Here is a 57,671-nt window from a genome sequence, read left to right as displayed (position 1 = left end):
TCTCTGTCTCCACCATTTGTAAAAATGTCTGTTCATCAAGAACCTCTGGAACAATGACAATGCCTTGAGGTAATGCTCCATCCCAATTCTTAGCCATTTCTTGGGATTCATGACGTAATGCTTCGATCATCTCGAGACCATTCTCACCTTTAGCCGGCATTGCTAACTGAATCAACTCAGGATCATCCACTTGAATAAGCCCTCTACCCGGCACATCTTCAATAACCAAAGCAGTTCTGCCAACGATTGCTCGCGCTTCACTATCATCATTCATTTTCAGGGCTATTCTTCGCTTAAAATTACTATATAAATTGTTTTTGAGCGCCCCTGTTCGACTAGCGGTTAGGATCAAATAGATCCCAAGTCCCATTCCATCTCTTGCAAGAGTTTGAAGCAAGGTATCGATTGCCACTTCGACTTCCGAACCTTTAAGACCATCATAGCTGTCCACCGCAATAACAATATCAGCTAACTTCCTATCTCCTAACTTGCGATACATTTCGATATTATGAACGGAGGAATCTGTGAACAATTTCCTTCTTTCTCGCATTTCATCTTGCAGTCGTTTTATCAACTTCTGTAATTTTTCAGTCTCTTCAACCAAGAAATACTCCGCAACATGTGGATAATCATTTAGAGCCAATAATCCATTGGTCCCAAAATCGAGCAGATAAGCGTGAAGACGATCTGGGTTGTTTTGTCGGAACAAATCAACCAATACCGTTTGAACAAAGGTCGATTTCCCCATACCTGGACTAGAGAAGAGGGCGATGTGTCCATCCTTTTCAAAATCATGTTCCAAGACTTCTTGGCTCTGGCGACTTGGAATATCCACCATCCCCAAGCGTGCAACCAAACCACTTGCCTGTCCCCACAAGTCCTTAAAACCTTGTGGGCGGAGATCTTGCAGGAAGATTTCCTTAGAAAGCGGAGGCAACCATGGTTGCGGCAGGGCCTGGATGGACAGGCGCTCTGTCAAGGCTTTCAGCTTACTTACAATGGCTTGAAGCTCACTCGGAACCTCCTTTATGGACTCAGCCTGATCCAGTCCAGACAGGTCTTCGTTGAGAATCTCATATTGACCGATGTCATTGATGGCATAGATGGTATGATCCTCAATCCCCTGCTCATCCTTATCTGGCTGGTAATCAGCCCCAGACCAGGCAGACTGGAAGAGTTCATACACTTCATTATTTCCAACTTGGAGGTAGCCACGACCCACCTGAGTAATCTCAGCCGCATCTGGCGTCTTAAGCATCTCCATGGAGTCACTCCGATCCGCCACCTTGAGTGCCAGCTTGAAGCGAGAGTTGGACCAGATCTGGTCATCCACCACACCAGATGGCTTCTGAGTAGCTAAAATCAGGTGAATACCCAAACTCCGACCGATACGAGCGGTTGAGACCAGCTCCTTCATAAAGTCAGGTTGGTTGGTCTTGAGCTCCGCAAACTCATCGGAGATCAAGAAGAGATGAGGCATGGGCTCACTCACCTCACCCAGCTTGTACTTCTTCTGGTATTGATTGATATGGTTGACATCATTCTCCGCAAAGAGACGTTGACGGCGCTTCAGCTCCGCATTGATGGACACCAAGGCCCGCATAGACTGGGCACCATCCAAGTTGGTGATGGTCCCAAGTAAGTGAGGCAGGTCCTTGAAGAGGTTGCCCATGCCCCCACCCTTGTAGTCGATGAGGAGAAAGGCCACATCATGCGGATGGAAAATAGCAGAGCAACTCACCAATTTCCAAGAGTGAAGTAAGATTGGTTGATTCTAACTCTGTCACATCCACCAGCTCCGCTTTAGACTGGGTCTAGCCTGGCTTCTTATGTATCAATGAAGAATCTACCCTCCCATTATACCAAAAAATCCAGACAAGATACCCCTGTCTGGATAGAAATAACTTGAGTAAACCACCGATATGGTCCTACTTCAAATCAAAGTCTTATTTGACTTGTTTACGGGGAATTTGTAAATCAGACTCCCATTGTCCGTAGATCTCCATAAATCGACTTTCCTCGTCATCGGAATAGCCTTTAAAAACAACCTTATCAACATTTTCATGTTGGAAAAAGAGGGTTGAATCAGTTTGGAAACCGGATGGATACAGCACACCCATATAATCTGCAAGTGCTTGTTCGCCACTATCTGGATCATTGAAAATAATCCCACGACCAACAATAACAAGTTTTTGGGTCCCCTCTTCCAAGTAAACAACACTTCCAAGAGGAAGTAACTCTTTTGATTTATTCATTTTCTAATAACTCCTTGTGTTTTTTCAAATACCTTTTTCCATACCACTCTTCAAGAGTTTTCCCTTCCCATTCTCGATATTCTTCTGGGTATTTCCATTTGTAGTAGGCCTGAAGGAAGTAAGGGAATCCAATGAAAATCGTAATTGCCATTATCACAATATTCCCCACAAACCATGTAAGCAGAAAACCCAATGCCGACATTAATGTCGAAAACTTCATTCCCACTCCTTTCAGAATAAAGTTAACGATGACGCCCAAACTTAAGACTCCCATCCCATAAATAGCAATTTTATTGGCGATTTTATCAACCAATCTGGGAGCACTAACCTTCCTGTACATTAGTTTTCTAAGGTTTCCAATTTCTATCGTAATCATGAAATAGCCTAAAAATCCAATAAAAGTATAGACAGCAATAACTCCCAAAAATGATAATGCAGGTAACAAAAAGTCATTAAATACTAAATTGAATTCTAATGCAAACCAATTCATAAATGTGAAAGCATGAAATTGATATCGATAAGGGAAAAGGTACATTCGTTTAACAAACTTTCCGATCACCACTAATAAGAGCCAAATTAGGAGAAGGATTAGATAAATACTCACCGTCAACGAGGGAGATTCTGCGATTGGTATAGTTAAAGTTTGGCTATCATGAAACATCATTGAAACAACTAGCATGGAAAAATTAAATCCAATAGGACAAATTAGCGCTACAATTAAGCTTCGGATGATAAACCACATCGATGTCCTTCCACCTTTAAAATATTTAGCAGTTTTATCATGTTGATCCTGCTGCAATTTTAAAAATCCATCATCTTCTAAGTTCAAGCTTTCTTCAAAACTGGCATTAAAAATAGATTTTTTCTTCATAAACTATCACCCAAACCCTAGCGCCTTACCGAATCCACCAATAGCATCAGAGACTGCATTGGTCGCTCCTTTTATGGCTTCACCAGCTTTATTAACAATATTTTTTGTTCCTTTTACTGGATCATCAAAAAATTTAGGCTCTGCAAATTTAATCCCTTGTATAACTGCACCTGCAAAAAGTCCAATGCCTGCTCCAACTGGGCCTCCAAATGCTGCGCCGATCGTCGCTCCTTCTAAAGGACCGACTGAAGCCACTGCATCCAACATCCCTTGTCCTATCGCCTTGCCAACATCTTTTGATTCAGTGTATTCTTCGATACCTCCTGAAATACCTTCAAATCCGACTTGTGCAAAAGTCATGACTGTTCCGACCTTACCAAGTACTTTGACAGCCTTACCCAAAAACTTAGCATTTCCGACTAAGTTCTTTCCTTTTGTAACCGCAGCTTCAAGGGATGATATGCCTGAGAGCTTCTCTAAGGTAGATGTTGCAACAGCTCGGACTGGAGAGGCAATGTTTTGTACTAAACTAGATGCCCCATCAATCAACTCTGAAAACTTATCATATTTCACGGCTAATGCCTCATACTTTGAAAGCCCGTTCAATATCAAGCTGACTGCCTTAGCACCTTTTGCACCTGATTTTTCTACACTCGCTAAAATCTCCCAGAAGCCATCTGAAACCAAAATCGAATTTACTAGTGGTTTTGGCAAGAGTGCCATGACTTGACTAAGGCGACTAACTGCATCGCTATCTACTAACTCTTTAAATTTAGTATAAGCTTCTATCGGTAACTTCCCTCCATCCACTAGCTTTTGCACCATATCATCAATATTTCGATTGACAGAGAAATGATACAATGCATTCTGGATAGACGGTGCAAGAGTCAGGTGTGGATTTTCATGTACATATCGGTTAATGACACGAATATCCTCTTCTGTCAACTCCTCGCCCTTCTCCGCTTTCCTTACAACTGCTTCATATCCAGACCGAATGGCATCAACACGTTCCTTCCACCTATCATCAAGGTCCTTTTTCCAAGCCATATCTTCTGGCATTCTGAAACCACCCAGACTAGCGTGTTGCCCAAAACTACTTTGAACTCCTGAAAAACCACTTGTGATAGACTGTTTAAGTTGAGCCAAGTCCGAGAAAACAGAGACAGACTGACTATTAAAGGTTAGGAGCCTGTCCAACTTCTCCTGCTCTTTCTGTAGGCTGTTGTTGGTGATGCTCATAGCACTGTGGAGACTGTTAAGTGAGCGAAAATTAAGGATATCCTCTCCCATCAAACGATTGTAAATAGAAGACTGATGAGCGAGGCTGGCTTGATAAGAGGCGATGTTGGCACGCAAAACCGATTCATCCAAGCTTTCGTTCCCAACAATGGACGCATATAAGCTCCCCAGTTGGCTCGCACTCTGACTCAACCCTTCTGAATAGAGAATCAAGCCCTGGGCCAAAGGGCGTAAGACATCTTGACCAAAAGCCTTGGCATTAGTATAAGCCTGACCCTGCAAACTACCAGCACTGGCAAACTGGTCCAAGGAACCGATTACTTCTTGCAGGCTGGCAATCCGTTGCCCTGATGTCGCATTTACGGAGGAAATATGACCGTTCATACTTCCAAGATTAACCTTTACCATTCTCTTCCTCCTTTCCCGCAGAATCCCCTAGACTGAGTTTCTGCCTCTCATAATATATATCGTCTAAAACTCTCTGAAGCCGCACTTCTTCCTTAGATAAGCTTTCCTGATGGGTGATGATGCTCTGTGAAACCCCACGGATGCCATCCTCAAATAGTTCTATGAGTTCATAGACTTCCCTTGAATCAGGAGACCGATTTTCTATCTCGCGTAAATGAAGTAGGACCTCCCCACGACCATTGACGACATCTTCTTCCAATATCTGATAATGATGCTTCGAACGAACCAAGTCGTCCAAACGTTCCTGCGTTCTTCTTTCCTCTGTGTACAGTGTATCTATTTTCATTGTTTCAGCCATAAACACTCCTTAAAACAAACCTGATCGAGGGGTGAAATCGGCACTATATGATGCGGTTGGGACTTCGATTTGTTCCATGATTTGACTACTTAATCGAGCATCTACCGCCTGGAATTCCTGATCCGTTTGTTGGATTAAGCGTACAAAGTGCATTAACTGGCTCGCCAGCTGGTCTGTAGCTTGGTTTTCTTGATCAATAGCACTAGAGGCAGAAGTCTTGCCTAGGTATTCACTACCATTATCCTTTTGGCTCAAACTCTGATCTGCTAATCGTGTTGCGGCCTGACTAATGCTCGTTGCACACGATTGAGCTGTGTAGCTATTATTCTCTATCATATCATCCTTCTCCCTTCCATTGGCTTATTTTTATCAAGTCAGATTGACTGCGATTGTGAAGATAGACCTCATCCATAGCAGGGTGTGACTCCTTGCTGTTGTAGACCTTATCCACAATGCTTTGATCGTTTAACTTCATTCCAAATAGGAATTGTTGCGCTTGCTCACGCAAGACTTTGACAGCCGCATCCGGCTTAACTCCGATAAAGTTATACAAGCCACCAACAACTAAGTGTAAGCCAACCTGTGAACCTTGAGATAAAAGCAAGGCCATCTTGTCTTGACTAGCACCCGTCATAGATAGGAAGCTCTCATAGTTAGAAATCACCACGAAGAAATGTTCAGTAAAGCCTTCTGCTTGTCTCCGTTCCAGTTCATACAGGAGTTGATCAGCCATATCTGAAATCAGGGACTGACCTGAGAGATAGGTTTTACAGTTCCCTTGATGATGCGCAAACGTTCCGGCTGTGTCGATTAACATAACTTGGTAAGATGTCAACTCTTGCATGGTCTTCAGTAAATGCTCGCCAATTGCTTGCACCTGCTCTTCTCTATCTGACAGGTAAACCAAATGCTTAAAGCGGTCAAGCTTCAAACCAACACTTTCCACATTCTCAAAGTCTAGTCCGATTGGTAGCTCACCACCTGCGACAGCTTCTTGCACGCTTGCTAGGCCCGCAAACTCTTCAAAGGTCAGACTCTCAGGCATGACTGGTATGCCTTCTGGACGACGACCTGTCCAAGAAGCAGCCATGGTTTTTGCCTCATCCTGTACTGCCTGCACCAGACCAAAGGAGTCCTTGGCATAGGCCGGAAGGGCTACTTGGAAGACCTCAACCTCATCCAAATGAACCAAGCCTCGACCAGGAACCTCTTCCATCACATGTTGGTGACGACCGACAATGGTACGAGATTCGACGTCATCTGTCAATTTCAATGCCAAACGTGTTTTCAGACTGGCTTGTAAAGCTGGGCGAAGAGCCCCACTGCGACCCGCTGTGAGGACCAGGTAGATTCCGAGGCTGGCTCCTTCACGTGCCAGAGTTTGTAAGAGAGTCTCCATTTCAGCTCCAAGGCTTGCCTCTTTCAAACCATCAAAATTATCCAAAACCAAGAAGATAACAGGAAGCTCGTCTCCACTCGCCTGTCGATAGAGGGTGAGATTTGGGACGGCATAGCGACTAAAGGCCGCCTTGCGCTGAGCCAACTCGTCCTTAATCCGACGCATGAATTTGGTCAACTTCTCTGTATCCTCCGCCATCAATAGATCCGCAGTATGAGGCAGATCTCTCAACGGCAAGAGTCCGTTGGTACCGAAGTCCAAGAGATAGAAGTGTAGCTCCTCAGGTGTCAGTTGGCGTGCCAAGTCCATCACTAGGGTTTGAACAAAGGTCGATTTTCCCATACCTGGACTAGAGAAGAGGGCGATGTGTCCATCCTTTTCAAAGTCATGTTCCAAGACTTCTTGGCTCTGGCGACTTGGAATATCCACCATCCCCAAGCGTGCAACCAGACCACTTGCCTGTCCCCACAAGTCCTTAAAACCTTGTGGGCGGAGGTCTTGCAGGAAGATTTCCTTAGAAAGCGGAGGCAACCATGGTTGCGGCAGGGCCTGGATGGACAGGCGCTCTGTCAAGGCTTTCAGCTTACTTACGATGGCTTGAAGCTCACTCGGAACCTCCTTGATGGACTCTGCCTGATCCAGACCTGACAGGTCTTCGTTAAGAATCTCATATTGACCGATGTCATTGATGGCATAGATGGTATGGTCCTCAATCCCCTGCTCCTCCTTATCTGGCTGGTAATCAGCCCCAGACCAGGCAGACTGGAAGAGTTCATACACTTCATTGTTTCCGACCTGGAGGTAGCCGCGACCCACCTGGGTAATCTCAGCCGCATCTGGCGTCTTAAGCATCTCCATGGAGTCACTCCGATCTGCCACCTTGAGTGCCAGCTTGAAGCGAGAGTTGGACCAGATCTGGTCATCCACCACACCAGATGGCTTCTGAGTGGCAAGGATCAGGTGAATCCCCAAACTTCGACCGATACGAGCGGTTGAGACCAGCTCCTTCATGAAGTCAGGTTGGTTGGTCTTGAGCTCCGCAAACTCATCGGAGATCAAGAAGAGATGGGGCATGGGCTCACTCACCTCACCCAGCTTGTACTTCTTCTGGTATTGATTGATATGGTTGACATCGTGGGTCGCAAAGAGACGTTGACGGCGCTTCAGCTCCGCATTGATGGACACCAAGGCACGCATGGACTGGGCACCATCCAAGTTGGTGATGGTACCAAGTAAGTGAGGCAGGTCCTTGAAGAGGTTGGCCATGCCCCCACCCTTGTAGTCGATGAGAAGGAAGGCCACATCATGCGGATGGAAATTGACCGCAAGACTTAAGATATAAGACTGGATGACCTCTGACTTACCAGAACCAGTGGTACCTGCCACCAAACCGTGCGGACCGTGAGCTTTTTCATGTAAGTTCAGATAGACAATATCCTCCTTGCCACGAAGACCCAGTGGCACCGCCAAACTCTTATAAGGCGCATGCTTTTCCCAACGACTGACAACACCCAAGTCCTCAAAGGTCTCAGCCCCGTACATCTCCATAAAGGTCACCGTTTCAGGGATAGAAGACTTGAGGTTCTGTAGGTGGTTAAGCGGAGCTAAGCGGTGCACCAAGGTCTCCTTATCATAGCCGACTGGGAAGTGGTCCAAGGCAAAGTCAATCTCACGCAACTGACCTTCCTCCATGACCAGCTGACCAGTGTTTCGATCCTTGATGTTAATGATGGTCTTGATATTCTCAGACAGAGAAGACAGCACATCCTGCACAAAGACCAGGCTACAGCCCAACTCCGTCGGATCCTCTGTGAAGAACTCCATGATGACATGGTCCAAAATCAACTTCTCATCCGTCACCAAGACAACATAGTGAGGGCTGAAGAGGGTCGACTCCCGATTGGACTTGTCTTCCTTTTGAGCCCTGCGCAATTTCAAAATCTGATTGAGCGAGTTGAGCACCTGATCATGGGTCCTCTGGTTATAGACGAAGCCACGCACATTCATGTCCTGCAGGGTCGCATGAGGTAAGAACCGCATCCAATCCCACTGTTCCTTCTCCTCCTCTGGCATGATGGTAATAAACTGCACATCATGATAGGAATGGAAAAGTGCTATTTGGTTGACCATGAGCTGGAGTTGCTCAATCACCAAGGCCCGCGGACCAATATAGCCGACAGGTCCATGGGACAGATTGGCCACAATGGGCATATCTGAAATGGTCTTGTTTTGTTCATAGAGTTGAAAACCCTCCAACTCCAAGGGATCCCGCTTGCCCGACCGTTCTGTCTGAGCATAGGACAGGTCATAAGACACCGGAACCTCACCCAGACCCAAGCGATAGTACAAGAAATCAAAATGAAGAGGCGTCTTCTCATAGATCCGATGGTGGTAGCTATCTGCCAGATCCACCAAGGTCTCAATAGCAGGATAATGATAGAGCTGACCATCTTTCTGCGACTTGGTCAGACCAGCCAACTCCTTGGCCTTATCAGCCAGATAGTCATGATAGAGCCCTTCTCGGTCTCTCAGCTCTTTCTGGTAATCCTTTCTCCCCTTTATATAGCCAGCAATGGACATCCCCAATGTCACAATCGACATGGCGATAGTCGCAAGCACGTAGAGACCACGAGGTTGGAAAATCATGATAACCAATGTAATCCCCACCATCATAAGAGGAGGCAAGATTAATTTCAACAAACTGTCAGACGGTTTTGAAGGTGCATTCGAAGGCGCATTGATAGCCACCCTGTCTTCTGAACTCCGATAGATAATCCGTGGAGAGCGATGGTAGTCCGGATAATCCTCATAAAAAGCATAGCGCGATGCAGACTTACGAGCCAACTCATCACTAGCCTCTACAGGACCCGCAACCAGGACCTCATCTGCATAAAATTTGAAAAAAGTATCCTCAAAAGCAAGCTCATCTCCAAGAGCCAGCTCCATTTCCCCTTTCTCCATCAAAAGGTTATTGATATAGATGGAGCCTGCCAAACGATAAAGCATCCATGACTGGTCACTGCGTTTGAGCAAGACATGACAACTTGACCCTGCAAGGACAAAACTATTGCCCGCATGCTGGCCAATCGTTAATTCCTGCTTATCCAGAGGGTCTAGGATTACCTGTTCCGACGGAAGAAGATAGACCACGCCCCCCGCCAAAGACATACCAGATACAAGCTTTCCTTCCACTCCATCATAGTCATAGCAAACTTGTGCTTCATCTAACCAAATCGTCAAGGGAGCATCCAGTGAGGAGACAAAAACCTGCGCCTTTTCTGTGCCTTGAAAAAGAATCTTTTTCCCAGCAGACACATCCGCCACATAGCGAAAACCATCTTTATAAAAAACTACTGTCTCTGCCATAGCTTACTCCCCGCTCGAGCTCGATGGACTCGTTGATGATGATTCTGTAGAAGAGGTTGAACTAGACGTCGAACTTGTACCTGTTTTCACCTGTGACCCATCTTCATTCAAAATCGTAGTTCGGGCATCCCAATACTTTTGATACTCCGCTTTCAACTCATCCAAGGTTGTTTCCCGCTCTTCCCCCGACAAAGTCGTATTTTCACGAACCTGTTCCATTTGCTGGTAAAGAGCATACAAAATCAAATCCGAATCATCCAAACGCTTGGCCAAATCCAAAGCTTCTTGGCTATTACCACGACCAATTTCAATCCAGTAGTCCAAATATTGCTCATCTGATTTGAGCGTCACATTATTTAAGATAACAGAACGTTGTTCATTACTCAAATCAAACCCTTGGATGTAGGCATAGGCAAGAGTGTATTTTTGAGTGTAGGGAAGATTAGAAACCTCTACCCGCTCCAACTCACTAATCACCCCAGGATAGTCCACCTTGATGAAGGCCGTATCCGCATCCAGCATTTTTTCCTTGAAAGGATTGTGCATGAAAACTAGATAAATCAGCGGCAAGACCAATAATCCTGCCAGGGCAGAGAGCCAGATGGTCGCATAGCGATAGAGACGGTGCTTGGAGCGAGAAACCCTTGTCAAAGTCGCCTTCTCCTCCTCCAACTTATCCTGAAAATAGCCCTGCAAAAGTCCTTCCAAACTATCCATATCCTCTGCCTTGCGAATGGTATCTAAGAACTCCGGTACAGGAACCACATCCAGCGCACCATTGTAAAGGTCCATAAAATCATGCTCTGTAAATAAGGCAAGGATATAAGATTTTAATTGCTTCAACAAATCCGTAACATCCAAGGTCTGAGGCACCATCTTCTCCGGGATAGCCCGATAGGCTAGTTTGACCCGACCATCCTTAGTAATAAAGACAGATGACGGATGCACGAAAAAGGTGATTGGCAATTTCAAAGCCTGCTTCAATTCTAAAACATTGAGAGAAAGTCGTAGTTTTTCAGAGACCTCTTTCTCCTTCATGTCCTCAAAGGTTTGCCCAAATGCATCCAGATGATAGGTGAAATGAACAGTATCTTCATCCACCGTCATTTCCTGTTGTAAAAATTGAGGGTGGTGCAGATCCAACAAGAGCAGGTCAGTTAGCTCTTGCGTTGCCACATCAGACCGTTTTACATCAAGGTGCCACTCTTTATCACCCTTTAAAAAGACAAATTCCTGTCCACCAAAGACAAATGTTTCTTCTTTCACCCTAAACCTCCAAAACCTCTACAATATCTCCCGTTGTCACAGGATAATCGGCTAATACTTTCCCTTCGTCCAAAACAAACCCCTTATTAACAACATGGAGTTGGTATTTTTTTCTAGCATTCTCTTTTTCGAAGATGCTATCCAACTCCTTGATTAATCTCCTAACCTCAATGTGAGTCGGAATCCGTAAGTCCCTGATTCGTCCTCCATCATGTAAGGTAACATTGATATGCGTCTCCATCTCATCTCCTCCAATAGACCACTAGAAGATTATTCCTGGCCTACTTCATCCTTACCCATCAAATAGGTTGCTAAACTTGCAAGCAATAGAATGCCAACTACAATAGAAGCAAAAAACAGGCCAGAGAGAAGCCCTGCTGGAGCTCCCTCTGTCCCACTATCTACCTTGGTTGTCATCACCTTATGGGTCCGAGTATCAAACAAGGTCCCCACTTGCAAAATATCCGTGCTTGGTTTCTCACCAGTTTGGAATAGGCTATTTAGCTGATGCTCTAATAAGACTTGATCAGCTTCTTTTTTGGCAGTCAATTCTGCTTGATCTGGTGCCAAAAACAAAGATTGGACCAGTAAATCCTGACTACCTATTTTCTTTTCTTTTTCTACTTCAATGCGTGAACTATCAATTTGAAGACTATTGTCTCCAAGTTCGGACGCTTCTACTCCAACCGGAAGAAAGAGAACCAGGCAACTAAGAACAAGTGCTATCTTTTTCATTTAATCCTCTTTTTATTTAGGAATTTTTCCACATCAACAAAAGCATTCAAAGCCGCAAAACCAAGCCCCAATACGAGCGCCGTAGCAATCACTGTCAGACTGGCAGCTTCGCCATCAAAGTAACCAGACAAACTATTTTCTAAAACAGAAAGAGGGTTGATGGCTTTCAATGTTGCAGGCAGGCCTGTCAAACTAGCAGTTGTACCAATGGCATTGGATAGGTAAATAAAGCTGATAACCATGAAGAAGCTAATCCCCATACCAAGTCCTTTGGCATTTTTTATCAATAGATACTGACCTTGTGCTAGTAATAAGCTAAACAAGGTAATCATCAGCACCCAAGTCGGGATCAACTCACTATCAATCTGCAACTGTTGACTTGATACAACCCCGATCAATCCACCGACCAGAAGTGATAGAATGCTGAGCACAGTCACCGTTACTAAATCTGTATCCTCTAGACGGCTGACTTTAAACTTATCTTTCACAGCCTTAATCACACGATGAGTACCAAAAACATAAGCTGCAAACAGTGCCACCATCTCCAAGAGTAAAATCCAGGTGAAAGGTCTGTAGGTGTTGACTGTTGCTTTTACAGATGAAGACGATTCTGTCAATGGTGCAGACAAGAAATCCAAAATCACTTCATTTGGAACACCATTGTCATAGGTATTGCTTAAGACAGAAGTAAAGGTTTTTACAAAGTCGCCATTTTCAGCCAATTCTGATTCAAACCTCTCCATCAGGGCAGTTGCTTCAGAAGATAGATTCTCTCCGCTTTCTTGAGCAGCCTGTACATCATTAGTAAATGTAGTGAAGACGGTATTGACATTAGTCGCCTCCTCAACGTTCTGTTCTGAAAGTGATTTTACCTCACCTGTAATAGAAAGGGAAGCATCCAATTCAGTAGCGAGCGCTGCAAGTTCTGTATCATGCGTTCCTTGAAGAGCAGTTTGTTGCTCTTGACCATCTACAATGGACTGAGCTCGTGCCTTGACATCCTCCAAAAATGCCAGCTGATTCGCTATCTGTTGAGCCAAATCACTATTTGTCGTGCTGATATATTGGAGTTGATCTTTTAATTCTTGTTTGCGTCCTTCTAACTCAGCCAATCTTTCCTTCAAAGCTTGATCTTGTGCACGCGCTTCAGAATAGGATTGTAAATTAGCTGTAATGGAGCTCGTAACTAAAGAGGTCAACAGGGATTTCGCGTCTTGGTTGAAGAAACTATCCGTCAAACTGCTACGTTCACCAGTTACAGTATTAACAGGATAATATTGATCTAATAAACGATTAGCTTGATTATACTTGGAAATGATTTCACTAACTTTTGCAGCATAAGCAACCTCTGCTTTACGATAAGCTTCCTGTTCTTTTAAGAAGTTTTCCCAATCAAATCCTGCTGTTGTGACTTCCAGATTATTAACACTTACCTTGACACTCCCCTGCGCCATCTCAGTTGTCGTGACAGGTGTACCAGTGGACGGTGCCGTAGTCGATGCAGTATTCTCCTCCGATGAGCTCGAACCCGTCGTTGACGAAGTTGAAGTTGAATCCGTTACTACCGTTGTTGAAACCGTGGTCGTCTGACTCTTTTCATATTGGAGAGTGACGGTTACTGTATTATCCTTTTGCAAAGCAACAACTTCACTAGGATTGGTATAGCTGTTGCCATTCAATTCCCAAGATACCAAATCAAACCCGCTAGGAATTTCTAAGGAAAGAGTGGCACGAGTTGTTGGAGTAGGAATTTTAAAATCAGCAGCAGCTTGAAGATGCGGTTCTAACTCTTTAGCAAGATCCTGTAATTCTTTCAAATCATTAGAAGCTACAAAGTGTTCACCAAAATGCGCTTGCGCAAATGCTGCGTCAAATTGAATCTGACTCGCTGCCTTTGGATCCAATTTGTTTAAATCAGTAGTCAGATCTGCAGGAGTCAAGCTTGGTAAACCTGCCAATTGATTCAAAATCAACTGGTCTAAGCTCGTTTGATAGGATGCTAGAGAAATCGGCAACTCTGTACTCTTACCCAAAACCGCTCCAATGTGGATTGTTTCCAGACTATCGCCATAGTAAGTGGTTAAATGTGTTTCAGCAAAGTCAGAAATCGCAGCCTCATGCTCTGCTAATTTCGTACTCTCAGCTTCAATTGCTACCTGTAAGTCGGCAATGGCTTGATCCAACTTTTCAACCAAACCAATATAGCCACTAGCTTCACCCGTCTCGTCTATCGCTGCCGCCCCCAACTGCCCCGAGAGCACCTCTTGGGTCGTTTTAATCGTTGCAAACAACTGATCCGTTTCAGCACTGAGTACAGAGCTATTCATTGCTAAAAGCGAAGCTGAAAATTCTTCCTGTGATAGTTTTCCCTGATTTCGTTGTTCAATCAAGGTAGCCAAATTATCTTTTAGTCCCGTCTGAGCAGTATTTAGGCTATCATATGCCGTCACGTTGCCAGAAAGCGCTTCTTTCAAAAGATTATTAGCTGCCAATGTTGAATCAGCCGTCGAAGTCAAATTCGGAAAAAGTGTCTTAAAATCAACAGCTGTTTGATAGAGATTGTTCCTAAAAACAGCAATATTGGTCACCTTTGTATCTGACAAGGTCTGAACATTTCGTTGTGCCTGATAAAGATTCCCGAGAATGCTGGCCATATACATATCAATCAGCTGACTCTGTAGGTCTGCAATAATCCCTTTTGCCACCTTAACAGCTTCATTCTCTACCTGCAAATTACCATTTGCATTAATCTTATACGTGATTGTCGCTTTATCCACATTGGTATTGTTGATATCCAAGATTTTTGTTGAAAAATCGCTTGGAATGGTCACCACCAACTGGTAAAGGCCTTCTTTCAACCCCTTGTCAGCCGTACCACGACTGACAGTTGACCAGTTATGGGCAGTATTTTTTTCGATATTTTTTGCATAACTAGCGCCAAGATTATATTCCGTACCATTTAGGGTTACAGTATTATCTTCATTGACCAAGGCAACATCCAGCTTAATATTTTGTTGCCCAGCTTCTTGCTCTTTCTTGGAAATACTCGTATTGTTCTGAACGGCAATATTTAATCCAATGATAGATAGAAGCAAAAGTAAGACCAGCAAAGCATTTCTCCCATACTTCAAAATGCGCTGTTTATCCATTTTTCTCTCCTTCATCTCGATAAAAAATAGGAAGGCTGGCGCCTTCCTAGCATTTGAACTTCGTCAACCCTTAGCCATTGATTTGCGCTGCAATGTCTGCATCTGTTTGCTCGATAATGTCAGCAACTTTATTCAATTGGGCATTGATATCTCGAAGCAACTCAGAAAATTCAACAATTTTTGGCTTAAGCGCTTCAAATTGAGCATCAAAACTGTCAAAAGCTGTACCTTCCCAGTTTTCACGAATAACAGATTGCTCATTTGACAAAGATGATAAAATAGCATCAATGTTATCTGAACCTTCTGTATAGCGAATCGCAGAAGTACGGAGCTCATCTGGGGTTAATTTAATACGTGACATATCGTTCTCCTTTTGTCTTATAATTACTAGTCCATTATATAATAAAAAAGCAAATAATACAACCATATATGCAACTTTATTTATAGAAAAAATAATTATTTAGTCAGATCAAAACATAATTGTAAAAATTTTATACTATTTTGACCGCAGAGCAAAAAAGATTGAAGGAATATGTCCGAAACGGACCTTCCTCCAATCTGAGCTGAAAATTCAGTTTTTTAATGCACGAATAATCTAAATAGAGACTAGCTTAGTTCTCTTTGAGCACAGGTTGGTAAATGTTACTCAAAAATATTTCCCAATTCTACATCAACTCGGTTTTCCTTGACATTGATGTCGGTCACAGCGAGCAAAGATTTGTAGTTAGCTACGCTACGGTCCCCTTTTTGGTTTTCCGCAAAGACAGCCACACCTACCAAGGTTGAGTCAAACTCAGACAAAAGGCTAATCATACCATTGATGGTGCCACCATTTTTCAAGAAATCATCGACGATCAAGACACGGCTTCCTGCCTTCAAACTACGCTTAGACAGGAACATCTTTTCGATACGGTCGCTAGATCCTGACACATAGTTGACAGAAACGGTTGAACCTTCTGTGATTTTCAAATCACGACGCACAATAACAAACGGTACATTAAGGACATTGGCAACAGCATTGGCCAAAGGGACACCCTTAGTCGCAACTGTCATGACCGCATCAATCTTTTCATCTTTGAAAGCATCTGCAATGATACGACCGACATTTTTCAAAATATGCGGTGTAGACAGCAAGTCAGATGAATAGATATAACCGCCTGGCAAGATACGATTACTTTCAGCCATCTGATCACGAAGGACCTGTGCAATTTCGACAGACTCTGCCTTAGAGATCGATGGAGTAAAAACAACTCCTCCACTGGCACCAGTAATGGTTTCAATATGCCCTATAGAGCTTTCCTCAAAAGCCTTTTTAATGATGGCAATATCCTCTGAGATAGATGACTTGGCAGATTCATACTTTTCCGCAAAGGTATTCAAACTAGTTAATTCATAAGGGTGGTTGATGAGGTAATTGGAAATGACAACCATACGCTCACTTCTTCTTAATTTCATAAAATCATCCTCTTTCACTTTTTTATATTATATCACAACAAACTACAAAAAGCGAACTTTTTTGATTAAAAAGTCCGTCTTTTTCGTATTTTGTTTATCGCTTACATATACCACTTTGGAAGATGATGATTAAAACATTCATACCATTCAGAAATCTTCTGCGCTTGCAACTTCATCAATGGAATTTGTTCGGAATCTACTTGTTCTGCCCAAGAAAGAGCGCCTAGACTATTTACTGTTACATAAAGAGCCATGAGTTTCCAAAATTCCTCTGGAATAGCGCCGTCAAAATAGGCATCTACCTGACCACGCGCAAAGGCTGGAGACAAATCTGCCGTGAAAATCAAACGGTTGAATTCTTCCCAAGGGTCTCCTATATCGTAGCGATCAAAGTCTAATATTTTCAGTTTCCCATCCGCACCCAGTAGGAAGTTACCTGTGTGAAAATCTCCATGATGGTAGGCAATCGGTCTCCCTTCAAGCAAGTGACGATTGGCCTGAACAAAGTCTATCATGGCTTGACCATTTGGATAGGAATGACTAGCTGCTTGGTAGGCAGCTAATTTATTGTCAATCTTAGCCTGATAAAAACTGTTCCAGTCCCGTTGACTTTGGTCAATTGGTAGGGCATGCAAGGTTCGCAAAAACTTCCCTGACTGACAGCCCAAATCATACAAGACAGCATCAGACAGGCTAGAAGCTACTTCATTCATGTCCTGACCTTCCACCCATTCATAGAGAGTGTAGACTGACAAGTCATCCGTCCAAAAGGCGATTGGCTCTGCCACAGGCAAACCTAGACCAAACAGGTTTTCAACTAACTGAAACTCTAATCGCTTAGCCTCATAGGCTGGCCGCTCTGCTATTCTCAAAAGACCAAAGCGACCATCTTCTAGCTGGACCTTGTACTTTTGGTCCGTGGACCAGCCTTTGGTGAGGGGCTGTCGAGACACTATCCTAACTGCCATTAGTCGATGTTGGGCTTATAGAAGGCGCGGTTATCCATGGCAAAAATGCGGTTGGTCATCTCGCCTGGGCCGACCTTGTCCAAGGCCGACAGCATCATCATCATTTCAGCATCGATATTGTCAATCATGTGGAGGATTTCTGCCTCCATAATCTGCGGACGGACAGGGCTTCCATACTCCAAGAGGCCATGGTGGCTGAGGATAACGTGGCGCAGAACAGTCACTTCCTCCAGACTGTCATCGATGCCCAATTCCATCAAGACCTTGGTAATCTCTTCATCAATCAAGGAAATGTGCCCAATCAGATTCCCACGGACAGTGTAGCCAGTATTGTCTGGACCAGTCAGTTCGATTACCTTGGCTAGGTCATGAAGCATGATTCCTGCAAAGAGCAGGCTCTTGTTGAGCTGAGGATAAATATCACCAATTTTATCAGCCAAGCGTACCATGGTCGCTGTATGGAAGGACAAGCCTGAGTAGAAGGCATGGTGATTGGTCTTGGCTGCTGGATAGGAATAAAATTCCTTGTCGTACTTGCTGTAGAGAGCACGGACAATCCGCTGCCATGTGGCATTTTCGATGCGGAAAATCATCTGGCTCAAATAGTCCTTGGTGTCCTTGACATCCACAGGTGGTTTTTCCTTGAAATCAGCAGGGTCGTTGGGCTCGCCTGCCTTTGGCAAACGAAGAACCAGTTGATTGACCTGGGGGGTGTTGTTGTAAACCTCACGGCGCCCCTGCATGTGAACAACTGTCCCAGCAGTAAAATCCTTGATTTTCCCTGGCTGGGCATCCCAGATCTTGCCTTCAATCTCGCCCGTATCATCTTGGAAGGTCAGAGCTAGGTAGTCTTTGCCAGCCCGTGTTTGACGGACTTCAGCAGTCTTAATCAGATAGAATCCTTCGAAGAATTCATCTTTTTTCATTTGGTTAATTTTCATTATCTTCCTCATCTAATGGGGACAGGCCAAGCAGCCCCTTTGTTTGGTCATCTTCGTACAGGTCAATGGTACGAAGACTACGCTCGATGGCGTTGGTGCGAGTGGTTAGGAGTTTGTCAATATTGCTGCTGGCTTGATTGAGCTGTTTCTGAGCCTTGACCAAGAGGTCAGAAAACTTGCCAAATTCCAGCTTGACATTGCCCAAGACCTTGGAAATATCATCGGCTGACCGTTGAATGTTAAGGGTCTTAAAGCCGACGGAGAGGGAATTGAGCAGGGCAGACAGGGTGGTCGGTCCTGCTACCACGATATTTTCCTGACGGCGAAGGTCATCAAAGAAAATCGGATTGCGGACCACCTCTGAATAAAGCCCTTCGGTTGGCAAGAACAACACACCAAAATTAGTCGTTTCAGGCGGATTGAGGTACTTGCTCTGAATGTCCTTGGCAAAACGTTTAATAGCAGCCAAGAGATTTTTCCGATGGAGGTCAATCTGGTCCTTATCCCCACTTTCGTAAGCATCTTCCAAGCGGTAGTAATCCGCCAGCGGAAACTTGGAATCGATTGGCAAGTAGATATAGTCGCCTTCCGTCCGTCCTGGTAACTTGACCGCATACTCCACGCGCTCACTAGAGCCTGAAACCGTGGCAAACTCTCGTTCATATTGGCTAGGTGTCAAGATATCCTCGATAATCTGTCCCAGCTGCAATTCACCCATGATGCCACGGGTTTTGGTACCAGACAGAACCTTGTTAAGGCTACCCACATCACGCGCCACCGTCTGCATTTCACCCAGACCACGATTGACCGATTCCAACTGCTTGGACACCGTTTCAAAGGAGGCTTGTAGGCGGGTTTGCAGGGTTTTCTCCAGCTTTTCCTCGACTGTTTGCCGCATTTCTTCCAGGCGTTTTTCGTTGGACTCCTGAATGGCCTGCAATCGGCGGTCGGTAGCATCACGCGTTTCCAAGTGGCTCTTATTCAGCTCTTGACGGATGTCTGTTAGCTGTTGGTAAAGCTCCGTGCGGAGTCTTTCTACCTCATGATGAATGGCTTGCTGCTGTTTGAGAGTTGCATTTTCTAGTTGATAGCTGAGCTGGTCAGACAAGTTGTCTGCTGTATCTTCGGCTTGATCTTGCAAAAGCAGGGCCAAGCTCTGCCATTTTCCATAAAGAAAAACCAAGGCAAGCAAGACCAGTATCAGCAAAATAAGTAATACAATATCCATCTAATCCTTATCCTTACTGTAGATCAGGACCACGTAGCCCTGATCCAGTTGAATGTCTATGTCTCTATCTATAAATTCGTTAGAGGAATAGCATTTTTTGAAAAAATAATTGCTGGCATCCAGCGGGTACTTGGCACGACGAATTGTCAGGCGACTCTGGTCCGACGGCATAAAGGAAATGTACTTCATACCAGCAATCGGTGACAAACGGTGCTGACCTGCAGGTCGAAATCGGACGATGTTCTGACTATCCACCAATTCAATCTGCTCCATGTAGGGTGCCAAGTCGGGTTCTGCAACCATAAATAGATTGGCCATCATATGGTCCATGCGACCACCCAAGGCTCCGTATATGCGAACCTGGGCCTGCGGATACGCCTTGAAGATTTCCTTTAAAGCCAGCTCCAAGTCTGTATCATCTTTTTCAGCAGGAGCTTGCAAAAAACGCTCTGCCATCTCCCTTATCCGACCCAGCTCCTCAGAGGTCACCGAGTCAAAATCACCGATAGCCCAGTCAAGAGGCAGGGAGTGGTCCAGAAGACGAAGAGAGCCTGCATCTACCCCCACATAGAGGTCGGCAGGCTCAGGAAGGCAGTCAAAGGAACCGCCCGCAATGACAGCAATCTTAATCATTGAGGGCAGCTCTCAATTTGGCAACGTTGGCATCCAAGTCTCCTTTGAAGAGGTAGGATCCAGCCACAAAGACATTGGCACCCGCATTTTTGGCTGAATGAATGGTCTTGTCGTCAATCCCGCCGTCCACTTCGATGTCAAAGGTCAAGCCCTTGGCTTCACGCAATTTAACCAAATCCGCAATCTTCTCAGCCACTTCTGGAATGTAGGCTTGTCCACCAAAACCGGGGTTAACTGTCATAAGCAAAACCTGATCCACCAAGTTGAGCACAGGCTCAATGGTCACAAGAGGAGTGCCTGGATTGATGACCACACCCACCTTCATACCAGCCGCACGAATTTTTTGGAGGGTCCCATGCAAGTGAACCGTTGCTTCTGCGTGAATGGTTAAAATATCTGCACCCGCACATGCAAAGGTCTCGATATGATTTTCAGGATTAGACACCATGAGATGGCAATCAAAAACCAGCTTGCTATGAGGACGCATAGCTGCAACCACATCCGCCCCAAAGCTGATATTTGGCACAAAGTGACCGTCCATGACATCAATGTGCACATACTCCACACCTGTCTTTTCTAGACGTTTGAGCTCTTTTTCAAAATTTGCATAATCCGCCGCCAAAATAGACGGTGCAATCTTATAATGTGACATAGAGTACCAACTTTCTATTTGAATTTCTTACTAACCTTGGTATAGGTTTCACGCTGATTTTGGATTTCGCTGAGGAATTGGAGATAATTGTCAAAGCGGCTTTGGGAAATGGCAGAGCTGGCAACAGCTTCCTTGACCGCACAATCCGGCTCATGGGTATGGGTACAGGTCCTAAATTTGCAGTCCTGACTGCTTTCCGCAATCTCTGGGAAACAATCTGTCAGAGCCTCCGCCTCCTTGACTTCATAGTCTAGAGATGAAAAACCTGGCGTATCCGCAATTTTCCCACCGAAGACATTGTAGAAACTGACCGCACGGGTGGTATGGCGACCACGCCCCAGGCTATCTGAAATTGCCCCTGTTTCCAAGGCTAATTCTGGTGCAATGCGATTGAGAAGAGTCGATTTGCCAACCCCTGTCTGCCCCATAAAGACTGTCACCTTATCCTGCAATAATGGTGTCAATTCCTCCAAACTATAGACAAATGGATAGCCAATTTTCTCATAGATAGCCTTGAAGGCATCCATCTCCGTCCGATCTTCTACCAAGTCCATCTTAGAGATGTAAATAACCGGGTCCATGTCCTTTTGTTCCAAGAGGACGAGAAAGCGATCCAAGAGATTGGCATTAAAATCAGGTTCCCTGGCCGACATGATAACCACCGCCTGATCGATATTGACGATAGGAGGTCGAACCAAACTATTCTTTCTCTCATGAATCTTTAAAATATAGCCTTCTGAGTTTTCCTCGGCAGAAAAGTCCACAAAATCACCCACGTAGGGCGTTTGTCCCTTCTTACGAAAATTTCCTCTGGCTCTGGTTTGATAAATCTGTCCATCCGCCTCGACATAGTAAAAACCTGCCAAGGCCTTGATAATTCTTCCTTGCAATGAAGACTCCTTTGTGTGTACTTGTTCCTATTATACCAAATTTCCTAAGAAAAAAGGAGCAGGAAAGAACTCGAACCTTAATAAAAGAGCGCGTCACCCATTTCACGTTTCAAGTTGTTGAGCTGAAACAGTCTATTCCCAGACTGTTTCAGTCCCACCCCGTATAGCTCCAACAGTCAGAGTAGTGACTGTTGGAGGTTGGAGATAGAGCGAATAGAGTTCGCTACAAAACTGTCTGGGAGACAGTTTGAGGTTGGATATGAAGCGAACTTTGTTCGCAACAGTCGTAATGGTTAGATTTGGAGTGTAAAACACGAACTGCTGAGATTTGCTTCGCAAATCCCATCTCCAACCTTTAACAGTCTATTCCTAGACTGTTAAAGCCAATCAACCACTGCGCTGAGATGTTGACACTAACCTTATGAAGTGGGATGGTCTTTTACCCAGACTCTGAGATTTTACATTTTCCTCTAGTCATTTCAAATAAAAAATAGTATAATAAAAAGCAAGCGGAGGTGGTGGAACGGCAGACACGCATGCTTCAGGCGCATGTGCCCATCGGGTGTGAGGGTTCAAATCCCTTCCTCCGCATTATTTATAAAGGATAACCCCAAGTCAAAGTTGATGACTTGGGGGCATTTTTATATCTTCTCACGCAATTTCCCATCACGCAATTCCAAAACCACATCAAACATGTCTAGGATGACTGGGTCTGATTCATGCAAGATGGTGATGATGAGTTTGTCCTCCAGCTGCAAGAGGTTGGTCAAAACCTGCTTAGTCAGGGCAGGGTCTAAATGGGCGGTCGGTTCATCCAAGAGCAATATCTCCTTACCACTCATCAAGGTACGGAGCAGGCACAGGACATTTTTCTCGCCTCCACTTAAGAGACTAGGATTACTTGCGGTCATCAATGTGTCCTGTAAACTCGCTGGCAAGCTCCTTAACAAGCCAAGCATGACATCTCTTCCCTTCTCATAGGTTCCAAAAACAGATACATTGTTTTCAAAATCGGTATGGTAAAGATGCTCAAACTGGCTGAGATAGAAGGCGGTAGCTGCTTCCATTTCATGCAAAACATCGTTTTCCAGATAGGAAACACTTCCCTTGTCCAGAGCCAGTTCTCCTGCCAACACTCGTAAAAAAGTGGATTTTCCGCTGGCTGACGGACCAATGATGGCATACTTTTTCCCCTTGTCAAACCGATAGGAAAAATCTGCTACCGCTAATTCTCCCATACGATAGGCCACTTCCCTGACTTCCAAGGCCGTCACATTGGGATAGCTTGGTACTTGCTCAGACAAGACCTGACCAGCAAGATATCCTTCTAGGTTGGCAACCGTTTCCTTGGTTGAATGGATATAATTGACATCCAAGAGGATGTATTTCATAGGATAGATGAAATTTTCAACATAGCTAAAAGTCGCAATGGCAGCACCGATGGTCAACTCTTTTTGCAGCAAGAGGTAGCCGACCAAGCCAAAAGCTGTTAATTGCACCAAAAACATGGAAAATCCATTGACAACATTAGCCAGGGTCTTGAATTGCCCAAAGCGAAAACGAGCCTGCTCACTTTCTTCTACTGACCGATGGTGGACACGGCTGATGGAACCGAAGGTTTCACTATTAACGCGGTTCTTAGCAGAAAAGAGGTCAGTCACCACCTGTAAACGCAACATGGTGAACCCCAAACTTCCGTAAATCATTCAGTATTTCTTTCAAGTCCTCAGTAGACAACCCATTTTTTGCATGTTCAGGAAGATAACAGTGTTTACAACGCCAATTACATCTTGTTGTCAATTCAATTATTACAAAAACCGGACTATCATTTTTAAATGCATCATCCATGACAGTCGAAAGCGAAAAAACGATGCATTATCTTTCATAAAAGTAACCCCTCTTTTTGTAACTCTATTAAAAATGAAAATACATCTTTGTTGAGTTGAGCATTATTCAAATTGTAAGTGTCACTTAACTCTTGTATTACACTACTAATTTCAATTGAATTGTCAATTGCTTCCCATATATATTTACTTATATGATCAAGATAATAAATTTGTCCTGTGCTCTCATTCACAATATAAATATAATCATTTATTTTCTGCCAAGAAATATTATTTGAAAATGTGTACATATTACTTCTCCCTTCAAAGTGACTTTATTATAAACAAAAAAATGGGATAAATAAAATCGTATCCCATTTATGCAATCAATCATTCACAATTACATTTTCTAAACACTTTTCATACCAGTCTGCTATATTCTGACTATCTACTGCTCTCAGCAAACCGATACACTTTCTCATCTCTAATATACCATTTTGATCTTTATTCTTTTTATAGTCATAGAAACCCTTTCCATATCGAAAAAGAATACGATCAAACACAGCCGTTTCCTCAAAAAAATTATTTTTTATGATTTTTTCAAGATAAACTGCATCCGACAATTTATTTCGGTCAATGCAAACCAAATATGCATTTAGTAAAATTTGTGATAAAACATTTCGATTTTGTCGTATTTCAGAAAAATACTGTGTTCGTTTTATCAATTCTCTACAGAATAGCATAGTACAGCTATGATTCAATTCATCCATTGTGTTAGCAAATAACGTCAATTCATAGTAGCCCCAATTCTCTACTCGGAAGAGATAGTCTGTTAAATACGTTAACTCATCCAAAGAAACTTTTGTCACCTGATCTAGATCACTTAATTTAATTTTGATTAAAACAGCATTTAATCGATAAAATTCTCTACGATAATCCCCCTGTGCTTTCACTAGTTGATCGGACAGCATTTTTCTTATTTTCATTATATCTCTACCATATATTGATTGTCTCAGTTGTTCTAAAATTATAGTCAACTCATCTCTCTGGAAATCCTGACTTGCATAACAATACTCATCAAAGTCTACATTCAACTCTGCTAATACACCAAAAAGTTTGCTAATTGTTATGTCAGATTCCCCGTTTTCAAACCGTGAGAGTTGCGAAGTCGAGAGATGCCCTCTGGCAACCTCCACCAAGCTCTTTCCCTTACCTTCCCTAATAAATTTAAATGTTTGGCCAAAACTATTCATTTCACAATTCCTCTTTTGCATATACGGGATTTTTTTTACAACTTATAAAGTATGTGTTACATTAGTTACAAAGTTTAGAAAACAATATCATAAACAGGAGCTTTCATATGAAAAAAAGTACTCGAACTCTGCTAATAGTTGTCTCACTCTTTTCTGCCATTACGGTATTAGAAAAAATTATACAAATTTTTATTTTGAAATAATCAAAACAGAACCTCATCTATCTATATTATCTATCTTATTAGAATATATTTTAGTTTTAGAGTCTATTCTTTTTTAGTTAATAAACCCGAGTAAGATAAACTTACTTGGGTTGTTTTAATTTTACTCACCTGCCCCAATCCGTACCACCCCATCATAACGGCTACGAACCTCATCGGACACGCGGTGGGAAATATGAATGAGCGTCTTATCAGCTAGTGAGGTAAGGTAGGCTTCAATTACTGCATAGGTTTCCTGATCCAAGGCAGACAGACTTTCATCCAGTAACAAGATATCCTTATCTTGCAGCAAGGCACGAATCAAGAGCAGGCGTTGCTTTTGTCCGCCAGACAGTCCGCTATCATCACTAATTTCCTCGCTCAAAGAAGCATAACTTGGGAAACGACTGTCAAGGTTCATGGTCTTAATGAGAAACATCAGCCTATCGTCTGGAACCTCCCGTCCCATGGTCAAGTTGTAGAGAACCGTATCATGGAAAAGAGCTCCCTCTTGTGGCAGATAGACAATCTTATCTTGAATGGCTTGGTAGGACAAGTCTGAAAGAGAGGTTTTATCAACGTAAATATCCCCTGCTTGCAGTTGGCTATTCTTGGTCAAAATAAGAGCCAAGGAAGATTTGCCAGAACCACTTTCCCCAAGAATTAAATACTTCTTACCACGTTCAAACGCTACGGTCAGGTCTTCAAAGACCTGCTTCTCACCGAGAGCATAACTAGCCTTGACCAGTTGAATACTCTGGAAAGCTGAAGCTAGTTCCTGTCCCTTCGTTTCTTGACCCAAAGTAGATAGCTCAAACTCTTGTTTCAATTCCTTAACGGCATGCCTGTCCAAAAAGGCTGCCGCAATGCTATTAATTGGATCCACCAACTGCTCTGAAATGGTCAGAATAGCTGTCAAGCCACCGATGGTCAAGGCTCCAGAAAAAACCTGAAAACCACCAATAAAGATAATCGAAAGAGTAGTCAGATAAAAGACAAAACCGACTAAGAGCCGCATGGTTACTGTCGTTCGATTGGCCTGATTGACCTTGTCATTGACTGCTTGATAGCGATCATTCAGCCCATCTAAAACTTGCTGTCTTTGGCGACTATTTTTCACTTGCAAATAGCTCAGAAAGGTATCTGAAACCCTTGTATTATAGACCTGCTGACTGTCCGAAATCGCCTCCTGATTGAGCCTTCTCCGCTTTTTAAACAAATAGGGAATCACAACTGGCAAGAATGAGATCAGAATCAAGAAAATAGCGGTCAGACCATCCAAGCTAAGAAGAGCCAAACTGGCAATGCCAAAGGTACAAGCACCTTGAAAAATCGTAAAGAAAGCGTCGTAATAATCTTCTTTCACCGTCTCCAAATCATTATTGAGCTGGGAAATATAGGCCCCTGCCCCCTGCTCAACAAACCGCCTAAAAGGTAAATCAAACATTTTCCCAATAAAGGTCGACTGCAATTGGAAACCTACTTGATTGAGATAGCTGACATTGGCAATCTGACGAATGTATTCAAAGACCAGCATGACAAGGACAGTTAGCCCCATCAGCACAAAATACGACACAAAGGCTTGTCTATCTCCAGCTGCAATAGCATCAATAATGTAGCGATATTGGTATAGAAAGCCAACATTTAGCAGGGCTACTGCAAAAATACAAGATAAGGTTAGCCAAAAATTCCTCTTTTTCATTTCCCCTCCACCGTTTGATAGATTTCTAAGTAAAGCAATAAAAAATCTGTATTAAACACCGTTATTATACCACAACTCCTTATGTTTGTGTATGTTTTCACATAAAGAAGAAACCAAGCCAGCTATCTGACTTGGTCTATTTTTATTCTGTCGTTTCAGTCGCTACTTTGAAAAAGTCTTTGTATTTCAAAAGGTAGCCTTTTCCTGTGGATAGGTCATATTGGACCAGTTTGAGTTCTTCTGCCACCTTGGCATCACGCTCAGTCTGTCCTACTCGGTCCTTATGAAGCACTTCAGTCAAGAGGGCATAGTAAGGACTGACCTTGTTATTGGTCGTTTCCAACATGAGGGCATTCATGTCGCTAGAATTGACCAAATCATAATGGTAGTCTTCTGTTTCAAAATTACTCCACACGAAATAATCTGTCTTATACTGCGCACTTGGGTCCGTCACGAAGGCAGACTCTGGATACAAACCTGGTAGGTGGTCACCGTAAAAAACAACTGTCACTTTCTTATCCAAGATCTTAAGCTGGTCTAGAAAATCCCTTGTTGCCTGATCCGTAAAGGATAGGAGGCGAACATAGCTGGTCAAGTTTTCATTTTCCTCAGCCGTGAAGCCCTCACCCGATGCTGTTATACCTGCAGGCTCTAGAGAATTCCACTGAACATGGTTCTGCATAGTAATAGCCGACACAAAGCTGGTATCGGCAGAACGTACCTGATCCAAAATCAAGTCATAGGTCTTCTTGTCACTGACAAAATTCCCCCGATAATCCTCAGCCGTCACAGTAAGAGGATACTTGGCACTATTGAGAGTGTAGAATTGCTCAATCCCCAGCTGCTTATAGATAGAATTTCGATTGTAACTGGTATCGTAGTAAGGATGGATGGCGATACGATTATCTGCTGGATAGAGGTCACTGATACTTGGCAACTTCTTCATATTTGGCGCCACATCCAGATAGACTGAAGAAATGGATGAGCTGTAATTGTAGAAGGGCAGACCACTATAGACCTGAAACTCGATATTAGCCGTACCACCACCATAGTGGTCACTCTTCATCAAGCCACTGGTAGTCTGGCTCATGATGTACTCAATATTTGGAAGGACATTTTGACTAAGGGTTACACCTGGAATCCGACGCGGGTCAGCCAAACTCTCACTAAGAATGTAGATAACCGTCTGGTCAGTCAATTGACCTGTCCGTTCTGCATTGATTTCCTCAGCCAAGGCGGTATACTTCTTCACAATGGCCTTCATGGTCTTCTCAGAGTAATTCTCAGGCATTTCCATACTGGTCTTGCTGAGTTGCTGCAACCAGAGGAATGAAAGAGTGCGATAACGAGCCACAAAGGCGTAGCCCTTCCAATCTACATTCCGCCAGTTATTGACCTGAGAAAGAATAGGAATCCAGCCAGCAATCTTATGGTCTTTTTCATTGCGAATAGCCCAGCCCATTCCTAAAATCAAGGATACGATAACTGAAACTCCTGCCAGCCGTTTCCAGATAGAAGCGACAATCCTTCCTTGGAAATACTTCTTGTGAATATGTCGGTAGATAAACACAAGGAGGACTATAAAGACGAGCGATACCAAAATAACACGTAGACTGATAAAGCTGAGAATCATCCCCATATTGCCAATCCATTTGAAGTCATTGGGTGTCATTGGCTCCGAACGGTAGCGGAATTTGAGAAAATTGGCCGTAACCAAAATGACGTTTAGACTAGCAATCACGGCAACAGATAAGATTTGACGGTTGATAACTAGGCTAATGATGGCATTGAGAAAAAAGAGGCAGGCAATCTGGAAGACAATAGCCCCTGGAAAGAGATGACGTGTGAAATAAGAACCTGTTCCGCCAGCCATAGAAGCCTGATAACCAATATGCGATAGCGTAGCCAGTGCCAAACTGATAAAGAGCATGCTGTGGACATTGGTCCGATTTGCCTTAAACTCTACAAATGCCTTATGAAGATAGCGAAGAAAAATGTAGGTCCCTATAAAATGAATAGGTGCAAACAGCGGTGTCTGGCTGAAAAACTCTATATAAGAACCTTTCTCAACCAAACTCTCATAATGACTATCTTTCCAATAAGAGATAGCTAGAGGGCTGAGAGAAAGCAAACTGGTCAAGAGCAAATAGCCATCTGGTACCAAGTGATCGGCTGACCACTGGCTTAATCTTTCTCGAATTTTTGTCTTCTTTCGCCATAAAAATGCCAACAGGATTGGAAGAAGCAACATCAAAAGCAGTTCAAACTGAAAGAGATTATTACGGAAAATATTCCAGGGTTGATACTTCTTGGCATTGAGCCGATAAACCAAGTTGACAAGATATAGAAAACCTAGAAAATAGCTGACATACTTGGCAAAGGTTTTGGTCTTTACAAACTTCTCGTATGTATCAAGCAAGACCAATACATAAAACGTAAAAATAGAATAGGCAAGCAAGGGCAGAGGAATAAACCAGAGCGGAAAAGATACACCGCTTAACAAAAGGGCTCGCCCCATAGCCAGCAAGACGGTCATTACCATGACCAGGATAAATTGCTTGGTTGCCTTGAGTTTGATTTGTTTCATAGCATTTCTCTCTTAGGAAATATTTGATTTTCGGTAGATAAAGGTATAATAAATCGACCAAAGTATCCAGCCAGTCAAACTGATAAAGATAACTGGCAATAACCACCATTGTTGCTTATAGGAGAGGATTAGGGTGTTCTTCCCTTTTTGGCTGGTAACCGTTGGCACACCAATAGTGGAAAGATAATAATCCATCTTCCCTAACCTCTTTCCATTCAATGTCAATTCACTATCTCGGTAAATAACAATCGGTATTTGGATTTCCTCTGATTGATTTGCCGACCAACTTATTTTTAAGCTATCCCCAAAAACTTGCTTATTAAATTGCTGGTTAGGTAAAATAATCTGGTCACGGTAACGATCATAACGAGATTTAGCCTCATTTACCGCACGAACATTCTCTTCTTTTTCAGATAACACCGGCACATAGTCGGGAGTTGATTTCTGAGCCAGTTGAACAAACTCACCTAAATTTTTTGAATGCAAGGATGCACGTAATTCTTCCGTTGTTCCGTATAGAGTAGTATGAAGCATATCTTGTAAGAATTCTGCTTTGTTGTACTGGTCATTGACTGCTTGATTATATTGATCCCAAGTAAAACCAACACCAATTATGGTAGATAAGATTGTCATCCCCCAAAACAACTTTTTACGCACTTCGTAATCTGTTAATTGAAGACCAACAATCGTCAGAAGTAAAGCATTAGCATACAAAAAGAATCTAAAGGGAAATTGGATCAAATCCACTAATCCAATACCTTTACCAGCAAATAGTTGCCACGGAAAAAGATTTGTTGAAAAAATAAAAAACACCAGAAAAGTTAATGTCAGACCCCTCAATATCACCGATTGCTTCTTCCATTTTTTCAGCATAAGATAAAGAGAGGTTGCAAAAATGATTGGTAGAGAGTATGGAAAGTATAAGAAATAAGCCTTAGACCAGGTAACTGTTGACTGAATAAACTTTTTGTTTATAAATGGTGCTGCTAATTCATTTGTTGCATTTACATATAATAAGGGTAACCAGATATTTACAGTTAAAATCAGAAAAACTCCAACCGAAAACAGTACATCTTTCATTACGTTCCATTTGTCTTGCGATTTTAACCAACCAATTGAAAAAAGAATTGCATAGGCTAAGATGAGAAACAGAGCCGACAGCATGTGTATCTGCAACATTAACCCTACAGCTCCTGCCATCAGAAAAATAGGAACTTTACCAGTTTTTAGGAATCGAACTGCTGGAATCAAGCAAAGCGGAAATAAGGCCACTCCCCAACTTGAAAATCCTTGAGCTACCCACCAGTATTGAACAGAGTAGGTAGTCACGAAAAACATGGATAACCCAACAGATAGAGAATAGCGTACTTTCACTTCTCGCATTAGAAAATAAAGCGAAGTGGCACTCAAAACTCCTAAAAGAAGATTAGACAGTAGTTGATATCGATACCAAGTTCCGGCCAACAACAGCAAGGCTCCTTGCAAATAGGCTAGATATGGACCATATAGAGCATTGACAATCCTTCCAGATTGCTGATAGCCATGCAAGCTCATTATATAGGAAAAATCTCCTGACTTAATTTGCATAGCTGTATCATAAAAACGATTATAATGAAAAACAATATCGTCTCCTGTCACCACTGCTTTTGTCAAAATCTGTGGCAATAGAAGGGTGAGCGAAAAAAGAAAAAATACAGTTACTGCAACAATATCTGGATGCTTTTTCAGTAATTTTTTTAACATAAGATACCTTCATAAAAAAAGAGGGAACCCCTCTCTTGTTTTTGTAAGAACCTGTACTCAGAAGTGAAGTGATTATAAATAAGAGATAGTTTTTCGCTAATCAAGGCAGTTTTATTGAGAGAATACTGACTGTACTTTGAAAAAACTAACGATGACTAGCTTAAAAACTATCCTTAAGTAGAAGTGCTGAACTGTGAATACGGGTTCTTACTATTCTGCTCATTTGCAGACAATAATTCCTTAAAATTTATCAACTCCCAGTATAACAAGCTTTCCCCCCACTGTCAACGGACAAGATAGATTGAAAATGGTTTTAGGTAAAATAAAGATTGATTGCAGATTTCTCCGCAATCAATACTTGCTTATAAACCAACTTTCTGGAGGCTGTCAGACAAACGCGCGAAGTCTGCCATAGAAAGTGCTTCTCCACGGACACTGGCTTCCAGCTCTGCCATGCCAAGTGCCTGCGTCAGCTTGTCCTTAACTTCTTCGGACTTGCCGAAATGGTTGGTCAGGTTGTTCCACAAGGTCTTGCGGCGATGCACAAAGCTGGCCTTGGACACTCGGAAGAAGAAATCTTCGTCCTTGACGCTCACCAGAGGTTGCTCGCGGCGAACCATTTTGAGAATGGCGGAGTCCACGTTTGGTGCAGGCACAAAGACGGTGCGAGGCACGATGAAGGCCACCTTGGCAGTCATGTAGTACTGGACCGCAATGGACAGGCTGCCGTAGGCCTTGGTGTTTGGCTCAGCAGAAATGCGGTCGGCCACCTCCCGCTGCATCATGACCACGAACTCGCTGAAAGGAATCTTGCTCTCAATCAGGTGCATGAGGATAGGGGTGGTGATGTAGTAGGGCAGGTTGGCCACGACCTTGATAGGCAGGGCAGGATTTTTGAAATTCTGAATCTGGGTCTGCAGGTCGGTCTTTAGGATGTCTTGGTTGACCACAGTCACATTGTCAAAGCGACCCAAGGTGTCCGCCAAAATCGGAATCAGGCGGTCGTCTATCTCAAAGGCCATGACCTCAGCGGCATTCTCCGCCAAAAACTCGGTCAAGGCCCCGATCCCAGGCCCGATCTCGATGACATTGACATTCTGGTCAATCTCTGCCGTGTCTACAATCTTCTGTAAAATATTGGTATCGGTCAAAAAGTTCTGACCGAAGGATTTCTTAAAGGTAAACCCGTGGCGTTCAAGGACGGCACGAGTAACGTTTTTGTCTGCGATTCTCATAAACCCTCTCTTCGTTTTTTTCGTTCTTGGTAAACTTCTGGCGAGTAATGATATAACAAAATAAATAGATTCTCTCCATTATTTTCTTCAATAATTTTTTTTAGTAATTTACCGGAGTTTTTCAAACTTCTATCTTTTGTAAAATATACAGCGATTTCTTTCCCACTATTGAGAAGTTCCCACGCAACATTACTTCCTTGCATGTAAGGTAAGTATCGCTCTTTTTCTAAAAATGCAAAAAAATCTTGAACAGTCATGGTGTCCGACACATTAAATGCCATATTATGTGGCAAAACATCGTCACCCATACAGACGGAAGTCCTATCTACTTGTATTTTCATTTTATTCTCCATCTTCTACGTGGTAATCATCAAACTTTTCGCTCACTTTTTTCATGGTCTCGAAAGATTCTTGACTAACATAACAACCAGCTTCATGATACTGAGTTCCATTGATAATGTAGTCAAAGATTGAAATCATATTTCCAGCAGGTTCAATCATACCACTCCACTTTTCATCAAAGACCATCCTCAGACGTTTCCAATCTGTAAAGATTGAGATAGCCTCCCGATTCTCTTTCCCTTTTCTAGTCGGAAGATTAAACTTCGACCCTTGTTTAAAGGTAGACTCCTCTTTCCCATTTAATCTCTCTAAAAAATGTTTATCATGCTGCATGGGAATGAGGAAGGTAGCCCTTGGTATTTCTCTGGACAAAAATCCATAATAAAGCCCGTAAACCAATTCTTCATCTTTCGTCTCAGGTTTCCCCATCTGCCCCATCAGGAGCAACCAACGGACTATATTGGGATTGGTTACTGGTACTTGAATTTCTGGAATTCCACTAAAATCGGGTTTTGGAACCAACTCTTTCGCCCAGACTACTGTATCTTTGGACTCAATAAAAACCCCAAGTGCTCCATTTAGGTAAAATTCAGTTCCTAAAGCGTTGGTAATTCCTTCACCATCTTCCCCTTTTTCGACCTTTCGCAAAGTCACATCAGTTCGCTTAGCTTCTGTTAATTTCTCCATTACATAGTTATAGCGTTCCTCATCCACAATCTGTATCAACGGATCCGTACAAAGGAATGAACCATCTTCTCTTCGGAAGGTTTCAGAGTAGAGTTGGGCTTCTCCAGTCCTAGTCGATTGGAGAATATAAATCCTGTCAGCTGCTAAAAGTTTATCCTTGACAATACCTCTTAGCACCTGAATTTTTTGCTGATTTTCCTCAATTTCCTCTGTAGAAAAGACTTTGTCATTTTTCCTACAATAATTAATAAACAGCCCCACTAACTCAGCAACATCAGATAAGCTAGCTTTCTGAATATCTTCGGTTTTTAAAATTACATTTTGAAAGCCAATAAAACCATCTGCTAACGCTCTAAGATAAGCTTCTTCTTTAAAATCAGAGCTAGCAACAGAATTATATAGGACTAGTCCTACTTTTGCAAGTTCGTTATCAGTCAGAATTACTCTCAGACTACCTTTTTGATTGGTCAAGACTTGCATTGCAGTTTGAGATTGCTCAATTTCCTTAACCGTTGCAACATAATCCCTACCTCCCTTAACAAAAGTAAGCCTATCACCCACCTTTATTGTACCATAAGCCTGACCAGATAAAATGACTTCCCTAGAATCTTGCGAGTTAAAGACCGCTTCTACACCAAAAGCAGCTGGCTGCTGGGTAGCTGTTGTCACTTCTGTCATCTCATCTTTATTCTTTTTAAAAAAATCAAATAATCCCACAGCACTCTCCCATCTTTCAGTAGTTTATGTTTCTCACTTCAACAACTTCACATAATCACTCTTGGTCGCAAAAAGATGACCAACTCGAACTTCATTTTTCACTACGCGATAGAGGGCGATGTAGTCTTTTCCAACGACATAGCCTCGGGTTAGATGAGGCGGGTCTATCTGCTTACCAAAACGGTTATCAGCGTTAAAACCACGTTCAGGAAAAATCTGCAAACTCTCCAAAGCTTCAACAATCATCCCAATTCGTCTTTTGGCAATTTCTTCTGAGAACTGTTCCGAGAAATAGGCATAAATATCCGCCAATTCCTTTTCCACTGCAGGAGCAAGTATCACTGAATATGACTCAAATTCCATACTTCTCTTTGACACTTTCTAGACTGATCCCTTGACCTGCCTCAATCGCCTGTTGGTTTTCCTGGATTTCCTTTTGAAGTTGTAAAAACAACTCTTCTCTTTCCAACTCTTCTTCAGTCAGAATGGGCAACTCATTTTTTACAGCAATGTTTTGCAAGAAGAGGTTAAAACCAGCAGTCAAATCCAGCTGGTTCATAGCAAATACTTCCTTGGCTTTTTCTAAAAGTCTGGAATCAGTTTTAAAATTTACTTGGGCATCCTTCTTTATAGTTATCAATCTAGTCTACCTCCTAGTTGTCTATATTGTAACACGAATAGATATCAGTAGCAATCTTCAAAAAAGCAGAAATATCAAAATTTCCGCTCTAGATTGTTTATTTCCCCAAATCATCAAAATAATAGAGATTCAAAAATTCTTCCTCAGTAACTGGACGGTCAAAATTATAAAACCAGCGATAGACTTCCACAGCTGGGCCATCAAACTCTACCATGTCGTCCATTTCTTGCACACCGGCAATATGAAACAAACGGCTCTGCTTCAAAATACCATCCGCATTGACATAGCCATCTTCAACTAGACCACGCAAATAGTCTGCTAGTTTGTTCTTATCAACCTGCTCATCCTCCCAAACAAGGACATTAGCCGGCAGCAAGTAGGTCACTTCTTCATAAGATGAATAATTTTCATAAGAAGGTTCAAACTCGTTTTTAACCAAGCACTTAACAGCGTAGACCCTATCCATGATAGCTCCCCATCGCCTTCTCCACTTCCACCAAACTTATCCCAAACAGCTCCAATCGTTTCAGCAGTTGCTTACCATTGCAATAGCCGATGCGGAGCTTCTCTCCCAGATATTCCCTCCGCTTGCGACTGTCGTTGCCCATAAGCAAGCCTAGTCGCATCAGATCGGACTTGATGATGTCAAAGTTATTTTCATCATCGTAGTAACCACGCACGCCTGCGAGGGCTTTTTCCAAGTCCTCAAAGCTGGCGTGCTCAATGCCCAAGGACCGCCCTTTTGTTTTGGACTGTGGCCTGGCCTCGTCCCGCTGTAAAAAGGCGTGTTTGACCGTGGGAATGGCCTGCATAATGATCTTCCGAATCCGCTCTCCATTGTAGTCTGGGTCAGTAAAGACAATGACGCCCCGCAGGTCATGGAGTTTCTCGATGCGTTCCAAGTCATCTTCTGATATGGCAGAGCCTCTGGTTTCGTAGGTATCCACCTCGTAAAATCGTTTTAGGTTTGCTGTATCATCCTTGCCTTCAACAACAAGGACTTCCTGTATCTTAATTTTCTGAGTCAATTCTGAACAAGCTCCTTGCATTCTCGTAGGTCGCTTTCGCCACTTCTTCGACCGACTGGTTGCGAAGCTGGGCCAGCATATCCACCACATATCTGGTGTAGCCGGTGCGATTTTCCCGACCACGCTTGGGAACTGGAGACAGATACGGCGCATCCGTCTCGACCAGGATTTTTTCTAGGGGCAATGCTTGCGCCGCTTCCTGAAGTTCGACGGCTTTCTTGAAGGTCACCACTCCCGAGAAGGAAATGTGCATGCCTAGGTCCATGAAGGCCTGAGCCTCCTCCAGCGTGCCAGAGAAGGAATGCATGATGCCTCCGCGCGGACCGACGCCGACTTCCTTGATGATCTGGTAAGTATCTTCCAAAGCATCGCGAGTATGAACCACAAAGGGCAAATCCAACTGCTTGCCCAACTCCATCTGTCGCTTGAAAACACGAGCCTGAGTGTCCTTATCCGCCGTCATCCAGTAGTAGTCCAGCCCAATCTCCCCCAGGGCAATGACCTTGGGATGTTTGAGTGCCTCAAGCAAGTAGCTTTCTACTTCTTCGTCATAGGTGCCAGCCTCTGTCGGATGCCAGCCCAATGTCAGATAAATTTCAGGGTGCTGGTCAGCAAGTTCTATAGCCTTGTCAATGGTTGCTCGGTCAAAACCGACCACATTGTGGAGGGTGACCCCCATTTCCTTGGCAAAGTCTAATTCTTCTTGGACCCGACCGTCAAACTGCTCTACGTTGAGGTGGGTGTGGGTGTCAAAAATTTGTATCATCGTTCCATCACTTTCTTTCCTACTATTGTAACATATTTCAGAAGATTCTTATGAGAAGAAAAAAACCAGCAGACTCGAGTTTCTGCTGGCTTCTCTTTTCATCTTCTTATGCTACTGTAAGAACTTTACGTCCCTTACGGCGACGAGCAGCTAACACGCGACGGCCGTTTTTAGTTGCCATACGGCTACGGAAACCGTGTTTACGCGCGCGACGGATTTTACTTGGTTGAAAAGTACGTTTCACGATGAATACCTCCTCTTAGATTCTTGTATTCGTTTAGCCGGCTAGTTTTGATCAGTTACTAAACATACCAAACTATTTTATATAAATTCTGTTCGTTTGTCAAGCTATTCTGCCATACTTTTAGGAAAGAATCAGAAAATCATTGAAAAAAGAGGACTAGCCTCTTTTTAATCATGATTCCCTTCAATATCTACAACGACATATCGGTTCGGCTCGCTACCTTCTGAATAGCTTGTCAAACCGTCCATTTTAGAGATAATGCGGTGGATAATTTTACGTTCGCTACTTGACATCGGATCTGTATGGTAGGCTTCCTGCTCTGCCAAAACACGTTCTGCCAATTTTTGTGCGTAGCCTTGAAGAACCTCTGCGCGGTGTTCTACATAATCATTCACATTGATTGTAATATAGAAATTACGCTCATAACGGTTGTATAAGAAGTTCTGAGCCAAAAGTTGCAAAGCCTTTAAGACTTTTCCGTGATAACCGATAACACGACCTGGTTCATTGGTATCCACTTGAATATTGATTGTACGGCGATTATGACTTGTATCAATACGCGCCTCAACATCCATATCATCCAGAATTTCTTGTACATAAGCTGTCACTTCTGAAACAACCTGTTCAATATCATACTGGGGCTCAATCTTAATGTCTAAATCAGCAAAATTATCTGCTTGATTTTCTGAGACGACTTCTTGATTTACGTCTTCCTTAGCAGATGTTGTTGCATCTGTAGTAGTTAGTAAATCTTCTGAAAGAATTTCAATCCGACCTGTTTCTTCCAAAATCGTTGTCGCTTCTTTTTCATTTTTCAAGATCTGCGCTTTAATATCATCATCAAGCGTTTGACCAGACTTTTCAAATTCTTTTACCGCTGCAACAACTTTTCCTAGGTCAATCGTAGCCTCTGAAACGCTTTTTACTGGTTCATTGAGGTCGTTAATTTCACTTGGAACGCCACGAACTGCTTTCTGATTAGCCTTAACAACCGTTGTTTCATTGATGACATCAATATCCACAATCGCTGGCTTTTTACCGAAACCAAGGAAACCTTTTTTCTCACGCGCAACCACAGTAATATGTGCTTTTTTTCGAGGAATATTTAGCTCTACCAAGCCATTCTGGATGGCCTCTTCAACACTTGCTCCTGTAAATTTCATCTTCTCTCTCCTAGTTTTCCTATTTCTTTTTCTGTGCTTTTTTCTGTGCCCGTCGGATTTTTGCCTGACGTTCTTTTTCCGCATCAATTTTCGCTTGACGCTCTGCTATTATTTTAAACGGATTATTGAACACCAAGGTTTGAGCAACCTGATAGGCATTTGACACTGTCCAATACAAAGCCACCCCACTAGCAGCTGCCACAGCAAAGAAAAAGATCATCACGGGCATGACATAAGTCATAATTGTCATAGCCATATTCTTCTCAATTGCTGATTTATTGGTCAACCATGAGCTAAGGAATGTAAACACTGCAGCCAGAATCGGCAAAATAAAGAACGGATCCGGCTCCCCAAGATTTAACCAAAGGAAGTGACCTACTTTCAAGGCTTCAACACGTGTCAGAGCTTGAAAGAGGGCCAAAAGGATTGGCATTTGAATGAAGAGCGGAATCATGGACGCTCTCATGCTGACGCCATTCTCTTTGTAGAGAGCTTGCGTTGCTTCATAGAGCTGCTGGCGACTTTCCATATCCGTTCCTGGATACTCCGCTTGCAACTTTTTCAGCTGAGGTTGAAGCTCCTGCATCTTCCGTGAGGAATTCATCTGTATTTGGAACAAGGGCAACAGAAGGGTTCGAATTAAAATGGTAAAAAGTATAATACCGATTCCAATTTGACCGTTGATAGATAGGAACTGAATAATGCTGGCAAACCAGTAAATTAATCTATCCCACGCATCTGTAGATTGACTGGTCACTGGCCCTGTTCCGCAGGCTGTTAAAACAATTAGAGATACTACCAGTAGACCTGCCCATTTAACTTTCTTTTTCAATCACAACACCTTCCTGGTATAGTTTAGCTAGTTTCAAAACATGGATGAGGTTTTGCTTCATTTCTTGATAGGACAATTCCTCTACACCTTTTCGAGCAATGATAACAAAGTCATCTGCTACCAGTTGATGTTGGCATTCAATTAAGATGTGACGAATCCTGCGCTTAATCTTATTTCGCATGACAGCGTTTCCCAATTTTTTGCTGACAGATAAACCTACTCGGAAATGCTTTTGCTCTTTAGGTAATCGGTAGACAACAAATCTCCGATTGGCGACATTGTTTCCTTTTGTAAAAATGTCATTAAAATCTCGTTCACGCTTGACACGATAGCTTTTTTTCAAACTGCCACTCCATCTTTCAAAATTACTTCTATTATACCACAAAATTCAAAAAAGCCAATAAACATACCGTTTATAGGCTTTTTGCGTTCTGAATTTCCTCTTTGGCACTTTTCAACTGGTCTGCAATCGATTCAAAACCTGTCCCACCAAGGGAATTTCTACGACTGACAGCAACTTTGGAGGACAAGGCATCATAAATATCTGTTTGAATAAGAAGCGAAATAGCCTGGTAGGTCTCAAACGATACATCCTGGAGATAGTGTCCTGCCTTGCTACATTCCAAGACCAGTTTTCCAACAATCTCATGCGCTTGACGGAAGGGCATGAGATTGTTTGCTAGATAGTCTGCCAATTCAGTCGCATTGGAAAAGTCCCTCTCTGTCGACTGAGCCTTCCTTGTCTTCCTGCAAGTCCTTATTATAGGTTAAAGGCAGGGATTTCATGACTGTCAGTAGGCCAACTAAGTTCCCATAAACTCTACCGGTTTTCCCCCGAATCAGCTCAGCCTGCCCAGTCTCTTCTAAAATATATTCCTCATCATAACTGATTATGGTTGATAAATTTTCCGTTCTTTTAAAATTTTCCAGAAATAATAAGCTAAACTAAAATCAAGCAATCCATGAATAGCCGAGCCAACACCCACCAAGCCAAGCATCGTTATCCAGTAGGTAGCAGAAGTTTGTTGCCCCGAAGTAAGCACCATCACCACAATATATTCTCCTAGACCATGCAGGAGATTAAGCCCAATTCCTAATAGTAAAAAGCGCTTAGAATCCATGAGAATCGGAAAACGCTTGACCAAGACCGCGCCTAAGGTGAGGAAGAACAGATGCGTAAGCGCCCGAAATACAATAACGATTGGAAAACCGGCGAGGAAAAAGCCCAAACTAGAACCTAAAGCAACAAAAATAGCAGTAGCTGGTGAAATAAACATGGCTATAAACAAAGGAATGTGACTAGCAAGTGTATAGGATGCTGGGCCAATAATGATTTTAATCGGCATCATTAAAGGTATTAAAATGGCAAATGCGGTTAAAATTGCACTAATTGATAGCTGCTTAACTGAATTTTTAGATGATAGTGTTAATTGGGACATTAGGCACCTCTCTTTCTATTGGTTTGATTATAAAACAAAACATTACAGGTGTCAAGACACCTGTAATGTTTTATTGATTTTCTAGCAAAATTCCTGCAGCCTTTAATACCAAAGAAAGTTCTTGGTAGGCTTGAACCGAGGGAAATGAGACAGTATGAGTATGAACTCCTTCTGTTAAATTACTCAGTAACACACCTTGGTATTGACCTAAGGCATCCAAAAAATGATCCCTATCTTCTAAACTTGCAATATTCAACTTGCCTGATAATAAGCCGTAAATGGGATGCTCAATTTCAACATCTAATATTTGAGCTCCACCCTCTAGCAAGATTGTCAATTCTTTTTCTACCTCTTCTGGACCATGTTGACAAGCTATCTTTCGAATGTAGGCTCCTTCAGTAGATGGCAAAGAAGATTGGAGTAAGTACCCTCTTGGAGTTGCCAAGACAGCTTCTCCCTCCGCACGAAGCAAGGCTACATCTCCAACAATTACTTGCCGACTCACTCCAAATTCTTTCGCCAGATAATTAGCTGCAAGGGGATCGAGGCTTTCTCGTAAAAGGGATAGGATTTTCTTACGTCGTTCTGTTGCTTTCATACACATTCCTTTCGTACACTTTTTTCCATTATATCAAAATTCCTATAAATCAACCTTTCCTCAACCAAAAAACGGAAACTGCAGAACAGTCTCCGTTATCATCTACTAGTTTAGCAATGCTTGAATAGCCGCAATGTCCAAACGTTTCATGGTCATCACCGCTGCATTGACTGCCTTGACCTTTTCTGGGCTAGCCGTATCATATGCTTCCATCAAAATACGCGGTACGATCTGCCAAGAAATCCCAAACTGGTCCTTGGCCCAACCGCAAATCTCCGCTTCTGGCACAGCAGACACTTTTTCATACCAGCTCTCTGCTTCTTCCTGACTGTCTACATAGACCATGAGCGAGAAGGCCTCGTTGAAAGAGGCCTCGCCACCGTAGCCGTGGTCCATAGCGATAATTTTTTGGTCTCCGATAAAAAGCTCCGCATAATTCAACTTGGCAGTCTCAACAGCAGCCTCCCCTTCACCGTAGTAGGAAAGTTGACCGACACTAGCCTGAGGCAGCTTATCCTTGTAGTAATCCAACATAGGCTGGGCCAAACCAACCTGTTCCTGCGAGAAGAGCAGGCAGATGTCAAACTGATAAGGCTTGTCCAAGTCCGGTGCATAAGACAGTTGCCAAGACAGACCAAAGCGGTCTTCCAACCAGACATAGTAAGGGCTGAAAGGATATTCTCCCAAAGGCATGAGAATACGACCGCCTTCTGACAAGGCTTGGTACAAACGTGTCACTTCATCCTTGCTAGCTACATTGACCATAAGGGACATGGACTCATTGAGCTTAAAGTATGGACCCGCACTAATAGCCGCCAAGGTCATATCGCCCAGTTGAAACTGAATCAAATCCGAATCACCCGAAGGCGTATCCGTAATGGTGTAGGTCCAGTCAATCTTGCCTCCGAAGAGTTCTACATAGAAAGCTACCGCTTCTTTTGCCTCTGTATCGTACCAGAGATGTGGGATAATGGTTTGCATTGATTTCTCCTTTGAGTTAGTAGCCCCAGTATAACACTTGTCCGTACAAAAACAAAACATGTTGCCTTACACTTACAGATGTGCTATACTGAATAACTACAAAATTGACAGGAGAATGAAATGGAAACTTGGAACGCCTACACAGCCGATGGTCAGCTGACCGACCACACTCTCACACGCGGAGAAGCCATTCCCCACGGCCTCTACCACCTGGTCGTCGAGTGCATCATCCGCCACCGCGACGGCAGCACCCTCTTCATGAAACGCGACAGCACCAAGCCCTCCTACCCTGACTATTATGAAGCAACAGCAGGAGGTTCAGCATTGTTTGGGGAAATAGCAGAGCAGGCCATTTTACGCGAAGTCCGCGAAGAGACAGGCATTGAACTGACATCTAACCAACTACGCCACCATACACACTTTGTTGCCCATGACGACCAGTGCATTTTCCACTGCTACTGGGCTGAAACCGACTGGGACAAAGCTGCTATCCAACTCCAAGCCGACGAAACCAGTAACTACATCTGGGTCCCACAAGAAAATTTGAAAAATTTCCTTGAAACAGAGCTAGTCATTCCAAGGCAGACATACTATGTGAAGAGCTTGTTTTTAGAAAGCTAAATTCCCCTAACAGACAAATCCCCGCCGTCACAGGACAGTGGGGATACTTTTATTTCAAACCTGCAACTAGGTCAGCAATATCGGCTGGTCGGGTGCGGCAGCAGCCTCCAACTACCTTGGCACCCAGTTCGTGCCATTCAAGTGTGTTGTCCAGAAGAGAATGGCTGTCGTCTGCCTTTTCCTTCCAAGTTTGAGTGGCTCCATCATAGACTTCCCCAGAATTTGGATAGGTGACAAATGGTTTATCCGTTTTCTCTCTCAACTTGCCAAGGAAAGCTGAGTACAGCGAGGGAGCCGTACAGTTAAGACCAACCGCCAAAATCTGCTCACTGCTGTTGACCAGCTCTGCTATTTTCTCAATAGACGTTCCGTCAGAAATCGACTGACCGTCTTGTGAAGTGAAGCTAATATAGGCCTCTATCTCTGGAAAATCCTCTGCCAGCAACTCTACCAAGGCTTGTGCTTCAAGAAAATTTGGAATGGTCTCCAAGGCTAAGAGTTCTGCTCCCTGTTCTAAGAGAAGTTCGATTCGGCGACGATGAAAAGCCTTCAATTCCTCCAAACTGATGTTGCCATAATCACCTGTGTACTCCGAACCATTGGCTAGATAAGCCGCATAAGGACCAACGTCACCTGAAATAAGGGGATAGGTTCGTTGTCCTTTTTCAGCCTCCGACAAGCCAGCCCAAACCTCGTCTCGAGCCTCCTTAACCAAATCAACTGTCAGACGAATCAACTTTTCAGCCTCAGCCTGTGACAAAGCAGCTTCCGCCAAACCTTCAAAAGTCGCCTGATAGGTTGATGTCGTGATCAAATCTGCTCCAGCACGAATATAATCCCTGTGAATATCCTTGATATACTGAGGATTTTCCAAAAGATATTTGGCAGACCAAAGCTTACCTGATACATCATGACCGCGAAATTCCAATTCCGTTCCCAGAGCACCATGTAAAATGACAAACTCTTGATTTTCTAATAGTTCCTTAAAACGACCCATACGAGTTTCTCCTTACCACCTTTTAAAGCGAATGTAATGATACGCATAACAACCAATCATAAAGGGCACACCAAAGTATAGACCGGCACGCTGAGAAGGATCCCAGCCAATTCCGATGATGGAAATAACCAGCAAAACAACTGTAATCCATGGCAAAGTCGGTGAAAATGGCGTCTTGTATTCCAATTCGTCTTCGCTATGATTCTTCAAAAATTCACATCGGAAGCCGATTTGTGCCAATGGAATTGCCAACCATGCAATCACGACTGCAAAACCAGCGATAGAAACCAAGGCTAAGAAAATAGTATCTTCTGCATAAATTGATGCAATCAAAGCGATCACAACACCAACCATGGACAAAATCATGCCACGCATTGGAACACCATGCTTGTTGATTTTTACCAATTCCTTGCTAATCATGCCCTCATTGGCCAAAGACCAAAGCATACGGCTTGAAGCGTAGAGACCTGAAGTGGACGCAGATAAAATAGCCGTCAAGATGATGAAGTTCATAATGTCTGCAGCGTAAGGAAAGCCAATCTTATCCAAGACAAGTACGAACGGTGCTTCGGTCACACCCGCTTCTGACATGGGAAGTAAAGCTGCTAAGACCACGATGGTCAAAACAAAGAAGATAACCAAGAGACCGATGGTCGATTTAATAGCTTGTGGCACGGCTTTCTTAGGATTATCTGTCTCCCCTGCGGCAATTCCAATCATTTCCACACCTGAAAAGGCATAGTTAACAGATAGCATGACCGAAATAAAACCAACCAAACCGTTCGGTAGTAAGCCTTGGGCTGTAATATTATTGAAGAGCGGCGCAGCATTTGTCCCCTCAAAAGGCAAGATGCCAAAAATCGCCAAGGTTCCTAAAATGATGAATGCCATAATGGCATAGACTTTGACAGAGGAAAGTGCGTCTTCTGCTCGAGCAAACCAGCCGATAGACAGCGTGTTCAAACCAAAGACAATGACCGCGAAAATCGTTGCAAAAATCCAAATTGGCACACTAGGAAACCAACGTTGCATAAGCTGAGCTGCTCCTACGAACTGTGATGCCAGAGCGACTACCCAACAAAGCCAATACATCCAGGCCACCATAAAACCAGTACCAGGACTGATAAACTTAGTAGCATAGGTATGGAAGGAGCCTGTTACTGGCATGGCTACGGAAAGCTCCCCTAGAGAGAACATGACCAAATAAACCATAACAGCTCCAAAAAGATAAGCAGCAACAGCGCCGAAAGGTCCAGCCTGTGCAATAGTATAGCCTGAACTCAAAAACAAACCTGTACCAATTACCCCACCGATGGACAACATCTGCAAATGACGGCTGTTCATTTCACGGTTAAAAGTACCTTGATTTTCAAAATTATGATTTTCCATAAACTCTCCTAAGTACTAATGATTTACCTTATCATAACACATTTTTTCAGAAAATCGTTATACCGTTTTCAACGCGAGTGTTATAGTTATCAGTTATAACAAAATCCCCGCCGTCACAGGACAGCGGGGATTATTTATCTTACAAAGATTTCAACATATTATCAATATGCTGGATGGATTTTTCACGGCCGAGGTAGAGAATTTAATAATCCCGTAACTTTTTAATTTCTTGATATATGTCCTTTCGGAATTTTCCAAGAGATACATTTTTTATATCCTCTTCAAAAATCACATCACCATAAATCATTCTATCTATCTCGTCATCTGTTAGAGATAGGTAAAAGTCATAATATTGAATGACAGTATCTATTTTCAGCATATCTCGCAACTCATCCCTATAAGATTCTGAGTACCTAACTTCACGTTCCAACATATTCTGTATATCTAAACCATGAATCTCGTATGCTTCTTTTAGATTAAGAGCTGCAATATCTCGTTGTTTCTTCTTAATTGCGTCAATATCTTGATATTTATCTTTTTTGGTAGAAATAACAACCTCAATATCATCAATGGTTTTGTAGCGATAATGAAAGACTACTTCATTTTCCTCCACATGCTTTTTAATGAATGGATGAACATTTAAAGCTTCAGTCCCCTTGATATGATTACAAGCTCCACAAGATGGGATTAAATTATATAGACTAACAGCTAACCATGGAAATTCATCCTTACTATAAAAATGGTCCATTTGTGCCGCAAACCTATCCCCACGATTGTTTATATAATTTCGATTACAATAAGGACAGACAGTTACTCCCAATTCCCTAACAAGAAATTGATTGATATTAATTTCTGATTTACCAAAAACAATCGATCTAGACAAAATATTATAGTCTGTATAAACCTTTTTTAAGTCATCAATTGCTTTAGAGTGTTTTGGTGTCTTACAAGTATTTTTAATAGCAAACTTAGCCAGCTCCTCGGGCGGTAATAATATTAAATGCCTAAAAAACGTTTTCCCATCCCAGCTGCTATTGATACTCTTAGGAATATATTGTTCTATAAAGCTCTTCAACTCAGCCAAATTTAAAGGATCATTATACCTAGCTAATATTCTTTTAAAGTATAGCTCTTCAACAGTGGTCCTATTCCCAAAATAGTTTTTCTTTTTGCGATATGGTTCTGTATCAATATATATCATCTATTCCTCCCCATTATGTGAATTCATAAGCTCTTCTATCTCTGATACTATTGTCAGTATCTGCTCATTATTGCCCGATGCTTCTTTCAATTGCTGAAATAACCCGTTCAGCTCACTTTTTTCTGAAGGAGAATCTGACAAGTTTTCACTAAAGCAAATTTTATCCCAGATAGACAGCAACTTACGTTTGATTAACTGTTCGCCAATTGCATCAATCCTATACTTCAAGATTTGTTTGAACTGATTATCACTCGAAGATTTTTGAATTTTTTCTCTAATGAAAGAGTTATTTAAGATACCCTCTCTTAATTTTATATACTTCGCTCTATATTGTGTTTTATATTCATCCTTGAAATTTATTTGGTTAAATTCAGGAAAAATGATTTCACCAGACTTAAGTTTATCAATGATTTGTTTATCGACTTTAAACTTTTCTCTGAAAAGTTTTGTAAATTCCCCTTGATATCTCGCTTTCTTTTTGTAATATTTTTCGTAAAAGTAATTTGCATACTCCTCTTCGTTACTGATTTTTTTAATATTCTCGATATCTTTCTCAATCTGTGAACGATGCGAAAACCACACTTCAAAAGCTTCATCGTCAATTTTTTTGATTAAATCATCTGTGTCACCTGCAAAGAGTTCTTCATATCTCTCTTTACACTTCCCTTTGTATATATCAAAAATCCTAGATGCTTTATCCTGCCATAACTCTAGCTCATATAGTACCTCGATTGTTTCTTGAATTTGTTCTTTTGCATACTCTCCACGTGTACTTTCTAGGAAAAAGGATTCACGATACAAGTCATGGATATTCTGACCAAATGTTGTCACTTGATTCTTTTCCATACCTTGATTTTCAACAATAATCCTCTGCCCATTATCACCTTTTCTTAGCATGATGACATTTTCTGCATAGATATCTGACAGCATAATCGGAGAGTGCGTTGTCATGACAATCTGAATGTATTTACCTTTGAAAATCTCCTTAATGATTGGCAGAGCAACACTAATCCACCGACGCTGCCACTCTGGATGAAGTCCTAAATCAACCTCGTCCAAAAGCAGAAGAATGTTGGTAGCTTTCAATCCCTTTTTAATGCTATATAAACGTCCAAAAAGATTTAATAAAGCAAGTTCTCCCGAACTTAACCCATCCCAAGAGAATGTAATTGTACTCAATAACTTATCAATACATAAGTTATAAAATGGGCTGATATATGAATTTGTTGCAGTTTTCTCAAATTTCACACCTTTCATTTCTTCTACTAACATTAGTATGGAGTAATATTTTTCATAAAATACATCAAAAATTTCCGGTTCCGATACTGTCTTTCGTTCCGCTGGATCTTCAATTTCCTCAATTTTCTTGACTAGTGACACTAATTTTTCACGATATTCTTTTCCTATACTCTCCAAACTCAAAAAATCGTTAATAACTACTTCTTTATCAATATTCCTTCCTAATCGAATTTTACGTTTTTCTCTATCTAGAAAACTGTCTTCAGGATGTTTAAAATAGTCTAAATATGCATTTGCTTCAGCCCAAGCCGTCTGAATACGTTCATCTTTATCCCATCGGATTAGAAAATCATTCCAATCTTTAACTCCTAATTTTTTTTTGAGATTATAACAAGATGGAATCTCTTGCCACTGCCCATCTTTTGTAACTAACTTAAATTTATATCTATCGTTTTCTGTCGGTTTTTCTAGTGGCTCCGCCTCTCTTAATTCTCTTTCCTTTATAAAAGTATAAATAAGTACATCATATAAATTCTGAAGGAGTTGCTTCTTTGGTGAGTATTTATTGTCTACTGTATGCTGGCTAACACTATTATCATTTTTCTTGTCATCATCATTTGTTCCAGAAAGCTTTCTTGGAGCAAGAATGTCGTCAATCTCCAAAGTAGTTTTGTAGTATTTCAACGAGTCATCTTTATTAATGACAATCTTCTTGCTTTTTATAAAACGAAGTATATCAAATTTATTAACAATTGCACTATTAAGAAAAACTATTTGTTTTTTCATATCACTTATATTCACATAGTGCAACTCTGATTCCTTTAATAAACGACTTGTAGATACATCTTTTGAAATAGTTAACTCCCTCTCGGGAGAGCTTAGTTCTATCGCATTAGAAAACTTGACTATATTGGCCTCTGAAACTCTTGGCGACTTTTGAGTGTAATGTTTGCTACCACTCTTTTTCGTCAAAAACTTTATCTGGGAAGTCCAATGATTTTTAATATCAGTTTCTATCTGCGTGTAGTATCTGTATCTGTCATTATCTACATCATAAAATACAAAAACTTTGTCAGCCGGCATACTCAGTATATCATTCACCAACCTAGTCTTCCCAACCCCATTTTCCCCAACAATAACAGTTAAATCATCAATTCCTTCTGCATATGGGATTTTGATATAGTCTTTTTCTTCTATCTTAAAATTTTTTCCATCTGTATGTTCGACCTTAATGTCTGGTAAAAAGTTGATGATTTCATATTTCTCTTCTTTATTCTCTTCCTTGCTCTTTTCCTTGCTTTTGGTTTCCTCAATCACCGCAACCAATCGCATTCCTTTTTTCTTCATCGTCCTTATCTCCTTACTACATTTATTTCTTATTATAACCTCAAATGTAATTTTTAAAAAGCAAAAATAAAAGAAGTTGAACATAGCCAACTTCCTTACTAATTATTTCATTACAAAGATTTCAACATATTATCAATATGCTGGATAGATTTTTCACGGCCGAGCAGGTAAATGGTGTTTGGCAACTCTGGTCCGTGCATTTCGCCTGAAACGGCGATACGGATTGGCATGAAGAGGTTTTTGCCCTTGATGCCTGTTTCTTTTTGGACCGCCTTGATTTGAGGGAAGATGTTATCTGGTTGGAAATCTTCGTCCGTCATAGCTTCCAATTTTTCCTTGAGAGCGTTCAAGACGGTTGGAACAGTTTCGCCAGCCATGACTTCTTTTTCTTCCTCGGTCAATTCTGGGAAATCTGAGAAGAAAAGGTCTGTCAACGGAACGATTTCATCCACAGAAGACATTTGTGGCTTGTAAAGTTCCACCAATTTTTCTGCCTTGTCTGTCAAGCGACCTGCCTCCTCCAAGAATGGTTTGGCAAGGTTGAAAATGGTCTCCAAATCAGCTTTTTTGATGTACTCATTACCCATCCAAGCCAACTTTTTCGGATCGAAGGAAGCCGGAGACTTGCTGAGGCGTTTTTCGTCAAAGAGTTGGATAATCTCCTCTTTGGAGAAGATTTCTTCCTCGCCACCCGGCGTCCAACCCAAAAGCGTGATAAAGTTGAAAACAGCTTCTGGCAGGTAGCCTTTTTTGCGGTAATCTTCGATAAAGGCAAGGGTATTGGTGTCACGTTTGGACAACTTTTTACCCGTAGCAGAGTTGATAATCAAGGTCATGTGGGCAAATTCTGGTGCTTCCCAGCCCAGTGCCTCATAAACCATAAGCTGCTTGGGTGTATTGGCAATGTGGTCGTCCCCACGGATAACGTGCGAGATGTTCATCAGATGATCGTCAATGACCACGGCAAAGTTGTAGGTTGGGTAGCCGTCACGTTTCTGGATAACCCAGTCGCCACCGATGTTGCCACCCTCAAACTCGATTTCGCCCTTAACCATGTCATTCCATTTGTAAATACCAGCTTCATTGACCGCCAAGCGAACAGTTGGGACAATGCCAGCCGCCTCACGCTCTGCAACGTAGGCTGCTTTTTCATCTTCAGACATACCCAGGTATTCGTTGATGTAGCGAGGTGTTTCGCCCGCAGCTTCCTGACGCTCACGCTCCGCCGCCAATTCCTCTTCTGTCACGTAAGACTTGTAGGCCTTACCTTCTGCCAAAAGTTGATCAACGTATTTTTGGTAAATATCCAAACGCTCTGATTGACGGTATTGCTCATGAGTTTCTGGACTCTCATCCCAGTCAATACCCAACCAACGCAGGTTTTCAAGCTGAGAACGCTCGCCGTCTTCCACATGGCGTTTGCGGTCTGTGTCTTCGATACGAATGATAAAATCACCGCCGTGGTGACGAGCAAAAAGATAGTTAAACAATGCTGTACGGGCATTTCCGATATGCAAAAGTCCCGTTGGACTTGGTGCGTAACGCACACGAATTGGTTTAGTCATGTTTCTCTCCTGTAAAATTTCAATCAAGAACATTATAGCATAGAACGTAATAAGAAGATAGAAAAATCAGCCTAGAGAGACTGATTTTGAGGTGTTTTTCATGCTTTTGAGTTTTAGCTATCATTTAATCGAAAATAAACAATGGATAAACGAGGGCTTTATACTACTATTCTATACGATAGCTATGTCCACAACTTACACAAGTAATAATGGTATCAAACAAGCCCTCAGCAGGCTTTCCACACGCCGGACAATAGACTCTCTTGGCCTCCAGGCGATAGGTAGTCTTCCTGATAAGTGATTGCCCTTGACTTTCTACAACATCTTCTTTCCGACTTTCATATGCCAAAACCTCTTTCAAACTTCTTCCCTGACGTCCTGTCCGAGGCGGGCGAAGTAAGATATAGAAAGATAGTGTGAAAAAGACAATAAAGGCTACCGTCACAATAATCAAAGCAGTACTTACTAAGGAAGGTACTGAAATTCCAGCCTCCTTTTTTCTTCTAAAAAAATCTAAAATCATCTGCCAGAGAAAAATTGTAGAGCCTAGCCAAATGATAAAAATGATAGGGAATCCAAATTTTGTTATCTCTAATCGATAGCGTCGCATCTAGGGCTCCTTTCTGGCAAGCCAAGCACCACAGTGGCTACACGATTGTCCTTGTCCTAATTCTAAAAAATTTTCTGCACTGCAAGATTCACAAATAACAAGATAGGTCTCTTCTGTAATCTGATAGTGTTCAAAGAGTTCAAAAAGTTCCCTTATCTGTGCTTGTGTTTTAACGCGTTCTTCTAATCGAGATTTTCGATAAGTTAATACACAACTGATTAGTATAATTACAATATAAAGAACTGCCACTCGTATAATCAAAGTTTTGACAATATTTGGCAATGTCATTTGACTACCCTCTGCTGAAATGACTACGCAAAATAGGATTATCAAAGGTATCATCAAAGACATTGATAGATATTTCAGGTTATCCGTCGAAAAGAATTTGACAACATTTTCTACAACTGTCCGACCTCGTGGTTTAATTAACACTACTACCATTGCACCGATTATATAAACCGGATTGGGATAACCAATCAAAAGCAAAAAAAGAGCTAATAATGGAAAGCATGCCAACACACCATCTGATGACAGCGCATCGTGAGTAAGGGAATCCCAAATATGACCAAAAAGGTCACAATAAAGTTAAATACTAAAGAAATAGTATCAAGTCGCATATCTTGTGAAAATATTGTTGCGACTATACAATAGATCATCATTCCACTAAAAAGTAACCAACTACGAAGTGCATCCCAGATTGATTTTAACACTTTAAGCATGTGACTGTTCCTTTTTTTCTCTCAAGTAGTCTTTGTAACGTACTTTTCCTTGGTATATCTCATCCAATGCGTTAGCCTTCAGCTTGATGTTCTCTAAAACACCACAACTATAGTAAACAAAGGCTGCTAATGTGAAACCCGAAAAAGAGAATATTATCGTACCAACACTGAATTTAGAATCAAGAATAGTATCAGGAAAAGCATGAATAAGGAGGAGGAGGACCAAAATAGCATTAGCTAGTCCCATGAAGACTAAACTCAAAAAACGAAATAATTGATACATTAGTAGTCTCCTTGTTTTGGGGTAAAGACATCCTCACTATTATCTGCAATAATTTCTCTTCGAACCCTTCGATAGTGACTATCAGTTGCTGTCAAACTACCAATAATAGCTACACCACCAATAACAATAACTTCAACAATCCAAAAAACTCTGATAGAAATATAGTTGGAGATAAAAAGCATAATGCTTTGAAAAATAACCCAGATAACGGTTACGATATTGATGGGCAACCAGTCAGTAAAGTGTCGTTTAACTATTAGTTGCAGAAAAAACAGAAATTCCGATAAAACCAATAACCCCAATGCAATAAAATAAAGACCAATTTCCTTGTGAGGAATCAGAAGTCCCAAGGCCACCGTTGTAAGCATGACCAGCACTCCTGTCACATATATCCAAATATTTTTACTCATATTTCCTCCTAGCGTGACTGTCCACAGTTACTACAAAATTTAGCTCCGTCGGTAAAAGCCGTCCCACATTGACCACAGAATTTCGCTAAACTAACTGTAGGGCTGTTTTCAGAATTTATCGTTTTTTCTGTTTGTATTGGTATCTGAGGCTGTTGAGCAGAATGAGCTCCCTGTCCCAAATTTCCCATAAGTGTTCCAAAATTTGCTCCCATTCCGAGCCCCATGGAAACTCCCATGCCAGCTCCCATAAGATCCCCTGCGGAACCTTCATTTTGTGCCGCTTTTTCTAGAACATCAAATTGGCGCTCTTCTTGATAACTGTATCCCTCAATCTCCCGAGTGCTACGCTCCCCTTTTGCACTAAGAACTTGTTTATGGAATCGAAACCCTTCCTTGTACCCCTCACTATCTTGGTTTACTTTCAAGGCTTCAATATTAAATTCTTGTACAGAAATTCCATATTTAGCAAAACGATTGCTTAAAAGCTCTGATAACCCTTGAGCAATATCATGGCTATGCATTTCAATATCAATTGTAGCAATTCGACTATTCGCAACAACTTGAGAAATACCTGATGTAATCGTCCCGATAGCCGCCTGTCTGAAACGCTTCTGAAATACTTCTGCCGTAATAACATCTGGATGACTCGGCATAAATTCTAAAATAAATGTTTCTAAGTCTATGATTCTTGGTATAAAATTTCCATGTGTTTTTAATTCAACAGGAATTTGACTTTCTGGATCGCGAACTAGTATCGGTGAAGGAGTCCCCCAGCCAATCGGCTGTAAATCATACATGTTAACAAACCATAGGAAAGATGAATCTGGTGACACACCGCTACTAACAAACGACTTGAGTTTTGCTAGTCCCTGAGTATTATTCCCCTCAATTTTATGCTTCCCTTCTTCGTAAGATGCAACAGCTCGTCCATTTGAGAAGAAGACTGCTCGTTGACCTGGATTAACAATTAAGGTTGTTCCCGGCTTCATATTTTTATTAGGGTGCCGCCATGCAAGAATATTTCTGGTATCTTCTCCTTCATACCTCACAACTTCAAAAAGATTTAATGACATAATATCTCCTTTTCCATTAGGAAAGGCTTGGCTGGTAAGTCAAGCCTTGTTATATGTAGTATAACAAGCGATTTGTCAAGTATTTAGCTGCGATAATTCCTTTTTTATTCCTAATTTTGAGGTGTTTTTTGGTTACATGCCAGCCAGTAGAGGACATAGAGGACTAACAAGCCAGTTGCCGTTAGGAAAAGTCCGCTAATCTGATTGACAGTCAATACCAAGACCAGACCTGATACCAGCAGTCGAGTAAAGGCTTGACCTAGCATAAAATAGGTTGACACCGCTCCGCCAATGGTCGCCAACTGCTCCTCTGGCATAGAATTGACAAACTTAGCGTTAAACTTAGGTCCACTAGCTCCAGAGCTAATTCCCATTGTAGTAAGGAAGAAGAAAATAATTGGCAGTTGATGTAGCAACATTCCGACAAACACTCCAAGAAGAGAGAAAGTGGCGGCCACTTCCAGCGTCACCATGCTGGTCTTTTTGAAAAGGGTAAAGACCAAGGTCGAACCCAAGATGTTGCCGACAAAGAAAATCAGAATGGTCAGGGCAAGAGTTGTTTCAACATTGAGGAAGACAAGATTTGGGTCTTCGCTAATCAGCAGGACCAGAATAGGATAGAGAATCGCTCCGCAGGCGTTGATTATGGAGGACCAGGCGGAACTCGGGAATCTTGCGCAGCTCCACGATGGCTTGCTTGAATGAAGCTAAAATGCTCGGACCTTTGGTTTCTGACTCGGGCTGGCTCGGCTGCTCTGCTATTTTCAAAGGCTGCTCCGTCAGGAGTTTGCGAAAGGCTGGCGTCAGCAACTGCATGATGAGGAGGGAGACTAAAAAGGTGCCGGCGTTGAGAAAGGCGAGGTTTTGGTAGGAGAGGAGGCCGACCAAGAGAGCAGAGAGGGCCTGAAAGGCGATGTTTAGGAGGCTGGTCACGGTCTGACGAAAGGCTGAATACTGCTCCCGCTCTTCCTTGGGCGCTACGCGTAATCCCAGAGGTGTATAGAGGCCGTTTTCATAGAAGCCAGCGAAGTCTGCAAAGACATTGAAAGTTGCAGCCACCACGACAATCCAGAGGGCTGGCTCAAATCCCATGCAGAATCCGAGGATGAGGTAGAGAAGGACACGGAAGAGAAGGGTCAGCTTGATAGTACTGATTTTGTTGACCGTCTTGTCTGCCAGATAGCCTGTGAAGAGGCCCATAAAGCTAGGAAAGATTTCTGAGAAGGTCACAATCGCCAGCGCCAGACGACTGTTGGGCACCAGCAAAACATAGTTCATCAGGGCCAGATAATAGACAACATCACCAAAATTGGACAGCATATCCGCCGTCAGTACCCATAGGTAGGTAGCATTTTTCAAAATTTTTTTCATGATAATCCCTTTCTTTTTATAATTTTTAGAATATTCAGATATTTTGTCTTACAGAGGAGCCTGGATGGACTTCCTCTGTGATTATTCTTTTACATAGAGTAAATATTTAATGTAGAAAATGCCATATCACCCGTTACCAAGAGAACCTTTTCTTTTGGCTCAGATGCATAATTGTTAGTTGTTGACATGGCGCTATCCAACTCTACTACCGCTTGCCAGTCAGCAGGCAGGTAGAGTGTGATATTTGAGAAGGCAGCATCGATATGAAATTCAGCCTTATCTCCCAGAATAACCGCCTGATCAAAGTAAACCATACTAGATCCAAAGGCTACATCCACACTGTCATGAATAAAATTCTCCTCATGGATATAACGAGTCGAGGAACCAAAAGCTGTATCGCGTCCCTTATCGCCAATCACTCCTGTGACAAAACTTTTTGTATCGACCATATTCTTACTCCTTCTAGGTTTTATTAACAGCTTCACCCCTGTACAAGCCAGTATCACACCTAAAATCAAGGTCCAGATATCAATTTCCAACCAATTAAAATGACTGTTTAGCACAATAAAGACCAAGGTTCCCCAGACAAAGCTTGTAACTAGCTGTTTTTTTATCATTGCTTTAAAAAAGAGATAACTCCAACCGACTACCAGCGCCAATTTCCAAAGAGGAAATTCCACAACCGGCAAGTAGTCTTGAAACAAGACCAAGCCTGCCAAGATTAGTAAAGCTATTCCCAAACCATTTCTTTTCATCTTCCTACCTCACTTCTTGTAATTTTTCTTTTAATAAATGATAATAATGCCGCGACATGTGAACTTCCTTGTGAGTCTTATAGAAGGAAATCCGACTGGTGCCCGAGAAGGACTTATCTAGCGAATAGACTACCTTGCTATTGACAATGGTTGACTTAGCTACCCGACAAAAGTAGATGGGCAAATACTCCTCAAGTTCATAGAGTTTCATCTTAACCTCGTAGGCATCATCGCCTGTATGAGCAAAAATCTTGGTTCCGTCCGTTTCAAAGAAAAGTATGTCACCCAATGAAAGAAAATACTCGCTGCTCCCCTTGTAAAAAACAAGCGAGGGACGACTAACTTGTTGCAAAGCTTGCTGAATCTGTTCAATCTCTGATCCCAGCTGACTGGTTCGGATAACAACTTCAACCTGATCTAAGCTGTCATCAAATTCAATCCTAACTTTCATAGCTCCCTCCTTTTTGATAGCTCTATTATACCAGTTCGACATCCAATTACAAGGGCATTTCAGTAAGTGGCAAAATTAGACAGGTAAGTGGTAGAAATAAACTAAGAAAAGTCCCTTGCATTACGCGAGGGACCTAATTTTTATTATATGATTTTGAAAATTGCAGAGTTTTTTTCTTAAAAAATCGCATCCAGCAATGATGTGCTTCCACCACCACCGTCACCACCTGCACCGACAATATGATTGCCAATGACCTGAGCAAAGGTCTCAATGTTCAAGCTCTGTACATAGATTTCCCCATAACCTGTAAAGGTATTAACGATTCCTTCACCTGTACCGATAGATTGGAGGAAACCATTTTCCATATGGATATTGTAGTCCAAATCACGACTCCAAGCAACCACATGAGCATTGTCAATGGTGATACTTCCACCATCCAAAGTTAGCTTCTTAATAGAACCAAATGCATTCGCCAAAAGTGTTCCGCGCCCCTCTGTCGTCATCACAAAGAGTCCACCCTGACCACCAAAGAAAGCTTTTCCAACACTCTGGCGTTCCATTTTATATTGAGCAGAACCATCAAGGGCAAGGAAGGCACCATCATTTAGTCGATATTGCTCTGCACCAAGTTCCAAGGCAATAACCTGACCTGGCGTTGAAGGCGCAAGTGCAATTTTTCCGTCATCGCTATTGGAAATGGCTTGCGTGATAAACATAGATTCGCCTGATACCATTGACCGACCGATGGCCCCCATCAATTTACCAAAACCTGAACCACCACGCGCATTGAGCTTGGTATTCAAGGTCACACTCGGCGTATGGTAGACCATGCTCCCTTGTTGAATATAAGCTGATTCACCAGCTTCCAAGGCGATTTCTACCAAAGGAAACTGCATATTGCTATCGATAGTATATTTCATCCGATTGTCTGACATAGTTGACTCCTATTTTTTACGAAAGGTCCTGTTAACCACAGGATAGCCATAATAAACCTAGAACAAGCTAAAATAAACTAAGTATCATTTATCTCTTTGTTTGTTCTGTTGTGATAATACAATTTTATCTCATTCAAAAAAACTTGTCAAGGATTTCTCGGCCATTCAGATAAAATTTACAGGAAAAACCGAATTTCCTGAGCATTCCTATATAACTTCTGTCATACGACCCGTATCCACATCATAAACCGCACCAGAAATTTCAACGTCGTCAGGTATGAGCGGAGATTGTTTCAAGAGAGCAATATCCTCCCGCACGCTTTCTTCAATGTCTGTAAAAGGAAGAAAGTCCTGACCAGCCACATCCACTCCCAAATCCCGCTTGAGTTGGACCGCAAAGTCCTCATTGGTAAAGGTCTGGGCACCGCAGTCTGTATGGTGGAGCACCACGATTTCCCTTGTGCCGAGCTGCTGCTGGGAAATGACCAGCGAGCGAATCATGTCCTCCGTCACGCGCCCACCCGCATTCCGCAAAATGTGGGCATCACCCAGAGCCAAGCCCAAGGCCTGCGCCACGTGAAGCCGTGAGTCCATACAGGTCACGATAGCCACCTTTGTCTTTGGACGAAGAGGCAAATGGTAATCACCATGCAGGTCAACATAGGCCTTGTTGGCCTTCATAAAGTTTTGAAAATAAGACATAGGACCTCCTTGTCTGATGAGAATTTCTGAAAGTTTCAGAAATAGGTTAGACCTAGCTTATCACATTCCCGACTATTTGTCGCAATCAAAACCACCAGTCGAACTGGTGGTTTGTTCTGCGGCTATAAGCCGCTTGTTCCGGCCAGGGCCAAAGGCCCACTGAAATAGCTTCCTCGCGCACCACTTTCCCGAGCAGGTGCTAAAGCACCA

At 42.4% G+C, this 57,671-nt stretch carries 58 protein-coding genes, 1 tRNA gene and 1 pseudogene (1 of these 60 running past the window's edge); 2 read left to right on the top strand and 58 right to left on the bottom strand.

The genetic code is table 11. The annotated features are described in order from the left end of the window. The 19 genes from essC (ODU37_RS02925) to rsgA all read right to left on the bottom strand — a co-directional run. Positions 1 to 1,741, bottom strand: partial view of a type VII secretion protein EssC gene (gene essC / locus ODU37_RS02925; RefSeq protein WP_228477877.1) — the 5' portion only. It extends 650 nt beyond the left edge of the window; the window shows 1,741 of its 2,391 coding nt (coding positions 1–1,741); its start codon is at positions 1,739 to 1,741; its stop codon lies off the left edge, out of view. Between the two features lie 205 nt (positions 1,742 to 1,946). Next, positions 1,947 to 2,255 carry a DUF4176 domain-containing protein gene (locus tag ODU37_RS02920; protein ID WP_029179012.1) on the bottom strand — a complete coding sequence of 103 codons (309 nt, stop codon included), beginning with the start codon at positions 2,253 to 2,255 and terminating at the stop codon, positions 1,947 to 1,949. After that, a complete protein-coding gene (locus ODU37_RS02915) occupies positions 2,248 to 3,126 on the bottom strand; it encodes a hypothetical protein (protein WP_029179011.1) in 879 nt (292 codons plus the stop codon). Before ODU37_RS02915 ends, ODU37_RS02920 begins: the two co-directional genes overlap by 8 nt. Positions 3,127 to 3,132: 6 nt before the next feature. Then, positions 3,133 to 4,773, bottom strand: a complete 1,641-nt coding sequence (locus tag ODU37_RS02910) for a T7SS effector LXG polymorphic toxin (RefSeq protein ID WP_029179010.1) — start codon at positions 4,771 to 4,773, stop codon at positions 3,133 to 3,135. Next, positions 4,760 to 5,131 (bottom strand): hypothetical protein, encoded by a 372-nt coding sequence (locus ODU37_RS02905; RefSeq protein WP_029179009.1) that lies wholly within the window; start codon positions 5,129 to 5,131, stop codon positions 4,760 to 4,762. Before ODU37_RS02905 ends, ODU37_RS02910 begins: the two co-directional genes overlap by 14 nt. 9 nt (positions 5,132 to 5,140) lie before the next feature. Then, positions 5,141 to 5,467 (bottom strand): TIGR04197 family type VII secretion effector, encoded by a 327-nt coding sequence (locus ODU37_RS02900; RefSeq protein ID WP_249562328.1) that lies wholly within the window; start codon positions 5,465 to 5,467, stop codon positions 5,141 to 5,143. Position 5,468: 1 nt separating this feature from the next. Then, the gene (essC, locus tag ODU37_RS02895; RefSeq protein ID WP_398580414.1) at positions 5,469 to 9,896 is read right to left on the bottom strand and encodes a type VII secretion protein EssC; all 4,428 of its coding nucleotides are present in this window, start codon (positions 9,894 to 9,896) and stop codon (positions 5,469 to 5,471) included. A gap of 3 nt (positions 9,897 to 9,899) precedes the next feature. Continuing rightward, on the bottom strand, positions 9,900 to 11,162 hold the full coding sequence (essB, locus tag ODU37_RS02890) for a type VII secretion protein EssB (protein ID WP_136670565.1): 1,263 nt from the start codon (positions 11,160 to 11,162) through the stop codon (positions 9,900 to 9,902). 1 nt (position 11,163) lies between these two features. Next, positions 11,164 to 11,403 carry an EsaB/YukD family protein gene (locus tag ODU37_RS02885; protein WP_024413501.1) on the bottom strand — a complete coding sequence of 80 codons (240 nt, stop codon included), beginning with the start codon at positions 11,401 to 11,403 and terminating at the stop codon, positions 11,164 to 11,166. Positions 11,404 to 11,432: 29 nt separating this feature from the next. Further along, complete coding sequence (gene essA / locus ODU37_RS02880) at positions 11,433 to 11,897, bottom strand: type VII secretion protein EssA (RefSeq protein WP_044758631.1); 465 nt, start codon at positions 11,895 to 11,897, stop codon at positions 11,433 to 11,435. After that, positions 11,894 to 15,046, bottom strand: coding sequence for a type VII secretion protein EsaA (gene esaA, locus ODU37_RS02875; protein ID WP_249562326.1), 3,153 nt, complete (start codon positions 15,044 to 15,046; stop codon positions 11,894 to 11,896). The genes essA and esaA overlap by 4 nt, the downstream gene beginning before the upstream one ends. Before the next feature lie 70 nt (positions 15,047 to 15,116). After that, positions 15,117 to 15,407 carry a WXG100 family type VII secretion target gene (locus tag ODU37_RS02870; RefSeq protein ID WP_013730614.1) on the bottom strand — a complete coding sequence of 97 codons (291 nt, stop codon included), beginning with the start codon at positions 15,405 to 15,407 and terminating at the stop codon, positions 15,117 to 15,119. A 281-nt stretch (positions 15,408 to 15,688) separates the two neighbouring features. Then, positions 15,689 to 16,501, bottom strand: a complete 813-nt coding sequence (purR, locus tag ODU37_RS02865) for a pur operon repressor (RefSeq protein ID WP_105115737.1) — start codon at positions 16,499 to 16,501, stop codon at positions 15,689 to 15,691. Between the two features lie 101 nt (positions 16,502 to 16,602). Beyond that, positions 16,603 to 17,469 carry an aminoglycoside phosphotransferase family protein gene (locus ODU37_RS02860; protein ID WP_105115738.1) on the bottom strand — a complete coding sequence of 289 codons (867 nt, stop codon included), beginning with the start codon at positions 17,467 to 17,469 and terminating at the stop codon, positions 16,603 to 16,605. Beyond that, complete coding sequence (locus ODU37_RS02855) at positions 17,469 to 18,410, bottom strand: 3'-5' exoribonuclease YhaM family protein (RefSeq protein WP_249562325.1); 942 nt, start codon at positions 18,408 to 18,410, stop codon at positions 17,469 to 17,471. The genes ODU37_RS02860 and ODU37_RS02855 overlap by 1 nt, the downstream gene beginning before the upstream one ends. Beyond that, positions 18,400 to 19,638 carry a DNA recombination protein RmuC gene (locus tag ODU37_RS02850; RefSeq protein ID WP_105158640.1) on the bottom strand — a complete coding sequence of 413 codons (1,239 nt, stop codon included), beginning with the start codon at positions 19,636 to 19,638 and terminating at the stop codon, positions 18,400 to 18,402. Before ODU37_RS02850 ends, ODU37_RS02855 begins: the two co-directional genes overlap by 11 nt. Further along, positions 19,639 to 20,271, bottom strand: a complete 633-nt coding sequence (locus ODU37_RS02845) for a thiamine diphosphokinase (protein WP_249562324.1) — start codon at positions 20,269 to 20,271, stop codon at positions 19,639 to 19,641. It abuts the gene before it with no gap. Further along, positions 20,264 to 20,923, bottom strand: a complete 660-nt coding sequence (gene rpe / locus ODU37_RS02840) for a ribulose-phosphate 3-epimerase (protein WP_105158642.1) — start codon at positions 20,921 to 20,923, stop codon at positions 20,264 to 20,266. The genes ODU37_RS02845 and rpe overlap by 8 nt, the downstream gene beginning before the upstream one ends. Before the next feature lie 14 nt (positions 20,924 to 20,937). Next, entirely contained in the window at positions 20,938 to 21,813 is an 876-nt protein-coding gene (rsgA, locus tag ODU37_RS02835; RefSeq protein ID WP_024403403.1) for a ribosome small subunit-dependent GTPase A, read from the bottom strand. 509 nt (positions 21,814 to 22,322) lie between these two features. Between rsgA and ODU37_RS02830 the strand changes: the two genes are divergently transcribed. Continuing rightward, a tRNA-Leu gene (locus ODU37_RS02830) sits at positions 22,323 to 22,404 on the top strand. A gap of 50 nt (positions 22,405 to 22,454) precedes the next feature. Here the strand turns inward: ODU37_RS02830 and ODU37_RS02825 are convergent. The 23 genes and pseudogenes from ODU37_RS02825 to ODU37_RS02715 form a co-directional block, all read right to left on the bottom strand. Next, positions 22,455 to 23,519, bottom strand: a complete 1,065-nt coding sequence (locus tag ODU37_RS02825) for an ATP-binding cassette domain-containing protein (RefSeq protein WP_238143140.1) — start codon at positions 23,517 to 23,519, stop codon at positions 22,455 to 22,457. Continuing rightward, complete coding sequence (locus tag ODU37_RS02820) at positions 23,467 to 23,661, bottom strand: radical SAM protein (protein ID WP_153057028.1); 195 nt, start codon at positions 23,659 to 23,661, stop codon at positions 23,467 to 23,469. Before ODU37_RS02820 ends, ODU37_RS02825 begins: the two co-directional genes overlap by 53 nt. A gap of 34 nt (positions 23,662 to 23,695) precedes the next feature. Continuing rightward, a complete protein-coding gene (locus ODU37_RS02815) occupies positions 23,696 to 23,947 on the bottom strand; it encodes a PqqD family protein (RefSeq protein WP_024403801.1) in 252 nt (83 codons plus the stop codon). 75 nt (positions 23,948 to 24,022) lie between these two features. Next, complete coding sequence (locus ODU37_RS02810; RefSeq protein WP_105158643.1) at positions 24,023 to 24,889, bottom strand: helix-turn-helix domain-containing protein; 867 nt, start codon at positions 24,887 to 24,889, stop codon at positions 24,023 to 24,025. Positions 24,890 to 25,213: 324 nt separating this feature from the next. Then, positions 25,214 to 26,791 carry an ABC transporter ATP-binding protein gene (locus ODU37_RS02805; RefSeq protein ID WP_249562323.1) on the bottom strand — a complete coding sequence of 526 codons (1,578 nt, stop codon included), beginning with the start codon at positions 26,789 to 26,791 and terminating at the stop codon, positions 25,214 to 25,216. A gap of 142 nt (positions 26,792 to 26,933) precedes the next feature. Further along, positions 26,934 to 29,378, bottom strand: a complete 2,445-nt coding sequence (locus tag ODU37_RS02800) for an LTA synthase family protein (RefSeq protein WP_105158645.1) — start codon at positions 29,376 to 29,378, stop codon at positions 26,934 to 26,936. Between the two features lie 12 nt (positions 29,379 to 29,390). After that, positions 29,391 to 31,121: a membrane protein gene (locus tag ODU37_RS02795; protein ID WP_024414593.1), complete on the bottom strand. Its 1,731-nt coding sequence runs from the start codon at positions 31,119 to 31,121 to the stop codon at positions 29,391 to 29,393. A gap of 362 nt (positions 31,122 to 31,483) precedes the next feature. Continuing rightward, positions 31,484 to 32,356: a 16S rRNA (adenine(1518)-N(6)/adenine(1519)-N(6))-dimethyltransferase RsmA gene (rsmA, locus tag ODU37_RS02790; RefSeq protein WP_105121666.1), complete on the bottom strand. Its 873-nt coding sequence runs from the start codon at positions 32,354 to 32,356 to the stop codon at positions 31,484 to 31,486. Then, on the bottom strand, positions 32,353 to 32,697 hold the full coding sequence (locus ODU37_RS02785; protein WP_105121665.1) for a hypothetical protein: 345 nt from the start codon (positions 32,695 to 32,697) through the stop codon (positions 32,353 to 32,355). Before ODU37_RS02785 ends, rsmA begins: the two co-directional genes overlap by 4 nt. Position 32,698: 1 nt before the next feature. Continuing rightward, positions 32,699 to 34,102 carry an SseB family protein gene (locus ODU37_RS02780; RefSeq protein ID WP_105121664.1) on the bottom strand — a complete coding sequence of 468 codons (1,404 nt, stop codon included), beginning with the start codon at positions 34,100 to 34,102 and terminating at the stop codon, positions 32,699 to 32,701. A gap of 33 nt (positions 34,103 to 34,135) precedes the next feature. Beyond that, on the bottom strand, positions 34,136 to 34,465 hold the full coding sequence (locus tag ODU37_RS02775) for a type II toxin-antitoxin system RelE/ParE family toxin (RefSeq protein WP_105121663.1): 330 nt from the start codon (positions 34,463 to 34,465) through the stop codon (positions 34,136 to 34,138). Next, entirely contained in the window at positions 34,455 to 34,742 is a 288-nt protein-coding gene (locus tag ODU37_RS02770; protein WP_024381177.1) for a hypothetical protein, read from the bottom strand. Before ODU37_RS02770 ends, ODU37_RS02775 begins: the two co-directional genes overlap by 11 nt. A gap of 97 nt (positions 34,743 to 34,839) precedes the next feature. Then, a complete protein-coding gene (locus ODU37_RS02765; RefSeq protein WP_105121662.1) occupies positions 34,840 to 35,208 on the bottom strand; it encodes a hypothetical protein in 369 nt (122 codons plus the stop codon). Beyond that, positions 35,201 to 35,791 (bottom strand): ribonuclease M5, encoded by a 591-nt coding sequence (rnmV, locus tag ODU37_RS02760; protein WP_161941022.1) that lies wholly within the window; start codon positions 35,789 to 35,791, stop codon positions 35,201 to 35,203. Before rnmV ends, ODU37_RS02765 begins: the two co-directional genes overlap by 8 nt. Further along, positions 35,754 to 36,536, bottom strand: coding sequence for a TatD family hydrolase (locus tag ODU37_RS02755; protein ID WP_105121660.1), 783 nt, complete (start codon positions 36,534 to 36,536; stop codon positions 35,754 to 35,756). Before ODU37_RS02755 ends, rnmV begins: the two co-directional genes overlap by 38 nt. Positions 36,537 to 36,642: 106 nt before the next feature. Then, complete coding sequence (gene rpmH / locus ODU37_RS02750; RefSeq protein WP_002939016.1) at positions 36,643 to 36,780, bottom strand: 50S ribosomal protein L34; 138 nt, start codon at positions 36,778 to 36,780, stop codon at positions 36,643 to 36,645. Positions 36,781 to 36,947: 167 nt separating this feature from the next. Continuing rightward, positions 36,948 to 37,943, bottom strand: coding sequence for an RNA-binding cell elongation regulator Jag/EloR (gene jag / locus ODU37_RS02745; RefSeq protein WP_013730624.1), 996 nt, complete (start codon positions 37,941 to 37,943; stop codon positions 36,948 to 36,950). A 19-nt stretch (positions 37,944 to 37,962) separates the two neighbouring features. Beyond that, complete coding sequence (locus ODU37_RS02740; RefSeq protein WP_105095027.1) at positions 37,963 to 38,775, bottom strand: YidC/Oxa1 family membrane protein insertase; 813 nt, start codon at positions 38,773 to 38,775, stop codon at positions 37,963 to 37,965. Beyond that, a complete protein-coding gene (gene rnpA / locus ODU37_RS02735) occupies positions 38,759 to 39,118 on the bottom strand; it encodes a ribonuclease P protein component (RefSeq protein ID WP_004194560.1) in 360 nt (119 codons plus the stop codon). The genes ODU37_RS02740 and rnpA overlap by 17 nt, the downstream gene beginning before the upstream one ends. 70 nt (positions 39,119 to 39,188) lie before the next feature. After that, positions 39,189 to 39,624 (bottom strand): annotated as a pseudogene (locus ODU37_RS02730) (argininosuccinate lyase); the annotation flags it as partial. A 41-nt stretch (positions 39,625 to 39,665) separates the two neighbouring features. Then, the gene (locus tag ODU37_RS02725) at positions 39,666 to 40,214 is read right to left on the bottom strand and encodes a hypothetical protein (protein ID WP_012775368.1); all 549 of its coding nucleotides are present in this window, start codon (positions 40,212 to 40,214) and stop codon (positions 39,666 to 39,668) included. A gap of 70 nt (positions 40,215 to 40,284) precedes the next feature. Further along, positions 40,285 to 40,812, bottom strand: coding sequence for a transcription repressor NadR (locus tag ODU37_RS02720; protein ID WP_024401392.1), 528 nt, complete (start codon positions 40,810 to 40,812; stop codon positions 40,285 to 40,287). A 105-nt stretch (positions 40,813 to 40,917) separates the two neighbouring features. Beyond that, positions 40,918 to 41,793 carry a VOC family protein gene (locus ODU37_RS02715; RefSeq protein ID WP_105158649.1) on the bottom strand — a complete coding sequence of 292 codons (876 nt, stop codon included), beginning with the start codon at positions 41,791 to 41,793 and terminating at the stop codon, positions 40,918 to 40,920. A gap of 120 nt (positions 41,794 to 41,913) precedes the next feature. On the opposite strand from ODU37_RS02715, the gene ODU37_RS02710 reads away from it, so the two are divergent. Beyond that, the gene (locus ODU37_RS02710) at positions 41,914 to 42,414 is read left to right on the top strand and encodes an NUDIX domain-containing protein (protein WP_249562322.1); all 501 of its coding nucleotides are present in this window, start codon (positions 41,914 to 41,916) and stop codon (positions 42,412 to 42,414) included. Positions 42,415 to 42,463: 49 nt separating this feature from the next. Here ODU37_RS02710 and mmuM read toward each other — a convergent pair whose 3' ends face one another. The 16 genes from mmuM to ODU37_RS02630 all read right to left on the bottom strand — a co-directional run bounded on the left by mmuM (position 42,464) and on the right by ODU37_RS02630 (position 57,461). Then, complete coding sequence (mmuM, locus tag ODU37_RS02705) at positions 42,464 to 43,411, bottom strand: homocysteine S-methyltransferase (protein ID WP_105202007.1); 948 nt, start codon at positions 43,409 to 43,411, stop codon at positions 42,464 to 42,466. A 12-nt stretch (positions 43,412 to 43,423) separates the two neighbouring features. After that, a complete protein-coding gene (locus ODU37_RS02700; RefSeq protein WP_249562321.1) occupies positions 43,424 to 44,800 on the bottom strand; it encodes an amino acid permease in 1,377 nt (458 codons plus the stop codon). 202 nt (positions 44,801 to 45,002) lie between these two features. Continuing rightward, complete coding sequence (locus ODU37_RS02695) at positions 45,003 to 46,001, bottom strand: hypothetical protein (RefSeq protein ID WP_105158653.1); 999 nt, start codon at positions 45,999 to 46,001, stop codon at positions 45,003 to 45,005. Continuing rightward, positions 46,002 to 48,587: an AAA family ATPase gene (locus tag ODU37_RS02690; protein WP_249562320.1), complete on the bottom strand. Its 2,586-nt coding sequence runs from the start codon at positions 48,585 to 48,587 to the stop codon at positions 46,002 to 46,004. A 110-nt stretch (positions 48,588 to 48,697) separates the two neighbouring features. Further along, positions 48,698 to 50,152: a glutamate--tRNA ligase gene (gene gltX / locus ODU37_RS02685; protein ID WP_024411136.1), complete on the bottom strand. Its 1,455-nt coding sequence runs from the start codon at positions 50,150 to 50,152 to the stop codon at positions 48,698 to 48,700. Positions 50,153 to 50,318: 166 nt separating this feature from the next. Further along, the gene (locus ODU37_RS02680; RefSeq protein ID WP_024408027.1) at positions 50,319 to 50,762 is read right to left on the bottom strand and encodes a hypothetical protein; all 444 of its coding nucleotides are present in this window, start codon (positions 50,760 to 50,762) and stop codon (positions 50,319 to 50,321) included. Then, positions 50,763 to 51,203 carry a hypothetical protein gene (locus tag ODU37_RS02675; protein WP_249562319.1) on the bottom strand — a complete coding sequence of 147 codons (441 nt, stop codon included), beginning with the start codon at positions 51,201 to 51,203 and terminating at the stop codon, positions 50,763 to 50,765. Positions 51,204 to 51,473: 270 nt separating this feature from the next. Next, positions 51,474 to 51,764, bottom strand: a complete 291-nt coding sequence (locus ODU37_RS02670; protein ID WP_024411138.1) for a hypothetical protein — start codon at positions 51,762 to 51,764, stop codon at positions 51,474 to 51,476. Then, entirely contained in the window at positions 51,764 to 52,174 is a 411-nt protein-coding gene (locus ODU37_RS02665) for a hypothetical protein (RefSeq protein ID WP_024411139.1), read from the bottom strand. The genes ODU37_RS02670 and ODU37_RS02665 overlap by 1 nt, the downstream gene beginning before the upstream one ends. An 8-nt stretch (positions 52,175 to 52,182) precedes the next feature. Next, positions 52,183 to 53,247, bottom strand: a complete 1,065-nt coding sequence (locus ODU37_RS02660; protein WP_105158657.1) for an SPFH domain-containing protein — start codon at positions 53,245 to 53,247, stop codon at positions 52,183 to 52,185. A gap of 110 nt (positions 53,248 to 53,357) precedes the next feature. After that, positions 53,358 to 53,762 (bottom strand): hypothetical protein, encoded by a 405-nt coding sequence (locus tag ODU37_RS02655; RefSeq protein WP_238143142.1) that lies wholly within the window; start codon positions 53,760 to 53,762, stop codon positions 53,358 to 53,360. 79 nt (positions 53,763 to 53,841) lie between these two features. After that, positions 53,842 to 54,507 carry an MFS transporter gene (locus tag ODU37_RS02650; RefSeq protein ID WP_249562318.1) on the bottom strand — a complete coding sequence of 222 codons (666 nt, stop codon included), beginning with the start codon at positions 54,505 to 54,507 and terminating at the stop codon, positions 53,842 to 53,844. Positions 54,508 to 54,707: 200 nt separating this feature from the next. Beyond that, a complete protein-coding gene (locus ODU37_RS02645) occupies positions 54,708 to 55,373 on the bottom strand; it encodes a hypothetical protein (RefSeq protein ID WP_105158658.1) in 666 nt (221 codons plus the stop codon). A 4-nt stretch (positions 55,374 to 55,377) separates the two neighbouring features. Beyond that, entirely contained in the window at positions 55,378 to 55,824 is a 447-nt protein-coding gene (locus ODU37_RS02640) for a LytTR family DNA-binding domain-containing protein (protein WP_249562317.1), read from the bottom strand. A gap of 176 nt (positions 55,825 to 56,000) precedes the next feature. Continuing rightward, a complete protein-coding gene (locus ODU37_RS02635; RefSeq protein WP_013730631.1) occupies positions 56,001 to 56,759 on the bottom strand; it encodes a TIGR00266 family protein in 759 nt (252 codons plus the stop codon). Between the two features lie 207 nt (positions 56,760 to 56,966). After that, positions 56,967 to 57,461, bottom strand: a complete 495-nt coding sequence (locus ODU37_RS02630) for a carbonic anhydrase (RefSeq protein WP_014638738.1) — start codon at positions 57,459 to 57,461, stop codon at positions 56,967 to 56,969. Between the last annotated feature and the right edge of the window lie 210 nt (positions 57,462 to 57,671).

Source organism: Streptococcus sp. 2021WUSS109, assembly GCF_044427305.1.
In the GTDB taxonomy this organism is placed as follows: Bacteria; Bacillota; Bacilli; order Lactobacillales; family Streptococcaceae; genus Streptococcus; species Streptococcus suis.
Note: the sequence above shows the minus strand (reverse complement) of the source record. Positions and strands in the feature narration are given on the sequence as shown.

Bases quoted from the DNA above. Each gene is read 5' to 3' on its own strand.
- ODU37_RS02920 (WP_029179012.1), bottom strand. From the start codon at position 2,255: ATGAATAAATCAAAAGAGTTACTTCCTCTTGGAAGTGTTGTTTACTTG.
- ODU37_RS02915 (WP_029179011.1), bottom strand. From the start codon at position 3,126: ATGAAGAAAAAATCTATTTTTAATGCCAGTTTTGAAGAAAGCTTGAAC.
- ODU37_RS02910 (WP_029179010.1), bottom strand. From the start codon at position 4,773: ATGGTAAAGGTTAATCTTGGAAGTATGAACGGTCATATTTCCTCCGTA.
- ODU37_RS02905 (WP_029179009.1), bottom strand. From the start codon at position 5,131: ATGGCTGAAACAATGAAAATAGATACACTGTACACAGAGGAAAGAAGA.
- ODU37_RS02900 (WP_249562328.1), bottom strand. From the start codon at position 5,467: ATGATAGAGAATAATAGCTACACAGCTCAATCGTGTGCAACGAGCATT.
- essC (WP_398580414.1), bottom strand. From the start codon at position 9,896: ATGGCAGAGACAGTAGTTTTTTATAAAGATGGTTTTCGCTATGTGGCG.
- ODU37_RS02885 (WP_024413501.1), bottom strand. From the start codon at position 11,403: ATGGAGACGCATATCAATGTTACCTTACATGATGGAGGACGAATCAGG.
- essA (WP_044758631.1), bottom strand. From the start codon at position 11,897: ATGAAAAAGATAGCACTTGTTCTTAGTTGCCTGGTTCTCTTTCTTCCG.
- esaA (WP_249562326.1), bottom strand. From the start codon at position 15,046: ATGGATAAACAGCGCATTTTGAAGTATGGGAGAAATGCTTTGCTGGTC.
- ODU37_RS02870 (WP_013730614.1), bottom strand. From the start codon at position 15,407: ATGTCACGTATTAAATTAACCCCAGATGAGCTCCGTACTTCTGCGATT.
- purR (WP_105115737.1), bottom strand. From the start codon at position 16,501: ATGAAATTAAGAAGAAGTGAGCGTATGGTTGTCATTTCCAATTACCTC.
- ODU37_RS02860 (WP_105115738.1), bottom strand. From the start codon at position 17,469: ATGGCAGTTAGGATAGTGTCTCGACAGCCCCTCACCAAAGGCTGGTCC.
- ODU37_RS02855 (WP_249562325.1), bottom strand. From the start codon at position 18,410: ATGAAAATTAACCAAATGAAAAAAGATGAATTCTTCGAAGGATTCTAT.
- ODU37_RS02850 (WP_105158640.1), bottom strand. From the start codon at position 19,638: ATGGATATTGTATTACTTATTTTGCTGATACTGGTCTTGCTTGCCTTG.
- ODU37_RS02845 (WP_249562324.1), bottom strand. From the start codon at position 20,271: ATGATTAAGATTGCTGTCATTGCGGGCGGTTCCTTTGACTGCCTTCCT.
- rpe (WP_105158642.1), bottom strand. From the start codon at position 20,923: ATGTCACATTATAAGATTGCACCGTCTATTTTGGCGGCGGATTATGCA.
- ODU37_RS02825 (WP_238143140.1), bottom strand. From the start codon at position 23,519: ATGATTTACGGAAGTTTGGGGTTCACCATGTTGCGTTTACAGGTGGTG.
- ODU37_RS02820 (WP_153057028.1), bottom strand. From the start codon at position 23,661: ATGGATGATGCATTTAAAAATGATAGTCCGGTTTTTGTAATAATTGAA.
- ODU37_RS02815 (WP_024403801.1), bottom strand. From the start codon at position 23,947: ATGTACACATTTTCAAATAATATTTCTTGGCAGAAAATAAATGATTAT.
- ODU37_RS02810 (WP_105158643.1), bottom strand. From the start codon at position 24,889: ATGAATAGTTTTGGCCAAACATTTAAATTTATTAGGGAAGGTAAGGGA.
- ODU37_RS02805 (WP_249562323.1), bottom strand. From the start codon at position 26,791: ATGAAAAAGAGGAATTTTTGGCTAACCTTATCTTGTATTTTTGCAGTA.
- ODU37_RS02800 (WP_105158645.1), bottom strand. From the start codon at position 29,378: ATGAAACAAATCAAACTCAAGGCAACCAAGCAATTTATCCTGGTCATG.
- ODU37_RS02795 (WP_024414593.1), bottom strand. From the start codon at position 31,121: ATGTTAAAAAAATTACTGAAAAAGCATCCAGATATTGTTGCAGTAACT.
- rsmA (WP_105121666.1), bottom strand. From the start codon at position 32,356: ATGAGAATCGCAGACAAAAACGTTACTCGTGCCGTCCTTGAACGCCAC.
- ODU37_RS02785 (WP_105121665.1), bottom strand. From the start codon at position 32,697: ATGAAAATACAAGTAGATAGGACTTCCGTCTGTATGGGTGACGATGTT.
- ODU37_RS02775 (WP_105121663.1), bottom strand. From the start codon at position 34,465: ATGGAATTTGAGTCATATTCAGTGATACTTGCTCCTGCAGTGGAAAAG.
- ODU37_RS02765 (WP_105121662.1), bottom strand. From the start codon at position 35,208: ATGGATAGGGTCTACGCTGTTAAGTGCTTGGTTAAAAACGAGTTTGAA.
- rnmV (WP_161941022.1), bottom strand. From the start codon at position 35,791: ATGCAAGGAGCTTGTTCAGAATTGACTCAGAAAATTAAGATACAGGAA.
- ODU37_RS02755 (WP_105121660.1), bottom strand. From the start codon at position 36,536: ATGATACAAATTTTTGACACCCACACCCACCTCAACGTAGAGCAGTTT.
- jag (WP_013730624.1), bottom strand. From the start codon at position 37,943: ATGAAATTTACAGGAGCAAGTGTTGAAGAGGCCATCCAGAATGGCTTG.
- ODU37_RS02725 (WP_012775368.1), bottom strand. From the start codon at position 40,214: ATGTCCCAATTAACACTATCATCTAAAAATTCAGTTAAGCAGCTATCA.
- ODU37_RS02720 (WP_024401392.1), bottom strand. From the start codon at position 40,812: ATGAAAGCAACAGAACGACGTAAGAAAATCCTATCCCTTTTACGAGAA.
- ODU37_RS02715 (WP_105158649.1), bottom strand. From the start codon at position 41,793: ATGCAAACCATTATCCCACATCTCTGGTACGATACAGAGGCAAAAGAA.
- ODU37_RS02710 (WP_249562322.1), top strand. From the start codon at position 41,914: ATGGAAACTTGGAACGCCTACACAGCCGATGGTCAGCTGACCGACCAC.
- mmuM (WP_105202007.1), bottom strand. From the start codon at position 43,411: ATGGGTCGTTTTAAGGAACTATTAGAAAATCAAGAGTTTGTCATTTTA.
- ODU37_RS02700 (WP_249562321.1), bottom strand. From the start codon at position 44,800: ATGGAAAATCATAATTTTGAAAATCAAGGTACTTTTAACCGTGAAATG.
- ODU37_RS02695 (WP_105158653.1), bottom strand. From the start codon at position 46,001: ATGATATATATTGATACAGAACCATATCGCAAAAAGAAAAACTATTTT.
- ODU37_RS02690 (WP_249562320.1), bottom strand. From the start codon at position 48,587: ATGAAGAAAAAAGGAATGCGATTGGTTGCGGTGATTGAGGAAACCAAA.
- gltX (WP_024411136.1), bottom strand. From the start codon at position 50,152: ATGACTAAACCAATTCGTGTGCGTTACGCACCAAGTCCAACGGGACTT.
- ODU37_RS02680 (WP_024408027.1), bottom strand. From the start codon at position 50,762: ATGCGACGCTATCGATTAGAGATAACAAAATTTGGATTCCCTATCATT.
- ODU37_RS02675 (WP_249562319.1), bottom strand. From the start codon at position 51,203: ATGGTAGTAGTGTTAATTAAACCACGAGGTCGGACAGTTGTAGAAAAT.
- ODU37_RS02670 (WP_024411138.1), bottom strand. From the start codon at position 51,764: ATGTATCAATTATTTCGTTTTTTGAGTTTAGTCTTCATGGGACTAGCT.
- ODU37_RS02665 (WP_024411139.1), bottom strand. From the start codon at position 52,174: ATGAGTAAAAATATTTGGATATATGTGACAGGAGTGCTGGTCATGCTT.
- ODU37_RS02660 (WP_105158657.1), bottom strand. From the start codon at position 53,247: ATGTCATTAAATCTTTTTGAAGTTGTGAGGTATGAAGGAGAAGATACC.
- ODU37_RS02645 (WP_105158658.1), bottom strand. From the start codon at position 55,373: ATGAAAAGAAATGGTTTGGGAATAGCTTTACTAATCTTGGCAGGCTTG.
- ODU37_RS02640 (WP_249562317.1), bottom strand. From the start codon at position 55,824: ATGAAAGTTAGGATTGAATTTGATGACAGCTTAGATCAGGTTGAAGTT.
- ODU37_RS02635 (WP_013730631.1), bottom strand. From the start codon at position 56,759: ATGTCAGACAATCGGATGAAATATACTATCGATAGCAATATGCAGTTT.
- ODU37_RS02630 (WP_014638738.1), bottom strand. From the start codon at position 57,461: ATGTCTTATTTTCAAAACTTTATGAAGGCCAACAAGGCCTATGTTGAC.